Below are 55860 nucleotides of genomic sequence, written 5' to 3'. Positions count from 1 at the left end.
TCGAGACGGCGCGCAATGGCCCGGCCCACGGTGGTTTTCCCTGCCCCCATGAGTCCTACAAAAAATACATTGGCGTGTGCGTCCCGCGCTTGCAACGGTGTCCTCTGGCTAATCCGGTATGGTTCGTGCCGCAGCTTACTGGCAAAGCGGCTGCCTTGTCGAGCCTGCGCGCCGACGCTGGCGCGCGGTGGCAGCACGCCCTAATTTATCTGAACGACGCGCGGCGTAATGAAAACAGCCAGTTCGCTGCGCGCGTCGCGATGCGCCCGATTGCGAAAAAGCGCGCCCAAAACGGGTATTTTGCCCAGGACAGGCACCCGAGTCACATCGTCCCGGTCATCGGTCGCGTAAATTCCGCCGATCGACACCGTACCACCATCCTCGACTTCGACGCGCGTTTGTACGTGTTTGGTGTTGATCGCGGGGCCCGCATCGGTCTGTTCGCCGACGCTGTCTTTAGCGACGTCGAGGTCCAGCACCACCCTGCCGTCCGGCATGATTTGCGGCTCAACCTCCAGTTTGAGCGTGGCCCGCCGAAACTGCACGCCAGACACACCCTGCCCCACCTTGGCCTGATACGGCAGTTCGGTGCCCTGCTCGACCACCGCTTTCATCCGGTCCGCGGTGACGACCCGCGGGCTCGAGACGATTTTCCCGCGCCCCTCGGCCTCGAGCGCGCTCAGCTCGATGTTCAGCAGCCGCGTCGCCCCGGCTGCGAACAACGTCAGCCCGGCGGTGGCGGCGTCGAAACCGGAAATCGGCCGGGCCGACAGATCGTAGACGGTGCCGTCCGCGCCGCCGCTCAGGCCTTTCGCCGTACCGTCCGTGCTACTGGCCGCCAGCGACAGCCGCACGCCGAGATTGCGCGAAAAGCCATGATCACCCTCGACGATACGCGCTTCGATCAGCACCTGGCGGGTCGGCCGGTCGACCGCAGCGAGCAGCGCCGCGATCTGTTCGAGCCGCCCCGCGAGATCGGTCACGAACAGCAGATTGGTGCGCGGATCGGCGGTCACGGCGCCGCGTTTGGACAACACGCGCTGGGTGCCCGAGCCGGTCAGCAGGCGCCGCACGTCCTCGGCATGCGCGTAGTGCAGTTCGAACGTGCGGCTTGCGAGCGGCTCGAGATCGGCGGCCCGCGCGTGCGCTTCGAAACGCTGCCGCTCGCGCGCGGCCAGATCCGCGACCGGCGCGACCCAGATCACATTGCCGTGGCGCTCCATTGCCAGGTTGTTGACGTCGAGCAAGGTGTCGAATGCGGTGCGCCATGGCACCTTGTCGAGCCGCAGCGAAACGGCGCCGCGCACTCTTTCGCTCGCGACGATGTTCAGGCCTGTGAACTCGGCGAACGCTTTGAGCACGGCGCCGAGTTCGGCTCGCTGGAAGTTCAGCGAGATCGGTTTGTCATCGGCGGCCAGTCCGGTGTCGGCGGCGCTTTTCGGCGCGTCGCTCAGGCGTACGCGCGGCGGCAGCGGCACTGGCGGACCTTCGAGCGCGGTGGCGCCCACGGCATCGTCGCGAGCCGGGGCAGCCGCCTGCTTGCCCAGCGGCACGGAACCTTCGGCGGCAGCGGTGAAGTCGTCCGCATTGACGTTGCTCGACGGTGCGGCTGTTCGCGATATGCCGGGGTCTTCCGCTGAATCGTCGCGAAACGGGTTCGGCACTTCGGCGGAAACAGCGCGCGGCAGCGGTGCTGCGTCGTACGCGGTGTCGGCAGCCGCAACCGCGTCGTCGCGCGGCATATAGCTTGGCAGCGGCGGCAGGGATGGCAGCGGTGGCGTCGAAGCCTGCGCGATGCCACCGCTTAGCGCCGCGCTGACATAGAGGCCGACACAGGCTCGAACACCGGGATACATGCGAACACCGGGCGATGCACGAGTGTCGGCGCGCGCGCACGTCGCGATGGATGGCTTCATTAATCTTCCCATCACGAAGCCTCCGCCAACGCGAGCGTGCGCGTCGTGCCGCCTCGCGCGAGCGTGATGGCGAGCGCGTCGAGCCGCGTGACGCGCTCGGCGCCAAGCTGCTGTCCGGCGACGACGGTTGTCGCGCCGTCCGGCGTATCGAGCAAGGCCATTCCCCGTGTGCGATCGCGCAGCACGCCGACCAGACGCAGTTGCGAAGCATCGGGCAGCTCGTCGGCTGCCTGCATCTGCGGCAGCGAAAACGGGTCGAAGAACACGATGTCTTCGTCGTCGTCCGAATCGAGGCTCGCGCCGTCAAACGCGTGCGCGGCGTCATTTGAAGACACCGGCCGCAGCGCACTGAACACGCGCAGCGTCGCGCTCACCGCCAACGACGCGGCCTCCTGTTTAACGGTCACATCGACAGGGACGATCAGCACCGGCAGGTCCGACAGTCCATGCAGAAACGCCATCAGATGAACGAAGTCCGTGTGCGCGGTGAGCTGCACGGGGCGCATGCGCTCGACACCCTCACCAACTACGGCACCCGGCTCCACCGCAAGCAACGCGACGCTATTCTGCGCAGCCAGTTCAGAGACGATGCGCACGTCGTCAGCGGAACTCCACGGCGCGGCCGAAGGCACGACTGCGGTAGTGGCGGCTGCGCGGCGCAACAAGGGCAATTGCGCGAGCGCCCGCCTCGCGTCCGCGAGACGCTGAACGCTGGCCGTCAACGCGGCACGGCTCGCCTCGACTCCGGCGAGATCGGCGACGATCCAGCCATGCGCGCCAAGGCCGAACACCAACCCGGCGATCAGCAACGCGACCAGCCAGCGGCGGCGCAGGCTCCAGGCATCGGGCGGCACACGCAGCCGCTTGATCCAATGGGAAAGAGAAAGTTGAGCGCTTGCCGCGCCGCCTGACTCGACAAAGATCGTACTCATTTCACACCTCTTGATGATTCGGACTTCACAAGACGCGCTGCCGCGGCCCCGGCCAGGTGAGCGGCTTTCGGCGCCGGCTCGTTCCAGCGCAGATGCGCGCCGAACTCGACCGGACCGCTCATGCTTTCATCGGCAGGCGCGCTGCCGCGCGTTGTCGGGCGATGCAGGTCGCTCATCTCCGCACCCTTCACGCCGTGGATCGCACTCAAACGCTTGAGCCATTCGGCCGAAGCGATATGTCCGCGCGACGTCGCCAGCAACTCCGTCTCGTGCTCGCGCTGGCGCAACTGCCGTAACACCACGCCGTCACCCGGCTCGAAGCTCAGTGCTTCGAGCAGATCGAACAGATGCGTGAGCGGCTCGGACAAGCTCGTCGCGCGCGCCGCGTTTTTTCGCAACTCGTCTTGCGCCCGCTGCAATTTCGCGTGCTCCGCGAGCGGCGCGGTCAGTTGTGTGAGGGAATGTTCGAGCGACGCGCGCTGTGCATCGAGGCGCGTCTTCTCGAAGGCCTGCCACGCTGCCAACGCGAGGACCGCGGCACAACCGGCCAACGCCGCAGCAACCCATTCGCGCACACGACGACGCCGCGCGAGCCGCGCATTGCGTTGCCTGTAGGGCAGCAGATTGAAACCGCCAAGCCAAGGCTGAGCGAAGTGCGCACCGCGCGATAGAGATGGATCTGGCGTGGGCGAACCGGCCGAGTGCGAAAGCAAAAGCGAAACACCGCGCGTCATTCGAACACCCCGCGCAACGCAAGCCCGAACGCAACCGCGCCGGCCGGCTCGTGCAGCAACTCATCGCGCAGCGGCCGCACGAGGCCGCCCAGCACTGCGCATTCGAACGGCAGCACCGTGCAGCCCAACACGTCCGCGATATCCGCGAGCGAAAAGCCCACGCCGTCGAGCAGATCGATTTCGCCGCTCACCAACGCGCAATCGAGCACGGGACCGTGGGCAAGGTCGCGCAGCGCGTCGGCGAGATCGGCGTGCTCCGGCGCCGGATAACGCATTTCGCCGGCAATGCAATCGTCGACGATGCGCCACCCGTACACGCCGTCCGTGCCGATCCACAACCCCACATACGGCTCGTGCGGATCGAGCTCGCGGCTCGCCGCGTAACGCATCGCGCGCAGCGCCGCATGCGGCTCGCCGTCGACAGCGGTCAGCGAGATCCCCGCGGTCGCCGCGCATTCCATACGCGCTTCGAGATGCTGGCGTGCAGTGGCGGCGATCTTCACCGAACGGATCGGCGACGGCGTGTCATCGACAAACCAGTCGACGGCCAGCGCGTGCCTCTCGCGGCCCGCGATGCGCTCCGCCTCGCCCATCACCGCCGGCTCCAGTTCGGCCAGCGCATGCCCACCGTCTTCCGCGCAATGGCTCTGCGCGACAAGCCGCGCGAGCGGCACCGTGGTGGTCAACGTGGCCGACGCGGGCAGCGCCATCGCGCATCGCAACGCGTGCGTCGCACACGCGCGCGGCAGACCGGCAAACGCGTCGCGCAACGCACGCGCCACCGCCTGGCGGTCGGCAATCTCGGTGCCGGCCATCGCACCGGCGGCTAGCGGCACGGTATTGACGTATTCGAGATACAGCGCGCCGCGTGCGCGCGAGCGCTGACTCAGCACGACCAGACGCACGTTTTGCGAACCAACATCGATCCCGGCGGCAAACCGCTGCCGGCCTGATCGCACAGCTTGAAGCCACGTATTTTTGAACACCATCACGCCCTCCCTCTGACTCACGCGACGAACCATTCGAACGCGAGTTACGAGGGAGAATTGTGCGTAGCCGCGCCGCCGCGCGACACTCAGCCGAATGGCTAACGTTGAGCAAGCCGCGCCCCGCACGCGATCAAAGCGACTACAGTGAAGTCATTCCCGCGCCGCGTGCGCAGACCTGTCCAGCTCTGTCCGTAAGCAGGCCGAAAGCTTAAAAAGCGAGGCGGCTATAATCGCGGGACTGTTTTTTGGTGCACATATGCAATCCACGTCTCATACGTCCCCGCCGCCCGCGCCGCACAAGCGCAAACGCCCGCTCTGGCTCAAGCTCACCCTCGGCTTTGTCGGTCTGATCGTCGCGGGCATTCTGTGCGTGCTGCTGGTGCTCGGTTACGCGCTGGTCGTCGCCACGCCGAATCTGCCCTCGATCGACGCGTTGACCGACTACCGGCCAAAGGTGCCGTTGCGTATCTACACGGCCGACCATGTGCTGATCGGCGAATTCGGCGAAGAGCGGCGCGACATCGTGCATATCCAGGACGTGCCCGATAGTCTGAAGAAGGCGATCCTCGCGATCGAAGACGCGCGCTTCTACGATCACGGCGGCGTCGACCTCACCGGCATCGCGCGCGCCGGCATCGTTGCGCTGACCAACGGCCACGCCACTCAGGGCGCCAGCACGATCACGATGCAGGTGGCGCGCAACTTCTTCCTGTCGAGCGAGAAGACCTACACGCGCAAGATCTACGAGATGCTGCTCGCGTACAAGATCGAGTCGAAGCTGACGAAAAATCAGATTCTCGAGGTGTACATGAATCAGATCTATCTCGGTCAGCGCGCGTATGGTTTCGCCAGCGCGGCACGGGTGTACTTCGGCAAGGACCTGAAGGATCTGACGCTGGCGGAGTCGGCGATGCTGGCCGGTCTGCCGAAGGCGCCATCCGCGTATAACCCGGTGGTCAATCCGAAGCGGGCGAAGGTGCGTCAGGAGTACATCCTGCAGCGCATGTACGAATTGCACTACATCACCCAGGAACAATACGACGAGGCAAGCAGACAGACGCTCGTCGTCAAGGGCGCAGGCAAGGAGTTCAGCGTGCACGCGGAGTACGTCGCGGAAATGGTGCGGCAAATGATGTACGCGCAGTATCGCGAAGAAGCGTACACGCGCGGCCTGAACGTCGTGACCACGATCGACTCGGCCGATCAGGGCGTCGCTTACCGGGCGCTGCGCAAAGGTCTGATGGACTACGAACGCCGTCACGGCTATCGGGGTCCGGAGGCGTTCATCGATCTGCCGTCCGATGCGCAGGACCGCGAGCAGGCGATCGACGACGCGTTGCTCGAACATCCGGACAACGGCGAGATCATCGCCGCTGTCGTCACTGCGGCGAGCCCGAAGCAGGTGCAGGCCACCTTCATCGACGGCAATGTCGCGACCGTCCAGGGCGACGGCCTGCGCTTCGCGCAGTTCGCGCTCGGTGCGCGCGCGCAGCCGAATCAGCGCATACGGCCCGGCGCGATCATCCGGCTCGCGAAGAACGACGACGGCGACTGGTCGATCACGCAATTGCCGCAAGTGGAAGGCGCGTTCGTCTCGGTGATCCCGCAAGACGGCGCGATTCGCGCGCTGGTCGGCGGCTTCGACTTCAACAAGAACAAGTTCAATCACGTGACCCAGGCGTGGCGTCAGCCGGGTTCGAGCTTCAAGCCGTTCATCTATTCGGCGTCGCTCGAAAAGGGACTCGGGCCGGCCACGGTGATCAACGACGCGCCGCTCTTTTTCAGCGCCGCCGAAACCGGCGGCCAGGCGTGGGAGCCGAAGAACTACGGCGGCGGTTTCGATGGTCCGATGACCATGCGCACCGCGCTGCAGAAGTCGAGGAACCTGGTGTCGATTCGCATCCTGAACCATATCGGCACGAAGTACGCGCAGCAATACATCACGCGTTTCGGCTTCGACGCGGAGCGTCATCCGGCTTATCTGCCGATGGCGCTCGGCGCGGGCCTCGTCACGCCGTTGCAGATGGCGGGCGCGTTCTCGGTGTTCGCCAACGGCGGCTACCGGGTCAATCCGTATCTGATCGCCGAAGTCACCGATCAGCGCGGCATCGTGGTCGCGCATGCGCAGCCGCTGGTGGCCACGCAAAGCGCACCGCACGCAATCGAGCCGCGCAATGCGTACGTGATGAACAGTCTGCTGCAGAGCGTCGCGCAGCGCGGCACGGGCGCAAAGAGCAACATGCTCAAGCGCACCGATCTCGCCGGCAAGACGGGCACGACCAACGACTCGCACGACGCGTGGTTCGCCGGATATCAGCACACGCTCGCGGCGATCGCGTGGATCGGCTACGACAACCCGCGCAGTCTCGGCGACAAGGAAACCGGCGGCGGCCTCGCGTTGCCGGTGTGGATCGAGTACATGGGACGCGCGCTCAAAGGCGTGCCGGAGTACAAGATGCCTCAACCCGACGACGTGAACGAAATCGGCTCAGAGCTTTATTTCGACGACTTCACGCCGGGGCACGGTTTCATCGCGACGGTCGGCGTCAGTCAGGCGACGCTGGACGCTGAAGCGAGCGGTGCGGCCGCGGCCGCGGCTGCGGCTGCGCCTCAGCAGATCGGTGAGCAGGAGAAGCAGGACATCATGAATCTGTTCCGCGGACACTGACGCATCGTCGTGATCTGCCAGAAAACACAAAACCGCCGCATTCGATGCGCGGCGGTTTTGTTTTGGGCGGCTAAACCCGGCTTCACGTGGGCGCCCGCCCGAGCATTCAAGCGCGAACGTGCGAGCGAGCGAACCTGCGGCTCTCGCACCCACCCGAGCCGCGGCTTTTATTACGCCTCGAAGTGAACCGGCTCGCCGGCCTGCTGCGTCGCATATTCCGACAGCGCGGCGAAAAACTCGGTGCCGCTGCGGGTATCGCGCCATTCGCCATCGACAAACCGGAAGTGAAAACCACCCGCTTTCGCCGCGATCCAGATCTCGCTCTTCGGCGGCTGAAGGTTGACGATGATCTTCGTGCGGTTCTCGAATTCGAGGGTCAGGACGTTGCCGCTGCGCTCGAGTTCGATGTCGGCGTCGGTGTAGTCGAGACCGCGTTCGATGGCGGCTAGCGCAGCTTCCGCGCGGGTCAGGTAATCACTATCGGACATGCTAAACTCCATCGATTATTTATTCAGGGACAGTCATGCGAGTCGTAACTCGGATGCGCGCGGCGGCGCCCGGCCGCGCGATTGTAGCGGTTTTAACCATTCTCGCAGGTTGTGCACTTGCCGGCTGCGGGCAACGCGGCTCGCTCTATTTGCCCACCGTGCCGCCGCTGCCGGCCCCGCCGGCCTCTCGCACGCAAACGCCGCCGCAAGACGCGCATCCCGCTTCGGAAACCGCCACCGACATGAGCACCGTGCCGGATACCTCGGGCACGCCGCTCTCGCTGGCGCCGGAAAGCGAACTCGCCACGCCACCCGCTTCCGCTGCATCCGGTGCCGCGGCCCCGCTGCCCGCCTCCGCCGTCCCCCCCGTTCAATAAGACTTTCGCATGACTCGACCCGCATTTGACTACGTCGACGGCGTATTGCACGCCGAAGGCGTGTCCGCCGTCTTCCTCGCCGAACAGTTCGGCACGCCGCTGTACGTGTATTCGCGCGCCGCGCTCACCGAAGCCTGGAACGCGTATGCGGGCGCTTGTACCGGCCGTCGCGCGAGCGTGCACGTGGCCGTCAAGGCCAACAGCAATCTCGCGGTGCTGAACGTGTTCGCGCGCCTCGGCGCCGGCTTCGACATCGTGTCGGGCGGCGAACTGGCGCGCGTGCTGGCCGCCGGCGGCAAAGCGGAGAACACTGTATTTTCGGGCGTCGGCAAAAACGCGGACGAGATGCGCGATGCACTCGCGGCCGGCGTCAAATGCTTCAACGTCGAATCGATTCCTGAGCTCGATCGCCTGAATGCGGTTGCTGGGGAAATGGGCAAGAAGGCGCCGGTGTCGTTGCGCGTGAATCCGGACGTCGACGCAAAGACGCACCCGTATATCTCCACCGGACTGAAGTCGAACAAGTTCGGCGTCGCCTTCGAAGACGCGCGCGCCACGTATCAGGCGGCCGCCGCGATGGCGAATCTCGAAGTGGTCGGCATCGACTGCCATATCGGCTCGCAGATCACCGAAGTCGCGCCTTATCTCGACGCGGTCGACAAGGTGCTGGAACTGGTCGAGCAGATCGAACAGGACGGCGTGAAGATTCGCCACATCGACGTGGGCGGCGGTCTCGGCATCACGTACGACGACGAAACCCCGCCGGAGATCGGCGAGTTCGTGCGTACCGTGCTTGAGCGCATCGAAGCGCGCGGTCACGGCCATCGTGAAGTGTATTTCGAGCCGGGCCGTTCGCTGGTCGGCAATGCGGGCGTGCTGCTCACGCGTGTCGAGTTTCTGAAGCCGGGCGCGGAAAAGAATTTTGTCATCGTCGACGCGGCGATGACCGATCTCGCACGCCCCGCGATGTACGAGGCGTACCATGCGATCGACGCGGTCGTTAAGCGCGACGTGCCGGCCCACGTGTACGACGTGGTCGGCCCGGTTTGCGAAAGCGGTGACTGGCTCGGCCGCGAACGCCTGCTGGCGGTCGAACCGGGCGATCTGCTGGCGATTCGCTCGGCCGGCGCATACGGCTTTGTGATGAGTTCCAACTACAACACGCGTCCGCGCGCGGCCGAGGTGATGGTCGATGGTACACAGGTGCATGTGGTCCGCGCGCGCGAAGAGGTCAAGCAGCTGTTTGCGGGTGAAGCGATCTTGCCGGCGTAAACCTTGGCGCCTACGCAGCAACATGAAAAAAGGCGATGCCAGTGAGGCATCGCCTTTTCTCCATTTACGCGCAGTAATCGACGCACAACGAGATCGTCAACGCGCGTTCAACTTCCGCTCACGCAACCAGACGATCAAACGCCACCCGAGTAACGCCACCATGATCGCGCCGTAGATCTTCGGCAACAGCAGGTCGTGCTTGCCCGCCATCATCCACCAGAAGTGCAGGATCGCGAGCGCGCCGATCGCATAGATCGCGCGATGCAGCGTCTGCCAGCGGCGGCCGAGTTTGCGCACCATCGCGCGCGGCGACGTTACGGCCAACGCGATCAGCAGCACGAACGCGGCGAAGCCCACGGTGATGAACGGCCGCTTGCCGATGTCCTTGAGAATAGCCGCCACGTCGAACCACTTGTCGAACCAGAGGTAAGTGGTGAAATGCAGTGTCGCGTAGAAGAACGTGTAGAGCCCGAGCATGCGCCGAAAACGCACGAACGCAGCGACGCCGGTAAGCCGGCGCAACGGCGCCACGGCCAGCGTGATGCAGAGAAAGACGAGCGTCCACAGGCCCGTCGAGCGCGTGATGAACTCGATCGGATTCGCACCGAGCCGGTCGGTCATGCCGAATAACACGATGCGCGCGAGCGGATACCATGCCGCGATAAACACCGCGATTTTGGCCGGCACGATCCAGCGCGCGCCGACGGTGGGCCGCTTTTTCGCCGATGCCGATGCGGACGCTTGCGCGCGCTGCGTCGTGCGTTTGGTCGGGACAACCGGTTGCGTATCCGAAGCCATCATCGCGCCTCAGAAATTCTTCTTCAGATCCATGCCCTGATAAAGCGACGCGACCTGATCGCCGTAACCATTGAACATCAGCGTCTTGCGCTTGGGCGTGAAGAAACCGTCATCGCCGATGCGCCGTTCGGTTGCCTGACTCCAGCGCGGATGATCGACGTTCGGGTTCACGTTCGAAAAGAAACCGTATTCGGTCGACGCATACGTGTTCCAGCTGGTCGGCGGCTGTTTGTCGAGGAAGCGAATCTTCACCAGCGACTTCGCGCTCTTGAAGCCGTATTTCCACGGCACCACGACGCGCACCGGCGCGCCGTTCTGATTGGGCAGCACCTGGCCGTAGAGACCCATGGTCAGCAGCGTCAGCGGATTCATCGCTTCGTCCATGCGCAGACCTTCGGAATACGGCCAGTCGAGCACGGGCGTCGAGAGCCCAGCCATTTGCGACGGATCGGCCAACGTAATGAACTGCACGTATTTGGCATTGCCGGTCGGCTGCACGCGCTTGATCAACTCCGACAACGGCACGCCGATCCACGGAATCACCATCGACCACCCTTCGACGCAACGCAGCCGGTACACGCGCTCTTCGAGCGGCGCGAGCTTGAGCAGTTCGTCGATGTCGTACACCTTCGGATTCCTGATCTCACCCTCGACGCTCACCTTCCACGGATGCGGCCGCAACGTCCCGGCGTTATGCGCGGGATCGGCTTTGTCGGTGCCGAACTCGTAGAAGTTGTTGTACGTGGTGATGTCCTTGTACGGCGTGATCCTGTCGAGCGCGACGAACTTCGCGTTGGCCGTCGCCGCCAGTTTCTGCGCCTTCGGGTCCGGCGACGCATAAGCCGCCAGCGCCTCGCCACTCCCGCCGATCAGACTGCCGAGCGCCACCGCGCCAGCCGCCTGCAACACGCGCCGCCGGTTCTCGAAGACACGCTGCGGCGTGATTTCGCTGCGTGCGATGTCGTCGCCGATGAGTCGCATTCTGTCGCTTCGCTTGACCCACATCGTGCTGCTCCTTGCCGGCCCATCGGTCTGTGCATCTCACGGGGCCATTTTGATAATCGCTCGTCCAGACGCGTCCGGTCATCCATAGGTACCGCCATGACGAACACGTTCGATGCAGCAAATATTCCGTCAGTCATAAAAAAACCGCCGGTGCGAAAGCACGCGGCGGTTCTTGGTCGGTCCAGAGCGGCGGATCCTACAGCTTGCCGTAGCTATGCAGGCCTGACAGGAACATGTTGACGCCGAGGAACGCGAAGGTCGTCACCAGCAGGCCGGTCAGTGCCCACCATGCCGCGACCGCGCCGCGCAGGCCCTTCATCAGACGCATGTGCAGCCAGGCCGCGTAGTTCAGCCAGACGATCAGCGCCCACGTTTCCTTCGGATCCCAGCTCCAGTAGCCGCCCCAGGCTTCCGCGGCCCACAGCGCGCCGAGAATCGTCGCGATCGTGAAGAACGCAAAGCCGACGGCGATCGACTTGTACATCAGGTCGTCGAGCACGTCGAGCGCGGGCAGGCGGTCCGCCAGCACGCCGCGCTCTTTCCCCAGATACGCGACGGCGACCATCGCCGACAGCGCAAAGCTGCCATAGCCGATGAAGTTCGCCGGCACGTGAATCTTCATCCACCAGCTTTGCAGCGCCGGCACCAGCGGCTGGATCTGCTGCGCGTCGCGCGCGACCGAGTACCACATCAGGAAGCCGACTGCGGCGCTGATCACCAGCAGCACGAATGCGCCGAGCGCGCGGGTGTTGTAGTGCTGCTCGTAGTACAGATAGAACAGCGCGGTGATCAGGCTGAACTGCACGAACACTTCGTACAGGTTCGAGATAGGAATATGGCCGACGTCCGCGCCGATCAGGTACGACTCGTACCAGCGCACCATCAGGCCGACGAAGCCCATCACCACCGCGGCCCACGTCATCTTCGAGCCGATCGCCGCGCCGGTCGGCGAGCGCGACAGCAGGCCGATCCAGTAGAACACGGTGGCGAATACGAACAGTGCGCTCATCCACAGAATCGCGGACTGGCTCGACAGGAAATACTTGAGGAGGAACGCGTTATCCGCGCGGCTGAGATCGCCCTGGTAGATCTGGATCGCCAGCAGCGACAGCGCCGCGATTCCCACCATCAGCGGACGCACCGGCTTCCAGCGCCAGCCGAGCACGACGAAGACCGGCACCGCGCACACCAGCACCAGCTTGTCGTAGTAGTCCATGAACGGGTAATAGCGCGACAGCGCGAACCCGGCGCCCGCGACCATCGCGAGGGCGAACAGCCAGTCGACGATGCCGAGCCGTTTCAGAAACGGCCGCTCGTCATATCGCGAGACGTTGAGCGTCTCGCTCGCGAACGCCTTATCGGGCCGCGAGGCTGAAGAAGAGGATGAGGAAACCTGAGTCAAGTCCATGATCTTACCGGGTCGAATCTTGTGAGCTTGCGGACGGCGCGCCGGCATTGCCAGGCTTGCCGCCGGCCTCAACTGCTTCCGCGAGTTTCACGCCCAGCGCGGCGCCTACGGCATCGCGCGTCTGGACGAACTCCTTTTCGAAATCGAGCGTTTTGCGCGCGCTCGACATCGCCATGACGACATTGGTGCCGTGATCGGTATCCTTGAGCCAGAACCAGAGGCGCCGTTCGCGCACGTAGAACATCGAAAAGATGCCCAACACGAGGAGCAGGCTGCCAAGATACACGACTTTTCTGCCCGGCGCGCGCGTCAACTGAAATACCGAAGCTTGCACCTGCTTGAATGAGTCAAGCTGCAAATAGACCGGCGATCCATACAAAAAGCTGTCGGATATCGCGTTGATCGAGCTCTGGATGAAGCGGCTCGCGTCCGCGTTGGCCTGCGCCTCGGGCTCGCCGAGCTTCTGGCGGGACAGCTGCCACAGGTCCCACGTCGCGCCTTCCAGCATGCGCAGCAACAGGCCCGCGGCCTTTTCCTGCTCGCCCTTGGGCACCGAATGGTCGATAAAGCCGGCAATCGCCTGGAAGCCGCCGACCGCCTGGCCGTTCGGCATCTTGATCGTATTATCCGCACCGGCAAAAAGGGTCAGCACGCGCAGCGCGCTTTCCTCGAGATGTTGCTGCAGTTCGGCATTCAAACCCGGCACCGAGCGCAGCGCGAAACGCTGCGCGGCCTGGGCACGCATCGCCGGATCTTCCAGCGTCGCGCGCAGATTCATCCATTCCTTGACCGTGCCGCCGCTGTCGGCGGGAATGCGCAGGTAGCGGAACGGATCGTCCGGATTCAGCCGCATGCCGGCGAGGAACATCTTCTCGCCCGCGACGTCGACCGGCAGCATGTAGTTGTTGTATTCGCGCGCCTGGCCGTCCTTGCCGCGCACCTTGTACTGCACCGAGGGGCCGACGTTGTGCAGATCGAGCGGCTTCGACGTCTTCGCGCCGGAGCCAAGGCGCTCGTCGAACGCTTCTTTCAGCGAGCGATGCACGGCGACGCCGCGGGCATCGGTCTGGCCGTTGCCGTTTGAGACATTTTCGACGTTGATCGCGCGGAAGTCGGTGAATTCGACTGTCTGGCCGTCGGCGAGCGGCGTGGCCGAGTTCAGCGGCGCATCGCCGCCGATCGTGCCGCCGAACGGCGAGGTCTTCGCGCTCGCGCCGGACATCGGGTAGGCGGTCATCTGCATCTGCGAGCCACCGTCCTGGAAGCTCGACTGATAGATCGACACGCCGTCATACGTGAACGGCTTGTTCACCTCGACGCGCGCCGGCACGCGCGCACCCGTCTTGTGATCGACCACGACGATGTCGCTCGCGAACAGCTTCGGCATACCCGTCGAGTAGTAGTCGACGATGAACTTGTTCAGCTCGATCGAGAACGGCAGGTCCTGGATCAGCGAGCCGTCGGGCTGGTTCAGGATCGCGGTCGACACGTGCTGCCCTTCCGGCACCCACGCGTAGCCGCGGAAAGTCGGGTTCGATTGCGACAGGCGATGTTCCGGCGGGATCTCGTTGATCACCGTGTTGGCGCGGATCGGCGACTTGTCGAACAGCCACATTTGCAGCTTGATCGGCAGATTGCTGTCGAGCAGGCCGCCGACGCAGATCACGACAATCGCAAGGTGAGCGGAGATGTAGCCGAACCTGGTCAACGCGCCGCGCTTCGCGGCGATCAGCGTCGCGCCGTCCGACTCACGCGTGACGAATTTATAGCCGAGCCTCGTCGAGAGTTTGGCGAGCACCGCCGAGGTGTGCGCGCGCGTGCCGTGCACCGCGAACTCGCCCTTGTGATGGAACGCGCGCAGGCTGCCTTCGCGGACCTTGTCCTTCCAGCTCTTCGCGTCGGCGATCATCTTCGGCGCATTGCGGATCACGCACAGCGACACCGACACCATCAGGAAGCCGAGAATCAGCATGAACCACCACGAGCTGTACACCGTGTACAGGCTCAGCGAGCGGAAGATGTCCGCCCAGAACGGGCCGAACTGATTGACGTAGTTGGGATACGGATCGTCCTGCGTGAGGACGGTGCCGATGATGCTGGCGATCGACAGAATCACGAGCAGCGCAATGGCGAAACGCATCGAACTCAATACTTCGACGACGCTGCGCACGATGCGATTGCTCGACTTCGACTGCAAACCCGACGTGGTGACGCTCATTCATACTCCGGCTGAACAGCAAAAAAGGGTGAAGGGCTGTCGTACGCACGACGCCCTCACCCTTTTCTTGTTTTGTACCGACCCGCCGGGCCGGTTGCACCTGCGTGCGGACCCTCTTAACGCAAGCCCGCAATGTAATCGGATACAGCCTTGATCTCGCTGTCCGACAGACGCGATGCAATGGCGTGCATCGCCTCGTTGTTGTTGCGTGCGCCAGGACCTTGAGTGAACGCGCTCAGCTGCGCCACCGAGTATTCCGCCCACTGCCCCGACATACGCGGAAACTGTGACGGAATCCCCTGACCGGTCGGCCCATGACAGCTTGCGCATGCCGGCACGCCCTTGTCGGCGATCCCGCCTCGATAAATCTTCTGACCGAGCGCGACGGTATCTTTGTTATGCGCATAGCCGGGCTTCGGGGTCTGTGTCGCGAAAAAAGCAGCGACGTTGACCATGTCCTGCTCGGACAGCGCCGCAGCCATACCCGCCATGATCGCATTGTTGCGCGCGGGCTGCTTGGCGCCCGACTGGATCTTGAAGTCCTGAAGCTGCTTGACGAGATACTCAGGGTGCTGGCCCGCCAGTTTCGGATATGCACCGCCGGCGCTGTTGCCGTCTGCACCGTGACACGACGCGCATACCTGCACTGCGATTGCCTGTCCCCGATTGACGTCCGGCTTTGCCGGATCTGCTGCTCGTGCCTGAATTGCCAAACCTGAAAGACCTGCCGCTACATGAAGCATCATCAGAGTCTTGCTCAGTCGATTCATTCGCACACCCTGTCTCGTCTTGTGGGATTTTAGAGGTTTTGCAAAATACGACGGTGACCGAGTGACCGCCAGGAGCCGCCAAGGCACGCGGGCCGGCCCCCTCAGGTTTTCAGTAAACCATCGTATTGTACAATAACTCGCTAATCCCTAAGACGCCAGTCGGGCTTGACCCGTCCCCACTCCGGGTTCCCCGGCGTCTCGAATCCTGGCCTGATCATGTCCTTCCTGCTCCACCAATCCCGCTTTTTCACGACCGTCAATCACCTGCGCGACCTGCCGGCCACCGCGCAACCCGAGATCGCCTTCGCGGGACGCTCGAACGCGGGCAAGTCGACGGCCATCAATATCCTGTGCAATCAGAAGCGGCTGGCTTTCGCCAGTAAGACGCCGGGACGCACGCAGCACATCAATTATTTTTCGGTGGGCGACGCGGACGAGCCGACCGCGCATCTGGTCGACCTGCCGGGTTACGGCTACGCGGAAGTGCCGGGCGCGGCCAAGGCTCACTGGGAAGCGCTGCTCTCCACGTATCTGCAATCGCGCTCGCAATTGCGCGGCATGATCCTGATGATGGACTCGCGCCGCCCGCTGACCGATCTGGACCGCCGCATGATCGAGTGGTTCGCGCCGACCGGCAAGCCGATCCACACGCTGCTGACCAAATGTGACAAATTGACGCGCCAGGAAAGCGTGAACGCGTTGCGCGCGACGCAGAAAGGTCTGGCTGAATATCGCACCGCCGGCTACCAGGGCGAGCTGACCGCGCAACTGTTCTCGGCGCTCAAGCGCGTCGGGATCGACGAAGCGCACGCGCTGATCGAAAGCTGGCTGATCCCCGATGCGAAGGGAGAAACGGACGCCGCACAGTAAGCGCGGCGGCGTGGCTTCGATCGGGCAAACGCGCCATTTTCGACCGCCCATAAAAAAACCCGCCGCTTAAACGGCGGGTCAAACAGCCTAATCGAAAAAACGACAGGCACCCGCTCAGGGAGGAGAAGCGGGGAGGTCAGCGCAAGGCGCCTTGCTCGATCGGTATGATATACCATTGTCTCGAAAAGTTTCCGGGAGCGGAGGCAGGCGTTACTTGTCCACTCCACACATCCACGATCTTCGATCCGATATGAGCTTCTACCCGCACTACCGTCCACGCCGCATGCGCCGTGACGACTTCTCGCGTCGCCTGATGCGGGAAAACATCCTCACCACCAACGATCTGATCTACCCCGTGTTCATCGTCGAAGGCACCAACGTGCGGCAGGCCGTACCGTCGATGCCGGGCGTCGAGCGCGTGTCGGTCGATCTGCTGATGGGCGTCGCCGAGCAATGCGTTGAACTGGGCGTGCCGGTGCTGTCGCTGTTTCCCGCGATCGAGCCTTCGCTGAAGACGCCCGATGGCCGCGAAGCGACCAACCCGGCCGGTCTGATCCCGCGCGCGGTTCGCGAATTGAAGAAGAACTTCCCCGATTTGGGCGTGCTCACCGATGTCGCGCTCGATCCGTACACGAGCCACGGTCAGGATGGCGTGCTCGACGAAACCGGTTATGTGATCAACGACGAGACCGTCGAGATTCTCGTCGAACAGGCGCGTGCGCAAGCTGAGGCGGGCGTCGACATCGTCGCGCCTTCGGACATGATGGACGGCCGCATCGGCGCGATCCGCGAAATGCTCGAGAGCGAGGATTTTATCCATACGCGCATCATGGCTTACGCGGCCAAATTCGCCTCCGCGTTCTACGGCCCGTTCCGCGACGCTGTCGGTTCCGCGACGAACCTCGGCAAGAGCAACAAGATGACTTACCAGATGGACCCGGCCAATTCGAATGAAGCGCTGCGCGAAGTGCAAGCGGACATCAACGAAGGCGCGGATATGGTGATGGTCAAGCCGGGCATGCCGTATCTGGATATTGTGCGGCGCGTGAAGGACGAGTTCCAGTTCCCGACTTACGTGTACCAGGTCAGCGGCGAATACGCAATGCTGAAGGCGGCCGCGCAAAACGGCTGGCTCGATCACGACAGGGTCATGATGGAATCGCTGCTGGCATTCAAGCGCGCTGGCGCGGATGGCGTGCTGACGTATTTCGCGCTGGATGCCGCGCGGATTTTGCGCTCGCAGAAATAAGCTGACGAGCCGCCTTTTGGGGCGGCTTGGTTACGCCCCCGACGCACCCGCCCGATCCAGCGTACGCAAGAATTTATCCGCGGACTCATAGCCCACGACGCGCAACACTTCCTTGCCGCCCTGATCGAAGAAAATGATCCCCGGCGGCCCGAACAGGCTGAAACGCTTGAGCAGCGCCTGATCGTCAATGTTGTTCGCAGTGACGTCGGCGCGTAGCAGGTTCATCTGCTTCAATTTCGCCTGAACGCGCGGGTCGCTAAAGGTGAGTTTCTCCATCTCCTTGCAGCTGACGCACCAGTCCGCGTAGAAATCAAGCATGGCGGGCTGTGCAGCCGTTTTGACGGCCTGGTCGAGTTCATTCGATGAGCGAACCGGGGCGAACGTCAAATCGCTCCGCGGCGCCGTATCCGGCCCATTGGAGGCATTCGTGACGCCAGCCTCGCCGCCCCGCGCGGCCAACACGGCAAGCGGTCGCAGAGGATCGGAAGATCCCGCAGCCAGACCGACCAGCAGCACCGCTGCCCAGACTGCCAACGCCGCACCGATCCCTCGGCCCAGCCGGCGCCATACGGACGCGCCGACAACCGCTGCCGAGAACAACCCGAGCGAAGCCGCGGCGACCAGCAACCACACCGCGCTTAGCAACATCGTCGCAGCCGCGCCGAGCACCGGCCAGACGATCCACAGCGCCGCCGCTAGCAGCACGACGCCGAAGAACACCTTGACGTCATCCATCCATGCACCCGCGCGCGGAAGCAAGGTGCCGGCCCCAAGACCGACGATCAAGAGCGGCACGCCGAGCCCCAGCCCCATCGAGAACAACGCTGCGCCGCCGAGCACGGCGTCGCCGGTATGCGCGATGAACGCAAGCACGGCAAAAAGCGGAGCGGTCATACAGGCGCCGACCACCAGCGCGGACAGCGCGCCCATCACCGCAACCGCGGCAAACTTGCCGCCGGAGCGCCCGGTCGACGCACGCGAAACACCGTCCTGCCAGCGCTGAGGCAGCGCGATGTCGAAACCGGCGATCAACGTCAGCGCGAAAATCGTCAGCAGGACACCGAACGCGCCGAGTACCCATGGGTTTTGCAGCCAGGCGCCGAGGCTCTGACCGACGAGCGCCGCCGCGACGCCAAGCGCCGTGTATACGAGCGCCATGCCGATCACATACGCCAGCGACAACGCGAAACCGCGCGCACGCGTCACCCGCGCGCCTTCACCGATGATGATCGCCGACAGGATCGGAATCATCGGATACGAGCACGGCAGCAGACTGAGCACGGCGCCGGCGACGAAATAAAGCCCGATGATCGCGAACAAGCCGCCGCGTTGCAGCAGCGACTGCGCATAGTCGGCGCTCGTGGCGCGCTCATACCAGGACTCGTCGGCCGCGGCGGATTGCTGCATAGCCGTAGTGGCTGCCGCGCTGCCGGCGGCCTGCAAGGCCTCGCCGCTCACGTGGTACACGCGCTCCATCGGCGGATAGCAAATGCCCGCATCGGCGCAGCCCTGCGACGTCACCGCCAGATCGAACGGTCCCGCCGCCTGTTTGACCGGGATGCGGATCGTCAGCTCGTTACGGTAAGTCTCGACGTTCTTGTTGAAGGTCTGGTCGAACTTGACGTGGCCAGCCGGCAATTGCGGCTCGCCGATCGTAGCCGTGCCATTGCGGGTCGCGAAAGCGAAACGCTCACGGTACATGTAGTAGCCGTCGGCGATCTTGTACGTCACTGCGACTTCGCCGGGTTTCTCGGTCGCGCTGAATTTGAACGCGACGGCCGGATCCAGGAAGTCGTCCGCGGCGCGGGCAAGCGTGCCGAACTGCGCGAGGATCAAGCAGCCGAGCAGGAAGAACGCGGTGCGCAGCGCATGGCGCGCGCGTCGGTCGAGACCGTTAAACATGGAGAGGACGTTGGGTTTCAGCAGTGATCCACTGGCCGTACGCGGCGGATGCCGTCGCTTGCCACGAGAGGATTTCCGGCGTGTCGTAGGGATGGTGAGCCTGAATGTACTGCTCAAGCTCCAGCGCGCGGGCGGCGCTCGTCTTGAACAGCAACTGGATTTCCTGCGCGGCTTCGATCGTGCCCTGCCAGTGATAGCTCGACTGCACGCTGCCTAGCTGTGTGACGCAGGCACATAAGCGCGCGGCCAGCGCATCCGCGGCGAGCTTCTGAGCGACGGCCGCATCCGGTACCGTGGTCAGAATCAAGGTCACATTTACACTCACAAAAAAACTCCGGCAATGCACGATTCAGGTGCCGATATGGTATCACCTAGCCCTGTGACGCCGCAGACGGTGGCGCAGCATGCGTACGGCATTGGGAATTGGCCACTGCGAACGGCTGTCGCAGCGAATGACCCGCCACAAACAAAAAAGCCAGGCTATGCGCCTGGCTTTTTTCGATGCCCAAAAGCTTACTCAGCTTCTTGCACTTCAACTTCTTCAACTTCCGGACGGTCGAGCAGTTCGACCAGTGCCATCGGTGCATTGTCGCCAACGCGGAAGCCGAACTTCAGGACGCGCAGGTAGCCGCCCGGACGGGTAGCGTAACGCGGGCCGAGAACTTCGAACAGCTTCGTGACCGAGTCACGATCGCGCAGGCGGTTGAACGCCAGACGACGATTTGCCAGCGACGGCTTCTTGCCGAGCGTGATCAGCGGCTCGACGACTTTACGGAGTTCTTTCGCCTTCGGCAGCGTGGTCTTGATGACTTCGTGCTCGATCAGCGAGTTGGACATATTACGGAGCATTGCCAGACGGTGGCTGCTCGTGCGGTTCAGTTTCCGCAGACCATGACGGTGACGCATGTTAATTCCTTCGATTCAAAGTTTTGGTCCAGCTCTTCTATCGCACTCGATCTACCTGAAAGTAGTGAGCGCACGGGCCGGTAGTGAAAAAAGACAAGACGCGGATTTTAAAGGAAAATCCGCGTCTTTGCCAGTGCAGCGGCGGGTTCTGTCCCGGTATTACTTGTCGAGACCAGCCGGCGGCCAGTTTTCGAGCTTCATGCCGAGCGTCAAACCACGCGACGCCAATACTTCCTTGATTTCGTTCAGCGACTTGCGGCCCAGATTCGGCGTCTTGAGCAGCTCGTTCTCCGTGCGCTGGATCAGGTCGCCGATGTAGTAGATGTTCTCGGCCTTCAGGCAGTTCGCGGAACGAACCGTCAGTTCGAGATCATCGACCGGACGCAGCAGGATCGGATCGATCTGCGGCGCACGCGACGGCGCTTCCGCCGTTGCTTCGGTGCCTTCCAGTGCCGCGAACACCGACAGTTGATCGACCAGAATACGAGCCGATTGACGGATCGCTTCTTCCGGCGAGATCACACCGTTGGTTTCGATGTTCATCACGAGCTTGTCGAGGTCGGTACGCTGTTCGACGCGAGCGCTTTCAACGGCGTAGCTCACGCGGCGAACCGGCGAGAACGACGCATCCAGCACGATACGGCCGATGATCTTGGCCGACTCTTCGCCATAACGACGCACATTGCCCGGCACATAGCCGCGGCCCTTTTCGACCTTGATCTGCACGTCGAGCTTGCCGCCCTTCGACAGATGCGCAATCACGTGATCCGGGTTGATCACTTCGCAATCGTGCGCGAGTTCGATGTCGCCAGCGGTGACAACGCCTTCGCCGTCCTTGCGCAGCGTAACCGTGACTTCATCACGGTTATGCAGCTTGAACACGACGCCTTTCAGGTTCAACAACAGGTTGACCACATCCTCTTGCACACCGTCGAGCGTCGAGTATTCATGTACGACGCCTGCGATCGTCACTTCGGTCGGCGCGTAGCCGACCATCGACGACAGCAGCACGCGCCGGAGCGCGTTACCCAAGGTGTGGCCATAACCGCGTTCAAACGGTTCCATGACCACTTTCGCGTGGCTCTCGCCAAGCGATTCAACTGCGATGATCTTGGGCTTCAACAAACTGGTTTGCATAGGTTTTCCTTTACAATACCCTCGGCTCGTTACACCGATAAGGCTGACCGGTAACAACCTGAAAATAAACAGCCGAGACGCCCCCTTGCGCAACGCAATCGGGGTGCCCCGGCCGTTAATCCGATTACCGTGAATACAATTCGACGATCAGGCTTTCGTTGATATCGCCAGCGATGTCGCTGCGTTCCGGCTTCGACTTGAACGTGCCTTCGAACTTCTTCGAATCGACAGCGACCCAGCTCGGCAGACCGCCTTGCTCAGCCAGCGACAGCGCTTCGAGAATACGCGCTTGCTTCTTCTTCTGTTCGCGCACTGCGACAACGTCGCCTGCCTTCACCTGCATCGACGGGATGTTCGACACGACGCCGTTCACCATGATCGCCTTGTGGCTCACGAGCTGACGTGCTTCAGCGCGCGTCGAGCCGAAGCCCATGCGATACACGACGTTGTCCAGACGCGATTCGAGCAACTGCAGCAGGTTTTCACCCGTGTTGCCCTTCAGGCGGTCGGCTTCAGCGAAGTAACGGCGGAATTGACGCTCGAGCACACCGTAGATGCGCTTCACTTTTTGCTTTTCGCGCAGCTGCGTGCCGTAGTCGGACGTACGTGCACCCGAGGTGCGGCCATGCTGGCCAGGCTTGCTGTCAAGCTTGCACTTGTCAGCGAGCGAACGACGGGCGCTCTTCAGGAAGAGGTCAGTGCCTTCACGGCGGGACAGCTTGGCCTTAGGGCCGATATAACGTGCCACGTTGATTCCTTCTATGATTAATCACGCAAGTGCATGCACTCGCGCTAGTCCGAACCCTTTGGGTCGAACGGTGGGCTTAGTCAATTCAATAGCGCAAGCAGCCTGCCGCCGCGCGGGGCGGCAACAGGCGCTAGCAAAACCGGCGTCTTAGATACGACGACGCTTCGGCGGACGGCAGCCGTTGTGCGGGACCGGGGTCACGTCGGAGATCGCGGTGATCTTGATGCCAAGACCATGCAGCGCGCGCACCGCCGACTCACGGCCAGGACCGGGGCCCTTGATCCGCACTTCGAGGTTCTTGACGCCGTATTCCATCGCCACGCGGCCTGCCGATTCGGCTGCCACCTGAGCTGCAAACGGGGTCGATTTACGCGAACCCTTGAAGCCCTGACCACCCGACGTTGCCCAGGCAAGTGCATTGCCTTGACGATCGGTGATCGTGATGATGGTGTTGTTGAACGACGCGTGAACGTGAACCACGCCCTCGGCGACGTTCTTCTTGACCTTCTTGCGAACGCGTTGCGCCGCGGAGTTGTTCGAAGCCTTAGCCATTACGTTTTCCTGTAACTGTCAGTTCCGCTTACTTCTTCAGCGATTGCGCTGCACGACGCGGACCCTTGCGCGTACGGGCATTCGTACGCGTACGTTGGCCGCGCAGGGGCAAGCCCTTACGATGCCGCACGCCACGGTAGCAGCCGAGATCCATCAGGCGCTTGATGTTCATCGTCGTTTCACGGCGCAGATCGCCTTCAACGATGAACTTGCCGACTTCTTCACGCAGCTTTTCGAGGTCTGCGTCGTTCAGGTCTTTGACCTTCTTCGAAAATGCCACACCAGCAGCGACGCAAATGTCGCGCGAGCGCGTGCGGCCGATACCGTAAATAGCCGTGAGGCCGATTTCAGTATGCTGGTGATTCGGGATGTTAACCCCTGCGATACGAGCCATTGTTTTTCCTCAAACAAAAAGCGCAAGCAAAAGCGCGGCGTTCAGCCTTGACGCTGTTTGTGGCGCGGATCAGAGCTGCAAATCACGCGCACAACGCCTTTGCGCTTGATGATCTTGCAATTGCGGCAAATGCGCTTAACCGATGCCATCACTTTCATGATATTACCCTTTTTTCAAATCACTTCGCCCGGAACACGATCCGCGCACGCGACAGATCGTAAGGCGTCAATTCAACCGTCACCTTGTCGCCCGGCAAGATTCGGATGTAGTGCATCCGCATCTTCCCGGATATGTGTCCCAATACGACATGGCCGTTTTCCAGCTTCACCCTGAAGGTAGCGTTAGGCAGGTTTTCGATGACTTCACCCTGCATCTGGATAACATCGTCTTTGGCCATAAGTCCTTTCAACGCATCGGGACGCCGCCGCCTTTGAAATTAGCTTTCTTCAGCAGCGATTCATACTGTTGCGACATAACGTACGACTGCACCTGCGCCATGAAATCCATTGTGACGACGACAATGATCAGCAGCGACGTTCCACCAAAATAAAACGGCACGTTCCAGCGCAGCACCAGAAATTCGGGCAGCAGACAAACAAACACGATGTAGATCGCACCGGCCAGCGTCAAACGCGTAAGGATACGGTCGATATATCGCGCCGTTTGGTCGCCCGGGCGGATGCCTGGGACGAAAGCGCCACTCTTTTTCAGGTTGTCGGCCGTTTCCCTGCTGTTGAACACCAGTGCGGTGTAGAAGAAGCAGAAGAAAACGATCGCCAACGCGTACAGCAACACGTACACGGGTTGACCGGGCTTGAGAGCTTCGGCCACGTTGTGCAACGTGTCTGCGAACCAGCTGGTACGCGACCCCGAACTAAACCAGTTCAGGATGGTTGCCGGGAAGAGAATGATCGACGATGCAAAGATCGGCGGAATCACACCCGACATGTTCAGCTTCAGCGGCAGATGCGAAGACTGTCCGCCGTAAATCTTGTTACCGACTTGCCGCTTGGCGTAGTTCACCAGAATCTTGCGCTGGCCGCGTTCGATGAACACCACCAGATACGTCACAGCAGCAATCAGCGCGACCACGATAATCGCCGAGATGATGCTCATCGAGCCGGTTCGCACCAGTTCGAAAAGACCACCGATGGCGTTCGGGAAACCCGCCGCAATACCGCCGAAAATGATGATCGAGATACCGTTGCCAAGCCCGCGCTCCGTGATCTGCTCACCCAGCCACATCAGGAACATCGTGCCGGTCACCAGCGTCACGACCGTCGTCAACCGAAACACCATCCCGGGATCGATCACCAGGCCCGGCTGATTTTCCAGTGCGACAGCGATGCCGAACGCCTGGAACGTCGCCAGCAGGACCGTAAAGACACGCGTGTACTGCGTAATCTTCCGTTGACCCGCCTGCCCTTCCTTTTTCAGCGCTTCCAGCTGCGGCGAGACAATCGCCAGCAACTGCATGATGATCGACGCCGAAATGTACGGCATGATCCCCAGCGCAAAAATCGTGAACCGCGAAAGTGCGCCACCCGAAAACATGTTGAACATGCCAAGGATGCCGCCCGACTGGCTTTGGAACAACTTTGCCAGCTGGTCCGGGTCAATACCCGGCACCGGAATGTGCGCGCCGATACGATAGACGATCAGCGCCAGCAGCAGGAACACTGCACGCCGACGCAGATCGCCGAACTTCGCCGCGCTGCGACCGGGTTTTGCGAGACTCGGGCTGTTAGCCAAGTACCTTCTCCGATGCAAATGCTAGTGACGGCAAATAACTTGCGCGTTACTCGGCAAAAGAGCCGCCGGCTGCTTCGATAGCAGCGCGCGCACCCTTCGTCGCACCCAGACCCTTCACAACGACCTTGCGCTTGAGCTCGCCCGTCGCGATGATCTTGGCGCTCTTGATCAGCTCGCCGACCAGGCCGGCTTGCTTCAGAGCCAGCAGATCGATTTCGTCGACCGGCAGCTTTTCCAGATCCGAGAGACGCACTTCACCGACGAATTCCTTCGTCAGCGAGGTGAAGCCACGCTTCGGCAGGCGACGTTGCAGCGGCATTTGACCGCCTTCGAAGCCAACCTTGTGAAAGCCGCCCGAACGCGACTTCTGACCCTTGTGACCACGGCCAGCGGTCTTGCCGAGGCCGGAGCCGATGCCGCGACCAACGCGACGCTTTGCGTGCTTCGCGCCTTCTGCCGGCTTCAGGTTATTCAATTCCATTATCAACTCCTTGAGTCCTGGTCAGCCGCTTAGCTGATGACCTTAACGAGGTACGAAACCTTGTTGATCATCCCGCGCACAGCCGGCGTGTCCTGCAACTCGCTAACCGAGTTGAGTCGGCGCAGGCCCAAGCCACGCACCGTAGCACGGTGCGTTTCGCGGGTGCCGATCAGGCTCTTGACGAGCTGGACCTTGACAGTTTTATCAGACATGGTGTCCACCTTAGCCCAGAATATCTTCGACGGACTTGCCGCGCTTCGCCGCGATGTCACCCGGCGTCGACTGCTTGCGCAGACCGTCGAGCGTTGCACGAACGAGGTTGTACGGGTTCGTCGAACCGTGGCTCTTGGCCACAACGTTCTGCACGCCCATCACGTCGAACACTGCGCGCATCGGGCCGCCAGCGATCACGCCGGTACCGTCCTTGGCCGGAGCCAGGAGGACCATCGATGCGCCGTGCTTACCGTGCACTTCGTGTTGCAGAGTACCGTTCTTCAGCGGCACCTTGAACATGTTGCGGCGAGCCTGTTCCATCGCCTTCTGAACAGCGACCGGCACTTCCTTCGCCTTGCCCTTGCCCATACCGACGCGGCCATCACCGTCGCCAACCACGGTCAGTGCGGCGAAACCGAGAATCCGACCACCCTTCACGACCTTGGTCACGCGGTTGACCGAAATCATTTTTTCACGAAGGCCGTCGTCGCGTTCGTCAGCCTGAACTTTCGCTTGCATCTTTGCCATGACGAATTCTTCCCTTAGAACTTGAGTCCGGCTTCGCGCGCCGCATCAGCCAGCGCTTTCACGCGGCCGTGGTAACGGAAACCCGAACGGTCGAAGGCGACGGATTCGATGCCGGCAGCCTTAGCCTTTTCTGCGATGCGCTTACCGATCAGGGTCGCTGCAGCGACGTTGCCGCCCTTGCCCGTCTGATCAGCCAGTTGCGCACGCACTTCGGCTTCGAGCGTCGACGCGCTGGCGAGCACCTTGGTGCCGCACGGCGAGAACACTTGCGCATAGATGTGCGTGTTCGTGCGGTGCACGGCGAGACGCGCGACCTGCAGCTCAGCGATCTTGATACGCGTCTGACGAGCGCGGCGCAGGCGAGATTGAGTCTTATCCATGATTGCGCACCCTTACTTCTTCTTCGTTTCTTTGAGGATCACAACCTCATTGGCGTAACGCACACCCTTGCCCTTGTAGGGCTCCGGCGGACGATAGCCGCGCACTTCTGCAGCGACCTGGCCAACTTGTTGCTTATCGATCCCCTTGATCACGATTTCGGTTTGCGTCGGGGTTTCAGCCTTGACGCCTTCCGGCATCTGGTGCACCACAGGGTGCGAGAAACCCAGCGACAGGTTCAGCTTGTCGCCTTGCGCTTGTGCGCGGTAACCGACGCCAACCAGCGTCAGCTTGCGCTCGAAACCCTTCGTCACGCCGTTCACCATGTTCGCAACCAGTGCGCGCATCGTGCCCGACATCGCATTCGCTTCGCGGCTTTCGTCAACCGGCTCGAACTTCAGCGTGCCGTTGTCGTTCACCACCTTCACGAGGCTGTTAGCAGCCTGCGAAATCGTACCCAGCGGGCCCTTGACGGTAATGCGTTCGTCGCTCAGGGCCACTTCTGCGCCTTGCAGCGCGATCGGGCTTTTACCTACTCGAGACATGTTTCTCTCCTTTCGGCCTTAAGCGACGTAGCAGATGACTTCGCCGCCAACGCCCGTTGCACGCGCCTTGCGGTCCGTCATCACGCCCTTCGGCGTCGACACGATTGCCACGCCGAGGCCATTCATGACCACAGGGATGTCGTTACGGCCGCGGTACACACGCAGACCAGGCTTCGAAACGCGCTCAATGCGCTCGATCACCGGACGGCCAGCGTAGTACTTCAACACGATGTTCAATTCAGACTTCGCACCTTCGGACTTCACTGCGAAATCATCGATATAGCCTTCGTCCTTCAGGACCTGCGCAATCGCAACCTTGACTTTCGACGAGGGCATAGTCACCGAGACTTTCTCAACCATCTGCGCATTGCGGATGCGAGTCAGCATATCGGCGATAGGATCACTCATGCTCATTTATGTTTCTCCTATTACCAGCTCGCCTTGGTCAGGCCAGGGATCTCGCCGCGGAACGCGATTTCGCGAATCTTGTTACGCGCCAGCCCGAATTTACGGAACGTACCGCGCGGACGACCGGTAATTGCGCAACGATTGCGCTTACGGGTCGGGTTAGAGTTGCGCGGCAGTTGTTGCAGTTCCAGACGTGCGGCGTAATGCTCTTCGTCTGACTTGCTCATATCGCCAATGATCGCCTTCAACTCTGCACGCTTGGGAGCGTACTTAGCAGCGAGGCGAGCACGCTTCTTTTCACGTTCGATCAGTGCCAGTTTAGCCACGGTAACCTCAGTTTCTGAACGGGAACTTGAAGCTGGCGAGCAGAGCCTTTGCTTCGTCGTCGGTCTTCGCAGTCGTCGTGATGCTGATGTTCAGCCCACGCAGTGCGTCGATCTTGTCGTAGTCGATCTCGGGGAAAATGATCTGCTCTTTCACACCGATGTTGTAGTTGCCGCGACCATCGAACGCACGACCCGACACGCCACGGAAGTCACGCACACGGGGGAGCGCAACCGTCACGAAACGGTCCAGAAATTCGTACATTGCCTGACCACGCAACGTGACCATTGCACCGATCGGATAGCCCTGACGGATCTTGAAGCCAGCGATTGCCTTGCGCGCCTTCGTGATCACCGGCTTCTGGCCTGCGATCTTCGTCAGGTCGCCAACGGCGTTTTCGATGATCTTCTTGTCAGCAACCGCTTCGCCAAGGCCCATGTTCAGGGTGATCTTGGTGATGCGCGGCACTTCCATCACGGACTTGTAACCGAACTTCTCGATGAGGCCGGGTACAACCTTTTCTTTGTAAAACTCTTGCAAACGAGCCATTTTTTTACTCCGCAGCGTCAGGCGCTCAGCTCGGCACCAGTCGTCTTAAGGAAACGGACCTTCTTGTCTCCTTCGACCTTGATGCCTACACGCGATGCCTTGCCATTCGCGTCGACCAATGCGACGTTCGAAATTTGCAGCGGCATCGTCTTGGCTTCCACACCGCCCGTCGTACCTTTCATCGGGTTCGGCTTGACGTGTTTCTTGACGAGGTTGATGCCCTCGACAATCACTTTGCCTTCGCCAACGGACAGCACGACGCCGCGCTTGCCTTTATCTTTGCCGGTGATGACGATAACTTCGTCACCTTTGCGAATCTTGTTCATCGCGACTCCTTACAGCACTTCAGGTGCCAACGAAACGATTTTCATGAATCGTTCGCTGCGCAACTCGCGCGTGACAGGCCCGAAAATACGGGTGCCAATAGGTTCGAGCTTGGCATTCAACAACACTGCGGCATTGCCATCGAACTTGATCAGCGAGCCGTCCTGACGGCGCACGCCCTTGGCGGTGCGAACCACCACGGCGTTATAAATTTCGCCTTTCTTCACGCGCCCGCGCGGCGTTGCTTCTTTGACGGTCACCTTGATGATGTCGCCAATGCTGGCATAACGACGCTTCGAGCCGCCGAGCACCTTGATGCACATGACTTCACGCGCACCCGTGTTGTCGGCCACTTCAAGCCGAGTTTCGGTCTGGATCATGGTTTATCTTTCCCAACTTAATCCGGTCACACCACCATGGCGTACCCGGTCAGTCTTGGTCCCGTCAGCCAATCGGCTGCTTGGGTTAGAACAGCAGCGACGGCAAACGAAACCCGCCATCGCAATCCGGTGAATCCTTCGGAACAGGCTGGCGCCTGAACCGCTTCCCCCACCAACTTCGCCCGCGACGGGGCTCCCATAAAAGAGGGAAGACCGAGATTATAACAAATAATCCCGGTCTTGCAAGCGAAACTTACTGCGATTTCAATTACTTCTACAACTTTGCGGCGTCAGATGACGCGAGCAGCCTCGACCAGGCGAGCCACAACCCAAGCTTTCGTCTTCGAAATCGGACGCGTTTCCTGGATTTCAACGAGGTCGCCTTCGTTGTACGTGTTCGCGTCGTCGTGCGCGTGGTACTTCTTCGAACGCACAACGTACTTGCCGTAGATCGGGTGCTTCACGCGGTGCTCGACCAGCACGGTGACCGTCTTGTCCATCTTGTTGCTGACGACCTTGCCGACCAGCGTCCGCTTGAGCGAGGTTTTTACGCTATCGTTCATTTCTGGTTCGCCTTCTCAGTCAGGACGGTCCGCACACGTGCGATGTCGCGGCGGACCTTCTTCAGCTGGCTCGTGTTCGTGAGCTGCTGGGTCGCGAGTTGCATGCGCAGGCCGAATTGCGCCTTCAACAGGTCCGACAGCTCCTTGTTGAGCGCGGCCTGATCTTTCTGGTGAAGTTCGGAAGCCTTCATCATTTGCTCCTTAGGCGCCGAGCTGACGCACGATAAACGTCGTCTTGAGCGGCAGCTTAGCTGCAGCCAGACGGAACGCTTCGCGTGCCAGCTCTTCGGTTACGCCGTCCATTTCGTACAGCATCTTGCCCGGTTGAATCTCTGCGACGTAGTACTCAGGGTTACCTTTACCGTTACCCATACGTACTTCAGCCGGCTTGTGCGAGATTGGCTTGTCCGGGAAGATGCGGATCCAGATGCGGCCACCACGCTTGATGTGACGCGTCATTGCACGACGTGCCGCCTCAATCTGGCGCGCGGTCAAGCGACCACGGCCGATAGCCTTCAGGCCGAAGTCACCGAACGACACCGCGTTGCCGCGGGTAGCGATACCGGTGTTACGACCCTTCTGCTCTTTGCGATACTTTCTGCGTTTCGGTTGCAGCATCGTTATTCTCCAGTCTTCCCGTCGCCGCCGGCACCGCCAGCACGACGAGGAGCGCCACGGCGTGCACCTGCCGGGCCACCACCTTCACCATCGCGACGCGGACGGCGATCGCCACCCGGACGTGCGTTACGGCGCGGACGCTTTTCTTCGGCGACTTCTTCAACCACCGGTGCGTCGTTGCGGCCGAGCGTGTCGCCCTTGTAGACCCACACCTTTACGCCGATGATGCCGTACGTCGTCTTTGCTTCCGACGTTGCGTAGTCGATATCAGCACGCAGCGTATGAAGCGGCACGCGACCTTCGCGATACCATTCCGTACGGGCGATTTCGATACCGTTCAGGCGGCCAGCGCTCATGATCTTGATGCCCTGAGCACCCAGACGCATTGCGTTTTGCATCGCACGCTTCATCGCGCGACGGAACATGATCCGGCGCTCGAGCTGTTGCGTGATCGAATCCGCGATCAGTTGCGCATCGGTTTCCGGCTTGCGGATTTCTTCGATGTTGACGTGAACCGGAACGCCCATGCGCTTTTGCAGCTCGGACTTCAGCAGTTCAATGTCTTCACCCTTCTTACCGATCACGACACCCGGACGCGAGCTGAAAATCGTGATGCGAGCGTTCTTTGCAGGACGCTCGATCACAACGCGGCCGACAGACGCGTTCTTCAGCTTCTTCTTCAGGTATTCACGAACACCGATGTCTTCCTGCAACATCGCCGCGAAATTGTTGTTGTTCGCGTACCAACGCGACGCCCAATTGCGGCTGACGGCCAAACGGAAGCCAGTCGGATGAATTTTCTGTCCCATCGTATGACCCCTTAATTCCCGACCGTCACAGTGATGTGACAGGATTGCTTCTCGATGCGGTTGCCACGGCCTTTTGCGCGCGCGGTGAAACGCTTGAGCGACGCAGCCTTGTCGATGTAGATGCTCGTGATCTTGAGCTCATCGATATCGGCGCCTTCGTTATGCTCCGCATTCGCGATCGCCGACAGCACGACCTTTTTCACGATTCCCGCAGCCTTCTTAGGCGAGAACGTCAGAACGTTCAGCGCCTTGTCGACCGGCAAACCGCGGATCTGGTCAGCCACAAGGCGCGTTTTTTGCGCCGAGATGCGGGCACCGCGATGAATTGCTTTCACTTCCATCATGAGCCCCTTATTTCTTAGCCTTCTTGTCGGCTGCGTGACCCTTGAACGTACGGGTCAATGCAAACTCGCCAAGCTTGTGGCCGACCATGTTTTCCGAGATGTACACCGGAACGTGTTGACGGCCGTTGTGAACGGCGATCGTCAGACCGATGAAATCCGGGAGGATCGTCGAGCGACGCGACCAGGTTTTGATCGGCTTCTTATCCCGCGAAGCTGCTGCCGCCTCAACTTTCTTCAGCAAATGGGCGTCGCAGAACGGACCTTTTTTTACAGAACGTGCCATTGCCTACTCCTTAACGCTTGTGACGGCGCTGGACGATCATGCTCGTCGTGCGCTTGTTGCTGCGGGTGCGATAACCCTTAGCAGGCGTGCCCCACGGGCTCACCGGATCGCGACCTGCAGCCGTCTTGCCTTCACCACCACCGTGCGGGTGATCGACCGGGTTCATTGCAACGCCACGCACCGTCGGGCGGATACCGCGCCAGCGGTTCGCACCAGCCTTACCGATTTGACGGAGGCTGTGCTCTTCGTTGCCAACTTCACCAATCGTCGCGCGGCACTCAACGTGGACGCGGCGGATTTCACCCGAGCGCAGGCGGACCTGTGCGTAGATGCCTTCACGAGCCAGCAACATCGCCGACGTACCAGCCGAACGCGCCATTTGCGCGCCCTTGCCCGGCAGCATTTCGATGCAGTGAATCGTCGTACCGACCGGAATGTTGCGGATCGGCAGCGTGTTGCCTGCGCGGATCGGCGCTTCCGAACCCGACATCAGTTGCTGACCGACGGTGACACCCTTCGGAGCGATGATGTAGCGGCGCTCGCCGTCTGCGTACAGAACCAGCGCGATGTTTGCGCTACGGTTCGGATCGTACTCGAGACGTTCGACCTTGGCCGGAATGCCATCCTTCGTGCGACGGAAATCGACGACACGATAGTGATGCTTGTGACCACCACCCTTATGACGCGTGGTGATGTGACCATTGTTGTTACGGCCGGCGGTCGAGGATTGCGAGTCGAGCAGCGCTGCGAACGGCTTGCCCTTATGCAGATCCTTGTTGACCACCTTGACCATCGCACGGCGACCCGGCGAAGTCGGCTTAACTTTAACGATTGCCATGATTACTTGGCCTCCGCTTCAAAGTTGATTTCCTGGCCGGGCTTCAGACAGACGTACGCCTTCTTCACGTCCTTGCGCTTGCCCATGAAGCGGCCAAAGCGCTTGGCTTTGCCCTTCGAGACCAGCACGTTGACGGAATTGACTTCCACCTTGAACAGCAGCTCGACTGCAGCTTTCACTTCCTGCTTCGTGGCATCGGGCGCGACTTCGAACACAACTTGCTCGTTCTTGTCGGCCACCAGCGTCGCCTTTTCGGAGATCACCGGCGCGAGCAGGACCTGCATCAAACGATGATCGTTCTTGCGAATCTCGCTCATGACAGCAACTCCTCGATCTGGGCGACCGCAGCCTTCGTGATCAGGATCTTCTTGAAGTAGATCAGCGACAGCGGGTCGGCGTAACGCGGCTCGACAACTGCCACATGGGCGAGGTTGCGCGACGCGAGGTACAGGTTTTCGTCAACCGTGTCGGTAATCACCAGCACGGAGTCGAGACCCATCGCCTTGAATTTTTCGGCCAGCAGCTTCGTCTTCGGCGCTTCGAGCGTCAGCTCGTCGACCACCGAGATGCGGCCTTCGCGGGCCAGCTGCGAGAAGATCGAGCAGAGACCTGCGCGATGCATCTTCTTGTTGACCTTGTGCGAAAAGTTTTCTTCCGGCGAATTCGGGAAGATCCGGCCACCGCCGCGCCACAACGGGCTCGACGACATACCGGCACGGGCACGGCCCGTACCCTTCTGGCGCCACGGCTTCTTGGTCGTGTGCTTGACTTGCTCACGGTCCTTCTGCGCGCGGTTGCCGCTACGGGCATTCGCTTGATACGCCACCACTACCTGGTGAATCAGGGCTTCGTTGTAATCGCGGCCGAACACGACGTCCGACGCGCTAACGCCTGCACCTTCCTGACCATTGGCATTCAGGAGCTTAAGTTCCATTATTTCGCTCCTTTCACGGCACGCGTCTTCACGGCCGGCGTAACGAATACCTTGCCACCCTTCGCACCCGGAACGGCGCCCTTGACCAGCAACAGCTTGCGGTCAGCGTCGATACGAGCGATTTCGAGGTTTTGCACCGTTACCGTGTCGTCACCCATGTGACCGGTCATGCGCTTACCCGGGAAAACACGACCCGGATCCTGCGCCATACCGATCGAACCCGGCACGTTGTGCGAGCGCGAGTTACCGTGCGATGCACGGCCGGATGCGAAGTTGTGCCGCTTGATGGTACCGGCGTAGCCCTTACCGATCGACACGCCTTGCACGTCGACCTTCTGGCCTACTTCGAACAGGTCAGGACCGACCACGGTGCCGTTCGACAACTCAGCAGCCTTGGCAGCATCGATCTGGAATTCTTTGAGGATTTCACCGGCTTGAACGCCGGCTTTGGCGAGATGACCGGCCAACGGCTTCGTCACGCGCGATGCACGGCGCGTACCGAATGCAACCTGCACGGCCGTGTAGCCGTCGGTTTCAACAGTCTTGATCTGCGTCACGCGGTTGTCGGACACGTCCAGCACGGTAACGGGAATCGAATCCCCTTCTGCCGTGAAGATACGGGTCATGCCAACCTTGCGACCTACGAGTCCAAGGCTCATCGTTTTCTCCATTCCCGACTGCGATTGGTCGGGGCTAATTTACAAAATGCCGGTGCCGTTTCGGGCATGAATTCATGCTGCAGCACACCGGCTTTTTTGCGCAAATGCGCGAAAAGCCTTGCATTATAGCGAAGCTTTTCGTTTTCCGCAAGCAATCAATGACTTAGCGCTGCCCGGCAGGCCGGACAAGCTCTGGAAGCCTTATTGCAGCTTGATTTCAACGTCCACGCCAGCCGGCAGATCGAGCTTCATCAGTGCGTCAACGGTCTTGTCCGTCGGGTCGACGATGTCCATCAGGCGTTGGTGCGTACGGATTTCGAGCTGATCGCGCGACGTCTTGTTGACGTGCGGCGAACGCAGGATGTCGAAGCGTTGAATGCGGGTCGGCAGGGGCACCGGACCACGAACGATTGCGCCAGTCCGCTTTGCCGTGTCGACGATCTCAGCTGCCGATTGATCGATCAGGCGATAGTCGAAAGCCTTCAGGCGAATACGGATTTTCTGGTTCTGCATGACAATTCCTTGGAAAGAGCGAGGCGGTATTGCGCCGCCAGATAGTAAAAGAACGTAGAGCCGGGCATGGGACAGGAGTAAGCGCTGAGAAGCGCCAACTCCTATCGACAGGCGCCCGGCTCCGGGCACCACTTACTGCAAGTTCAATCCGCGATTTTACTCGAGGATCTTGGCAACCACACCTGCGCCAACCGTACGGCCGCCTTCGCGGATTGCGAAGCGCAGACCTTCTTCCATCGCGATCGGGTTGATCAGCTTCACCGTGATCGACACGTTGTCGCCCGGCATGACCATTTCCTTGTCCTTCGGCAACTCGATCGAGCCCGTCACGTCCGTCGTACGGAAGTAGAACTGCGGACGATAGTTGTTGAAGAACGGCGTGTGACGGCCACCTTCGTCCTTGCTCAGCACGTACACTTCAGCCGTGAAGTGCGTGTGCGGGTTGATCGAACCCGGCTTCGCCAGAACCTGGCCACGCTCCACATCTTCACGCTTCGTGCCGCGCAGCAGGATACCCACGTTGTCGCCTGCCTGACCCTGGTCGAGCAGCTTGCGGAACATTTCCACGCCCGTGCAGGTCGTCTTCACCGTCGGCTTGATACCGACGATTTCGATTTCTTCGCCGACCTTCACGATGCCGCGCTCAACGCGACCCGTCACCACCGTGCCGCGACCCGAGATCGAGAACACGTCTTCCACCGGCATCAGGAACGAGCCGTCCACGGCGCGCTCCGGCGTCGGGATGTACGTGTCCAGCGCGTCGGCCAGATTCATGATCGCCACTTCGCCCAGCTCGCCCTTGTCGCCTTCCAGCGCCAGTTTGGCCGAACCCTTGATGATCGGCGTGTCGTCGCCCGGGAAGTCGTACTTCGACAGAAGTTCGCGAACTTCCATCTCGACCAGTTCCAGCAGCTCAGCATCGTCCACCATGTCGCACTTGTTCAGGAACACGATGATGTACGGAACGCCAACCTGACGCGCCAGCAGGATGTGCTCACGCGTTTGCGGCATCGGGCCGTCTGCGGCCGAGCACACCAGGATCGCGCCGTCCATCTGCGCTGCGCCCGTGATCATGTTCTTCACATAGTCAGCGTGGCCCGGGCAGTCGACGTGCGCGTAGTGGCGGTTAGCCGTTTCGTACTCGACGTGTGCCGTGTTGATCGTGATACCACGCGCCTTTTCTTCCGGCGCCGCGTCGATCTGGTCGTATGCCTTCGCTTCGCCGCCAAACTTCTGCGTCAGAACCGTCGTGATCGCTGCCGTCAGCGTGGTCTTGCCGTGGTCAACGTGACCGATCGTGCCGACGTTCACGTGCGGCTTGGTCCGTTCGAATTTACCTTTAGCCATGTTTCTCTTCTTTCAAAAAGTTAATCGTTGAATGACTTTGCCGCGCGATTACTTCGACTTGGCGTTGATGATCGCTTCCGACACGTTACGCGGAGCTTCAGCGTAGTGCTTGAACTCCATCGTGTACGTCGCACGACCTTGGGTCAGCGAACGCAGCGACGTCGAGTAGCCGAACATTTCCGACAACGGTACTTCTGCGCGGACAATCTTGCCGCCGCCAACCATGTCATCCATGCCCTGAACGATACCGCGACGACCCGACAGGTCGCCCATCACGTTGCCCATGTAGTCTTCCGGCGTTTCGACTTCGACGGCCATCATCGGTTCGAGGATGACCGGCTGAGCCTTGCGCATTGCTTCCTTGAACGCCATCGAACCGGCCATGCGGAACGCATTTTCGTTCGAGTCAACGTCGTGGTACGAACCGAACGTCAGGTGAACCTTCACGTCAACGACCGGGAAGCCTGCCAGCACGCCGGCCTTCAGCGTTTCCTGGATACCCTTGTCGACTGCCGGGATGTATTCACGCGGAATCACACCGCCCTTGATCTCGTCCAGGAACTCGTAGCCCTTGCCTTGCTCGTTCGGCTCCAGCGTGATGACCGCGTGACCGTACTGGCCGCGACCGCCCGACTGCTTGACGAACTTGCCGTCGACATCTTCCGCCTTGCCGCGAATCGTTTCGCGGTAAGCCACTTGCGGCTTGCCAACCGTTGCTTCGACGCCGAACTCGCGCTTCATCCGGTCGACCAGAATTTCCAGGTGGAGCTCGCCCATGCCCGAAATAATGGTTTGACCCGATTCTTCGTCCGTTTGCACGCGGAACGACGGATCTTCCTGAGCCAGACGGTTCAGCGCCAGACCCATCTTTTCCTGGTCCGGCTTCGTCTTCGGCTCAACAGCCTGCGAGATCACCGGTTCCGGGAAAATCATGCGTTCGAGCACGATCGGGCTTTGCGGATCGCACAGCGTGTCGCCGGTCGTTGCGTCCTTCAGGCCGACTGCAGCAGCGATGTCGCCTGCGCGGACTTCCTTGATTTCTTCGCGCTGGTTCGCGTGCATCTGCAGAATACGGCCCAGACGTTCCTTCTTGTCCTTGGTCGCGTTCAGCACGGTGTCGCCGGAATTCACAACGCCCGAGTACACACGGAAGAAGATCAGCTGGCCGACGAACGGGTCGGTCATGATCTTGAATGCCAGTGCCGAGAACTTTTCGTCGTCAGCAGCGCGGCGCTCGCCTTGCTCGCCGTTTTCCAGCTCGCCGGTAACCGGCGGGATGTCGATCGGCGACGGCAGGAAGTCGAGCACGGCGTCCAGCATGCGTTGCACGCCCTTGTTCTTGAACGCGGTGCCGCACAGCATCGGCTGGATTTCGCAAGCGATCGTACGGTCGCGCAAACCCTTGATGATTTCCGCTTCGGAGAGCTCGCCCTCTTCCAGGTACTTGTTCATCAGGTCTTCGCTCGACTCAGCAGCGGCCTCGACCATCTTTTCGCGCCACTCGTTGCACGAGTCGAGCAGTTCCGCCGGGATTTCTTCGTACGAGAACTTGGTGCCTTGGGACGCGTCGTCCCAAATGATCGCCTTCATCTTCAGCAGATCGACGACGCCCGTGAAGTTTTCTTCCGCGCCGATAGGCACCACGACCGGAACCGGGTTTGCCTTCAGACGCAGCTTGAGCTGGTCGTAAACCTTGAAGAAGTTCGCGCCGGTGCGGTCCATCTTGTTGATGAACGCGAGACGGGGAACCTTGTACTTGTTAGCCTGACGCCACACGGTTTCCGACTGGGGCTGAACGCCGCCCACAGCGCAGTACACCATGCACGCGCCGTCGAGCACGCGCATCGAGCGCTCGACTTCAATCGTGAAGTCGACGTGACCCGGGGTGTCGATGATGTTGATGCGGTGCTCGGCGCGGTCGCCGGCCATGCCTTTCCAGAACGCCGTGGTGGCAGCGGACGTGATCGTGATGCCGCGTTCCTGCTCCTGCTCCATCCAGTCCATGGTGGCAGCGCCGTCGTGAACTTCACCAATCTTGTGGTTCACGCCGGTGTAGAACAGGATGCGCTCGGTCGTCGTCGTTTTGCCGGCGTCGATGTGAGCGCTAATACCGATGTTACGGTAGCGCTCGATAGGTGTCTTGCGAGCCACTTTGATCCTCTATTGGGATGACGCGATGCGAGAAAATACCCATCGCGCTGTAACACAAACGGGCGAGGCGCTTTGTAAGCGCACCCGCCCGGAATTTCTTTCCGCTTTTTCCGCTAAACCCGGGTTCGGGAAGCTTAGAAACGGAAGTGCGAGAACGCCTTGTTGGCTTCTGCCATCCGGTGAACTTCGTCGCGCTTCTTCATTGCGCCGCCACGGCCTTCGGCCGCTTCGGAGAGTTCACCTGCCAGACGCAGGGCCATCGACTTCTCGCTGCGCTTCTTCGCGGCTTCACGCAGCCAACGCATCGCCAATGCCATACGACGCGACGGGCGCACTTCGACCGGAACCTGATAGTTCGCACCACCAACGCGGCGGCTCTTCACTTCGACCACCGGCTTGACGTTGTTGAGCGCTACCGTGAACACTTCCAGCGGGTCCTTGCCACCCTTGGTCTGGATCTGTTCGAAAGCGCCGTACACGATACGCTCGGCAACCGACTTCTTGCCGGAGAGCATCAGCACGTTCATGAACTTAGCTACATCAACGTTACCGAACTTCGGATCCGGCAACACTTCCCGCTTGGGGACTTCGCGACGACGCGGCATGTTTCTTCCTTTAACTTTTCAGTTGGAGCTACTTGAGCCCCGCGGCCACCAACTAACCCGATTCATCTTTAAGACTTACCAGCCTGGTCGGGTGACCACTTACTCGACAGCACCGGCGATTCCGGCACCACCGCTATTACCGCCTTTGCAGGCGACCTGAAACTACTTGACCGGCTAATTACTTGCCAGCCTTGGCACGCTTCGCACCGTACTTCGAGCGAGCCTGCTTACGATCCTTGACGCCCTGGGTATCCAGCGAGCCGCGAACCATGTGGTAACGCACACCCGGCAAGTCCTTGACACGGCCGCCGCGAATCAGCACGACCGAGTGTTCCTGCAGATTGTGGCCTTCACCACCGATGTACGAAATGACTTCGAAGCCGTTCGTCAGACGAACCTTGGCAACCTTACGCAGTGCCGAGTTAGGCTTCTTCGGCGTCGTGGTGTACACACGGGTGCACACGCCGCGACGCTGGGGGCAGTCCTGCAAAGCCGGGCTCTTGCTCTTCGTCGTTTCCGACGCGCGGCCTTTGCGAACCAGTTGATTGATGGTTGGCATTGTTTATTCCTGAAATTGAACAAAATCGACGCATCTGTTTCCGGGCAAAGCAGAAACGACTGCGCATCGAACTTCCGGATGGACTGCAAGTACGTGAATTGACTTCGCGCGCAGGCATTCCAAGAACCGGAACCTAACATAGTATTCCGGAAACACTAAGGGAGTCAACAGGTTGCGATGTTTCGTACCCCGGTTGACCTGCCCGGACGCCCGTAGGACGCTCAGTCGGCGGCGACGACTTCCAGCAGTTCGCCGCCGAAACGGTCGAGCTTACGCGCGCCCATGCCCGGGATGCCACGCAAATCCTCGATGGAATCGGGGCCGTTTCGGGCGATTTCCGCCAGCGTCGCATCGTGGAAAATCACGTAGGCCGGCACGCCGTCGCTCTTCGCCGTTTCGGTGCGCCACGCGCGCAGACGCTCCCAGCGAGCGCGTTCGCGCGGCCCCATGCCGATCGTCGGATCGGCGCGCTCGCTGGTGCGGCCGGACGACTGGCGGGTGCGGGTCGGTTTCACGTAGCGGCGCATCGTCACGTTCTGCTCGCCCTTGAGCACCGGCTTGCTTGCTTCGGTCAGGACCAGCGAGCCAAATCCCTCATGGTCGACCGTCAGATAGCCGAATGCCACGAGTTGACGAAACACCGCGCGCCACTCCGGTTCGCCGAGCGTTGCGCCGATACCGAAGGTGGTGAGTTTCTCGTGGCCGCGCTGCATGATCTTCTCGCTGCGATTGCCGCGCAGAATGTCGATCAGATGTCCGGCGCCGAAGTGGAAACCGCTCGCCCGTTGCGCGCGGAATACGCAAGACAGCGCCATCTGCGCCTCGCGCGTCGCATCCCATGTGTCAGGCGGTTCAAGGCAGTTGTCGCAGTTGCCGCACGGCTTGCTGTTTTCGCCGAAATACGCGAGCAGCCGTACCCGCCGGCACGTCGCCGCTTCGCACAGGCCGAGCAACGCGTCCAGCTTGCCGGTCTGCACGCGCTTATGGGCGTCGTCGGCATCGGACTCGTCGATCATCTTGCGCTGCTGCACGACGTCGCCGAGACCGTAGGCCATCCACGCGTTCGCGGGCATGCCGTCGCGGCCGGCGCGGCCGGTTTCCTGGTAATAGCCTTCGACGCTCTTCGGCAAGTCGAGGTGAGCAACGAAACGCACATCGGGCTTGTCGATGCCCATGCCGAACGCGATCGTCGCGCACATCACGATGCCTTCCTCGCGCTGAAACATCTCCTGATGCTTCTGGCGGATCTCGAACTCCATACCGGCGTGGTATGGCAGCGCGCGCATCCCTTTTTCTTTCAGCCAATCCGCGGTTTCTTCAACCTTCCGGCGCGACAGGCAATAGACCACACCGGCGTCGGTAGTGCCGTCCGGTTTTGAATGTTCGGCGCGAATGAAGTCCAGCAATTGCGTACGCGCATTGTCCTTTTCGACGATGCGATAGCGGATGTTCGGCCGGTCGAAGCTCGACACGAAAATGCGTGCGTCATCGAGCGCCAGGCGATGGATGATTTCGTCGCGCGTGATCGCGTCCGCGGTGGCCGTGAGCGCGATCCGCGGCACGTTCGGGAAACGCTCGTGCAGCACAGACAACTGAATATATTCGGGCCGGAAATCGTGGCCCCATTGCGATACGCAATGGGCTTCGTCGATCGCGAACAGGCCGATGCGGGTGCGTTCCAGCAACTCCTGGAAACGCGGCGTCATCAGGCGTTCCGGCGCGACGTAAAGCAGATCGATGTCGCCGTCGCGCAACGCCCGCTCGGTGGCCATCGCCTCCGCGCTCGACAACGTCGAGTTCAGGTACGCCGCGCGCACGCCGACTTCGGTGAGCGCGGCCACCTGATCCTGCATCAGCGCGATCAGCGGCGACACGACGATGCCTGTGCCGAAGCCGCCTTCGCGCCGCACCAGCGACGGAATCTGATAGCACAGCGATTTGCCGCCGCCCGTCGGCATCAACACGAGGCAGTCGCCGCCGCCGGCGACGTGCTCGACAATTTCGCCCTGCTGCCCTCTGAACGCGGGATAACCGAAGACTTCGTTGAGGATTTCGAGCGGACGGGACATGAATTTGAGAGAAGCAGCCAAAAGCCGGTGACACGAATTTTACCAACGCATTCGCGCTGCGCCCGCGCTTTGCGACAACGTTAGCCATCCGGCCTACGAATCCACAAAAACGCACAAAAAAGAAGCGCATAAAAAAAGCCGCTCAGTCGAAACTGAGCGGCTTCGCTGGCTGGTGAGCCCAGGCGGCTTGCGCCGCCGGGACTTACTCGCCTGAGTGTTGCTGTTCGGCGGCCGGGGTTTCCGGCGTACCGAATTCGAACGACTCTTCCGCTGCGATCTGATCGAAACGCTCGCGGTCGGACAGTTCCTTGCTCTTGCGTGCCTTGTGGAACGCGAGACCCGTACCGGCCGGAATCAGACGGCCGACGATCACGTTTTCCTTCAGACCACGCAGGTCGTCGCGCTTGCCCATGATCGCCGCTTCGGTCAACACGCGGGTCGTTTCCTGGAACGACGCCGCGGAGATGAACGAATCGGTCGACAGCGACGCCTTCGTAATACCAAGCAACACGTTTTCGTACGTTGCCGGACGCTTGTCTTCCGCGATCATACGGTCGTTCTCGTCGAGCATATCCGACCGCTCGACCTGTTCGCCCGGGATGAAACGCGTATCGCCGTTGTCCGTAATCTGCACGCGGCGCAGCATCTGACGAACAATCACTTCGATGTGCTTGTCGTTGATCTTCACGCCTTGCAGACGGTACACGTCCTGCACTTCGTCCACGATGTAGCGCGACAGCGCTTCGACGCCCTGCAAACGCAGGATGTCGTGCGGATCCGCCGGTCCGTCGACGATCATTTCGCCCTTGTTGACGACTTGACCATCGTGCACCAGAACCTGCTTTTCCTTCGCGATCAGGAACTCGTGCTGGTTGCCCTCGAGGTCCGTGATAACGAGACGCTGCTTGCCCTTCGTGTCCTTACCGAACGACGTCGTACCCGTGACTTCCGCCAGGATACCTGCGTCCTTCGGCGAACGTGCTTCGAACAGTTCGGCCACACGCGGCAGACCGCCGGTAATGTCACGCGTCTTCTGCGATTCGGTCGGGATACGTGCGAGCACTTCACCGACCTGCACTTGCTGACCGTCCTTCACGGTGATCAGAGCGCCGACCTGGAAGCCGATCTGCACCGAGTGCTCGGTGTTCGGGATCTTGACTTCTTCGCCGTTCGCATCGAGCAGCTTGACCTGCGGACGCACCGTCTTCGACGCTTGCGAACCACGACGCTTCACGTCGATCACGACCAGCGTCGACAGACCCGTCACATCATCGATCTGCTTCGCAACGGTCACGCCTTCTTCGACGTTTTCGAACTTCACCGTACCACCGTACTCGGTGATGATCGGACGCGTCATCGGATCCCACGTCGCCAGTTGCGTGCCGGCCTTGATCTGCGCGCCGTCCAGCTGCAACAGCGTCGCGCCGTACGGCACCTTGTGACGTTCGCGCTCGCGACCGTGGTCGTCGGTGATCATCGCTTCGCCCGAACGCGAGATGACGATCTGCTCGCCCTTCGCGTTGGTGACGTAACGCATCGTCGCCGTGAAACGCACCGTACCGTTCGACTTCGCTTCAACCGACGAGGCCACTGCCGCACGCGACGCCGCACCACCGATGTGGAACGTACGCATCGTGAGCTGCGTGCCCGGTTCACCGATCGACTGCGCAGCGATCACGCCGACTGCTTCACCGACGTTGACCGACGAGCCGCGGCCCAGGTCGCGGCCGTAGCAGGCTGCGCACAGACCGTAACGCGTTTCGCAAGTCAGCGGCGTACGCACGCGCACTTCGTCGATGCCGAGGCGTTCGATTTCTTCAACCGCGTCTTCGTCGAGCAGCGTGCCCGTTTCGTACAGCGTTTCCTGCGATTCCGGATTGACGACGTCAGCCACCGTCACGCGACCGAGGATACGGTCACGCAGTGCTTCGACGACTTCACCGCCTTCGACCAACGCCTTCATCGCGACGCCGTTGGACGTACCGCAATCGTCCTCGACCACCACCAGGTCCTGCGTCACGTCCACGAGACGACGCGTCAGGTAACCCGAGTTTGCCGTCTTCAGTGCCGTATCAGCCAGACCCTTACGTGCGCCGTGGGTCGAGATGAAGTACTGCAACACGTTCAGGCCTTCACGGAAGTTCGCCGTAATCGGCGTCTCGATGATCGAGCCGTCCGGCTTCGCCATCAGGCCACGCATACCGGCCAGCTGACGAATCTGAACCGCGGAACCACGCGCGCCCGAGTCCGCCATCATGTAGATGGAGTTGAACGATTCCTGACGCGTTTCGGTGCCGTCGCGGTCCGTGACTGGTTCCGTCGACAGTTGCTCCATCATCGCCTTGCCGACCGCTTCCGACGTTGCCGACCAGATGTCGACCACGTTGTTGTAGCGCTCTTGCGACGTGACGAGACCCGACATGTACTGACGGTCGTATTCTTTCACCTTCTTCGCGGCGTCGCCGACGATGGTTTCCTTCTGCGGCGGCACGAGCATGTCGTCGACGCAGATCGAGATACCAGCGCGCGTTGCCAGACGGAAGCCCGACTGCATCAACTGGTCGGCGAAAATCACCGTTTCTCGCAGACCGCACTTGCGGAATGCGGTGTTGATCAGACGCGAGATTTCCTTCTTCTTCAGCGGCTTGTTCAGCACCGAGAACGGCAGGCCCGGCGGCAGAATTTCCGACAGGATCGCACGGCCAACGGTCGTCGCGTACAGCGAGATCTTCGGCACGAACGCCGGCGCACCTTCCGACTTGTCTTCGTTGTGGACCATTTCGGTGATCCGCACGTTGACGCGCGAGGCGAGCTCGACTTCCTTGTTCTCGTAGGCACGCAGCGCTTCCGAGACGCCCGTGAACGTCAGGCCTTCGCCCTTGCCGTTCACGGCTTCGCGGGTCGCGTAGTACAAGCCGAGCACGATATCCTGCGACGGCACGATCGACGGATCGCCGTTGGCCGGGAACAGGACGTTGTTCGACGCCAGCATCAGCGTGCGCGCTTCCATCTGCGCTTCCAGCGACAGCGGCACGTGAACAGCCATCTGGTCACCGTCGAAGTCGGCGTTGAACGCCGCGCAAACGAGCGGGTGCAGCTGGATAGCCTTACCTTCGATCAGCACCGGCTCGAAAGCCTGAATGCCAAGACGGTGCAGCGTCGGCGCACGGTTCAGCATGACCGGATGTTCGCGGATCACCTCTTCCAGGATATCCCACACCACCGGCGTCTGGTTCTCGACTTCCTTCTTCGCAGCCTTGATGGTGGTAGCGACACCCATCACTTCGAGCTTGTTGAAGATGAACGGCTTGAACAGTTCGAGCGCCATCAGCTTCGGCAGACCGCACTGATGCAGCTTGAGCGTCGGGCCGACCACGATCACCGAACGGCCCGAGTAGTCAACGCGCTTACCGAGCAGGTTCTGACGGAAACGACCGCCCTTACCCTTGATCATGTCAGCGAGCGACTTCAGCGGACGCTTGTTCGCACCGGTCATCGCCTTACCGCGACGGCCGTTGTCGAGCAGCGAATCGACGGCTTCCTGCAGCATCCGCTTTTCGTTGCGAACGATGATTTCAGGCGCCTTCAGTTCGAGCAGACGCTTCAACCGGTTGTTACGGTTGATCACGCGGCGATACAGGTCGTTCAGATCCGACGTCGCGAAACGGCCGCCGTCCAGCGGCACCAGCGGACGCAGTTCCGGCGGCAGCACCGGCAGCACTTCGAGCACCATCCAGTCAGGCTTGATGCCCGAACGCTGGAAAGCCTCGAGCACCTTCAGGCGCTTCGCGTACTTCTTGATCTTCGCTTCCGAACCCGTGTTCTTGAGTTCGGTGCGGAGCATCTCGACCTGTTCGTCGATGTTGATCGCGCGCAGCAGCTCGCGAACGCCTTCCGCGCCCATCTCGGCACGGAATTCGTCACCGTATTCTTCGACCTTGTTGTAGTAATCCTCTTCGGTCATGATCTGCCGCGCTTTCAGCGGCGTCATGCCCGGATCGATCACCACATATGCTTCGAAGTACAGCACGCGTTCGATGTCACGCAGCGTCATGTCGAGCACCATGCCCAGACGCGACGGCAGCGACTTCAGGAACCAGATGTGAGCGACCGGCGAGGCCAGCTCAATGTGGCCCATCCGTTCGCGACGCACCTTCGCCAGCGTCACTTCGACGCCGCACTTCTCGCAGATCACGCCACGGTGCTTCAGGCGCTTGTACTTGCCGCAAAGGCATTCGTAGTCTTTGATCGGCCCGAAAATCTTCGCGCAGAACAGACCATCGCGTTCCGGCTTGAACGTCCGGTAGTTGATGGTTTCCGGCTTCTTGACTTCACCGAACGACCACGAACGGATCTTGTCCGGCGAGGCCAGACCGATCTTGATCGCGTCAAATACTTCAGGTTGTTGGACTTGCTTGAATAGATCGAGCAAAGCTTTCATCGCTTCTCTCCAGTAGTCCGATTAGTTGCGGTCGAGGTCGATGTCGATACCGAGCGAGCGGATTTCCTTCACCAACACGTTGAAGGATTCCGGCATGCCCGCATCGATCACGTGATCGCCCTTGACCAGGTTCTCGTACACCTTGGTCCGGCCGGTCACGTCGTCCGACTTCACCGTCAGCATTTCCTGCAGCACGTACGATGCGCCGTACGCTTCGAGCGCCCACACTTCCATTTCACCGAAACGCTGGCCACCGAACTGCGCCTTACCGCCCAACGGCTGCTGCGTCACGAGCGAGTACGGGCCCGTGGAACGCGCGTGCATCTTGTCGTCGACCAGGTGGTGCAGTTTCAGGTAGTGCATGTAGCCGACCGTCACCGTACGTTCGAACATCTCGCCCGTGCGGCCGTCGTACAGACGAACCTGATTCTTCGACGGCGTCATGCCGAGGTTCTTCGCGATGTCGTCCGGGAACGCCAGATCCAGCGCGCGCGACATTTCTTCTTCCGTCGCACCGTCGAACACCGGCGTTGCAAACGGCACGCCTTCGCGCAGGTTCTTCGCCAGTTCGACGATTTCGTCGTCGGTGAAGCTGTCCAGCTCTTCAGCGCGGCCCGACTCGTTGTAGATCTTGGTCAGGAATTCGCGCAGTTCAGCAATCTTCGCCTGACGCTGCAGCATTTCGCCGATACGCCAGCCGAGACCCTTCGCGGCCCAACCCAGATGCACTTCGAGAACCTGACCCACGTTCATCCGCGACGGCACGCCGAGCGGGTTCAGAACGACGTCAGCCGGACGGCCGTCGGCCATGTACGGCATGTCTTCGATCGGCACGATCTTCGACACGACACCCTTGTTACCGTGACGGCCGGCCATCTTGTCGCCAGGCTGCAGACGGCGCTTGACTGCCAGATACACCTTGACCATCTTCAACACGCCCGGCGGCAGTTCGTCGCCTTGCGTGAGCTTCTTGCGCTTTTCTTCGAACGCCAGATCGAACTGGTGACGCTTCTGTTCGATCGAGTCCTTGATCGCTTCGAGCTGTGCCGCTGCTTCTTCGTCCGCGAGGCGGATGTCGAACCAGTGGTAGTGGTCGAGATCTTCCAGGTAAGCCTGTTCGATCTTCGTACCCTTCGCGAGCTTCTTCGGACCACCGTTCGCGACCTTGCCGGTCAGCATACGTGCGAGACGCTGGAACGCGTCGCCTTCCACGATGCGCAACTGGTCGTTCAGGTCGAGGCGATAACGCTTCAGTTCATCGTCGATGATCTGTTGCGCACGCTTGTCGCGCTGAATGCCTTCGCGCGTGAACACTTGAACGTCGATCACCGTGCCGCTCATGCCCGACGGCACGCGCAGCGACGTGTCCTTCACGTCCGAAGCCTTTTCACCGAAGATCGCGCGCAGCAGCTTTTCTTCCGGGGTCAGCTGGGTTTCGCCCTTCGGCGTGACCTTGCCGACCAGCACGTCGCCTGCTTCGACTTCCGCACCGATGTACACGATGCCCGACTCGTCGAGACGGCCAAGTTGCACTTCAGCCAGGTTCGAGATGTCGCGCGTGATTTCTTCCGGTCCGAGCTTCGTATCGCGAGCTACGACGTTCAGTTCTTCGATGTGGATCGACGTGTAACGGTCGTCGGCAACCACCTTCTCCGAGATCAGGATCGAGTCTTCGAAGTTGTAGCCGTTCCACGGCATGAACGCGACCAGCATGTTCTGGCCAAGAGCCAGTTCGCCGAGGTCGGTCGATGCGCCATCAGCCAGCACGTCGCCGCGCGACACGATGTCGCCGACCTTCACGATCGGGCGCTGGTTGATGTTCGTGTTCTGGTTCGAACGCGTGTACTTGATCAGGTTGTAGATGTCCACACCGACGTCGCCAGCAACGGCTTCGTCGTCGTTCACGCGGATCACCATACGGCCTGCGTCGACGTAATCGACCACACCGCCGCGGAATGCCTGAACCGTCGTACCCGAGTCGACTGCCACCGTGCGCTCGATACCCGTACCGACCACGGCCTTTTCAGGACGCAGACACGGCACAGCCTGACGCTGCATGTTCGAACCCATCAATGCGCGGTTCGCGTCATCGTGCTCGAGGAACGGAATCAGCGAGGCTGCGACCGACACGATCTGCGACGGCGCCACGTCCATGTACTGGATGCGGTCCGGCGTGACCATCAGCGTTTCGCCTGCTTCACGCGACGACACCAGTTCGTCGGTCAGCGAGCCGTCGGCAGCAACCGCCGCGTTCGCCTGAGCGATCACGTAACGGCCTTCTTCGATCGCCGACAGGTAGTCGATCTGATCCGTCACCTTGCTGTCCACGACCTTGCGATACGGCGTTTCGAGGAAGCCGTATTCGTTCAGGTGCGCGTACAGAGCGAGCGAGTTGATCAGGCCGATGTTCGGACCTTCCGGCGTTTCAATCGGGCACACGCGACCGTAATGAGTCGGGTGCACGTCGCGGACTTCAAAGCCAGCGCGCTCACGCGTCAATCCGCCCGGACCAAGTGCCGAAACACGGCGCTTGTGGGTGATTTCCGACAGCGGGTTGGTTTGGTCCATGAACTGCGACAGCTGCGACGAACCGAAGAACTCGCGAATCGCCGACGAAATCGGTTTCGAGTTGATCAGGTCGTGCGGCATCAGGTTTTCGCTTTCTGCCTGGCCGAGGCGTTCCTTCACAGCACGTTCGACACGCACGAGACCTGCGCGGAACTGGTTTTCCGCCAGTTCGCCGACGCAACGCACACGACGATTGCCCAAGTGGTCGATGTCGTCCACTTCGCCCTTGCCGTTACGCAGTTCGACCAGGATCTTGATCGTTGCGAGGATGTCGTCGTCTTGCAGCGTCATCGGCCCGACGATCTCGTCGCGGCCCACGCGACGATTAAACTTCATACGGCCCACCTTGGACAGGTCGTACGCGTCTTCGCTGTAGAACAGACGGTTGAACAGCGCCTCGACGGCTTCTTCAGTCGGCGGTTCACCCGGACGCATCATGCGGTAGATCGCGATGCGAGCGGCCATCTTGTCCGCGGTTTCGTCGATACGCAGCGTCGACGAGATGTACGGACCTTGATCCAGATCGTTCGTGTAGAGCGTCTGGATGTCTTTGATCTTCGATTCGCGGAGCTTCTCGAGGACGGTTTCGGTGATTTCGTCGTTCGCGTTGGCGATGACTTCACCGGTGTCGCCGTCGACGACGTTCTTCGCCAGCACGCGGCCGAGCAGATAGTCTTCCGGGACCGAAATGAACTTGGTCTTCGCGTTGTCGAGGTCGCGAATGTGCTTCGCGTTGATCCGCTTGTCCTTCTGGACAATCACGTTGCCATCACGGTCGGAGATGTCGAAACGCGCGACTTCACCACGCAGACGCTCCGGCACGAATTCCATCTGCGCGCCTTCCGGCATCAGCGTGAAATTGTCGAACACGAAGAAGTTTGCGAGGATCTGTTCCGGCGTGAGGCCGATTGCCTTCAGCAGGATCGTGACCGGCATCTTGCGGCGACGGTCGACGCGGAAGTACAGCACGTCCTTCGGGTCGAACTCGAAGTCGAGCCACGAACCGCGGTAAGGAATGATACGTGCGGAGAACAGGAGCTTGCCCGAGCTGTGCGTCTTGCCCTTGTCGTGTTCGAAGAACACGCCCGGCGAACGGTGCAGCTGCGAAACGATCACACGTTCCGTGCCGTTGATGACGAACGAACCGGTCGGCGTCATGAGCGGAATTTCGCCCATGTACACTTCCTGTTCCTTCACTTCCTTGACGACCGGCTTGCTCGGCGATTCCTTGTCGAGCAGCACCAGACGCACTTTCGCACGCAGGGCCGAGCAGTACGTCAAACCGCGCTGCTGACATTCCTTGATGTTGAATGCCGGCGGCGACAGCATGTAGCTGACGAACTCTAGACGTGCGAACCCGTTATGCGAAACAATCGGGAAAACGGAAGTAAACGCAGCTTGCAGGCCTTCCGGCTTGCGTTGCGTAGACGACGTGTCTGCTTGCAGAAACGTGCTGAATGATTCAAGCTGGGTAGCCAGCAGGAAAGGTACTTGGTGAACGATGGGGCGCTTCGCAAAACTCTTGCGAATACGCTTCTTCTCGGTGAAGGAATATTGCATACGATCTCCGAATCACGGCGGGCATTGTTGTCGAGGCAGGATACCTTGATGAGACAACCCGAGTGTTCACCGACTGAGACCCGATGGCCGTCCGATGGCTTGAACGAGCCTAGAAGCTTGGTGGTTGGCCGCTACCAACCGCTGGCTGACGGCAGCGGATGCCTGTGTTGCCCGCTACCCGACCAAACTTGCCTTCTGCAGTCGCTTCAGAAGACAAAGAAAAACGCCGGTCATTGTTGCCGAAAGGCGGTTTTCTTTGGCTTCTGGGAGTCTCGTTCCTGCCGCAACAGCCTTGCAAAAACGCGGCTCCCACAAAGCACAAAAAGGCCGGCGGTGGAAAACCGCCAGCCTTCGCACAGCGCGCTGAAACTTACTTGATTTCAGCCTTCGCGCCGGCTTCTTCCAGCTTCTTCTTGGCTTCTTCAGCAGCAGCCTTCGGTACCGCTTCCTTAACTGGCTTCGGTGCGCCGTCGACCAGGTCCTTCGCTTCCTTCAGGCCGAGACCCGTCAGTTCACGAACAGCCTTAATGACCGAAACCTTGTTCGCGCCGACTTCCGTCAGGTTGACCGTGAATTCGGTTTGCTCTTCAGCAGCAGCAGCAGCGCCGCCGCCCGCCGGGCCAGCCACTGCAACAGCAGCTGCCGACACGCCAAACTTTTCTTCGAACGCCTTGACCAGTTCGTTCAGTTCCAGAACCGACATCGAGCTTACTGCCTCGAGAATGTCATCTTTTGCGATTGCCATTTGAAATACTCCTAAATTGAATTCGGATACAGCCAGCGATCAATCACGCTCGACCGAAGTGCGTTAAGCAGCGGTTTCTTCGCCTTGTTTCTTTTCTGCCAGCGCGGCCAGAGCGCGCGCAAAGCCGGAAACAGGTGCTTGCATAACGTACAACAGCTTGGAGAGCAGTTCTTCGCGGCTCGGGATGTTTGCCAGCGCTTGCACGCCAGCCTTGTCCATCACCTTGCCTTCGTAGGAACCAGCCTTGATGACCAACTTGTCATTGCCCTTGCTGAAGTCATTGACGACCTTAGCAGCAGCAATTGCATCTTCCGAGATGCCGTAGATCAGGGGGCCAGTCATCTGCTCTGCCAGCGAAGCAAACGGGGTACCTTCGACAGCGCGACGCGCCAGCGTGTTTTTCAACACGCGAAGGTAAACCTGTTGCTCACGCGCTTTCGCGCGCAGCTTGGTCAGATCGCCAACCGCGATTCCACGATACTCAGCCAGAACCACGGTCTGGGCTTTCGCGACTTGCGCGGCAACCTCAGCGACGACGGCCTGCTTGCTTTCTTTGTTGAGTGGCACGGTTAACCTCCAGATTCGATACACGCAGCGTGCGCCATGTGTACCGCGTTCAATAACGGCGTCCGACCAGTCAGGAGTATTTCGACCGCCCGAGGCCCGCATTGGTACGGACATCCAACGGCTTCATCACTACAAAACCTTTTCGGGTTCGCCATCTGCGTTGGCTTTACATTAAGGACTCGCCTAACTGCTGCGTGCCCGCCAACGGTCTTTGACAACCGGTTGCGCGATGCTGACTACCACCTCGCAACCGCCCAAAGCCCATAAAACCGCCCCGATTTTCATCGAGGCGATGAAATTTATTACTGTGCTGCGATCGATGCCTGGTCGACGCGAACGCCAACACCCATCGTGCTCGACACCGCAACCTTGCGCAGGTAGACACCTTTGCTCGTTGCCGGCTTCGCCTTTTGCAGCGCGTCGACGAGAGCGTTCAGGTTGCTACGCAGAGCCGTCGGCTCGAACGAAGCACGGCCGATCGTGGCGTGGATGATACCGGCCTTGTCGACACGGAATTGCACCTGACCAGCCTTGGCGTTCTTGACCGCAGTCGCGACGTCTGGCGTCACCGTACCGACCTTCGGGTTCGGCATCAGGCCGCGCGGGCCGAGGATCTGACCGAGCGTACCGACAACGCGCATCGTGTCCGGCGAAGCGATCACGATGTCGAAGTCCAGCTTGCCAGCCTTGACCTGTTCAGCCAGGTCTTCCATACCGACGACTTCTGCGCCTGCTGCACGAGCTTGCTCAGCCTTTTCGCCTTGTGCGAACACTGCGACGCGGACCGACTTGCCGGTACCAGCCGGCAGCACGACCGAGCCACGGACCACTTGGTCCGACTTCTTCGCGTCGATGCCGAGTTGCACTGCGACGTCGATCGACTCGTCGAACTTCGCGCTAGCGCATTCCTTCACGAGTGACAGAGCTTCGTCGATCGCGTACAGCTTCTGACGATCAACCTTGGCTGCAAATGCTTGTAGACGCTTTGAAAGCTTAGCCATTTACACGCCCTCCACGGTGATGCCCATCGAGCGGGCGCTACCAGCGATCGTACGAACCGCTGCGTCCAGATCAGCTGCCGTCAGATCGGGCATCTTGGTCTTGGCGATGTCTTCAGCTTGAGCGCGGGTGATCTTGCCGACCTTGTCGGTATGCGGCTTGCTCGAACCCTTGTCGATCTTCGCTGCCTTCTTGATCAGAACCGTTGCCGGCGGCGTCTTCAGAACAAACGTGAAGCTCTTGTCCGCGAACGCGGTGATCACGACCGGAATCGGCAGACCCGGCTCCATTGCTTGAGTCTGCGCGTTAAACGCCTTGCAGAACTCCATAATGTTCAGGCCGCGCTGGCCCAGTGCCGGACCGACCGGCGGCGACGGGTTGGCCTTACCTGCAGGAATCTGCAGCTTGATAAAGCCGATGATTTTCTTTGCCATGTTGAAAACCTCTTTGGAACGCCGCATGGGTACATGCGAACGTTCAGTGAGTAGTAGCGCGCGTTCGCCAAAAACTGACTACTTACGCTCCTCAACGGCCATTACGCGGACCGTAAGCGCGAAATACGGAACACACCACTTGGTGCGCCCCGTAGAATTCTGGATTACAACTTTTCGACCTGGCCGAATTCCAGCTCGACCGGCGTTGCGCGGCCGAAGATCGTAACGGAAACACGGACGCGCGACTTTTCGTAGTTCACTTCTTCGACGCTGCCGTTGAAATCCGTGAATGGACCGTCCTTCACCCGAACCATCTCGCCAACTTCGAACAGGGTCTTCGGACGCGGCTTTTCCACGCCTTCCTGCATTTGCGACATGATTTTCTCGACTTCCCTCGGGGAAATTGGGCTCGGGCGATTACGCGCGCCACCGACGAAACCGGTCACCTTGGCTGTGTTCTTCACGAGGTGCCACGTTTCGTCAGTCATTTCCATTTCCACGAGCACGTAGCCAGGGAAGAAACGACGTTCGGTGACCGATTTGTGACCGCCTTTCACCTCGACCACTTCTTCAGTCGGAACGAGGATTTGACCAAACTGGTCTTGCATGCCAGCACGTTCGATGCGCTCCTGAAGCGCACGTTGCACGCTCTTCTCCATGCCGGAGTAGGCGTGCACGACGTACCAACGTTTGCCGCTCGGGGATGCCGGAGTATCGCTCATATCATTTCCAACCCAGAATCACCGAGAAAATCGCCCATTCGATGGATTTATCACTAACCCAAAGAAAGATTGCCATGACGAACACGAAGCCGAATACTACGAGCGTTGTCTGGGTAGCCTCTTTGCGAGTAGGCCAAACAACCTTACGGACTTCTTTGTACGAGTCTTTGGCGAAAGCGATGAAACCCTTGCCAGGCGCGGAGAGAAGACCGACTGCAACACCCGCGATCGCACCAACAGCCAAGGCAGCTCCGCGGACGTACCATTCCTGACCATTGAGCCAGAAGAACCCCACGAACCCGGCCAAGACCAACAATACGCCTGCGACGAGCATCAGCTTGTCGCCGGATGTATTTACAGTTTCGACGGAAGGATTCGCCATAACACCTTAACGAAGCGTCATATACGACGCAAGAGTTGGCAGGGGCAGAGGGAATCGAACCCCCAACCTTCGGTTTTGGAGACCGACGCTCTGCCAGTTGAGCTATGCCCCTAAACCATTTGGGGTTGACGACACCGCCAACCCCGAAACTACCGATCAACGAGAACTATCTGGCGTTACTCGAGGATCTTGGCAACCACACCTGCGCCAACCGTACGGCCGCCTTCGCGGATTGCGAAGCGCAGACCTTCTTCCATCGCGATCGGGTTGATCAGCTTCACCGTGATCGACACGTTGTCGCCCGGCATGACCATTTCCTTGTCCTTCGGCAACTCGATCGAGCCCGTCACGTCCGTCGTACGGAAGTAGAACTGCGGACGATAGTTGTTGAAGAACGGCGTGTGACGGCCACCTTCGTCCTTGCTCAGCACGTACACTTCAGCCGTGAAGTGCGTGTGCGGGTTGATCGAACCCGGCTTCGCCAGAACCTGGCCACGCTCCACATCTTCACGCTTCGTGCCGCGCAGCAGGATACCCACGTTGTCGCCTGCCTGACCCTGGTCGAGCAGCTTGCGGAACATTTCCACGCCCGTGCAGGTCGTCTTCACCGTCGGCTTGATACCGACGATTTCGATTTCTTCGCCGACCTTCACGATGCCGCGCTCAACGCGACCCGTCACCACCGTGCCGCGACCCGAGATCGAGAACACGTCTTCCACCGGCATCAGGAACGAGCCGTCCACGGCGCGCTCCGGCGTCGGGATGTACGTGTCCAGCGCGTCGGCCAGATTCATGATCGCCACTTCGCCCAGCTCGCCCTTGTCGCCTTCCAGCGCCAGTTTGGCCGAACCCTTGATGATCGGCGTGTCGTCGCCCGGGAAGTCGTACTTCGACAGAAGTTCGCGAACTTCCATCTCGACCAGTTCCAGCAGCTCAGCATCGTCCACCATGTCGCACTTGTTCAGGAACACGATGATGTACGGAACGCCAACCTGACGCGCCAGCAGGATGTGCTCACGCGTTTGCGGCATCGGGCCGTCTGCGGCCGAGCACACCAGGATCGCGCCGTCCATCTGCGCTGCGCCCGTGATCATGTTCTTCACATAGTCAGCGTGGCCCGGGCAGTCGACGTGCGCGTAGTGGCGGTTAGCCGTTTCGTACTCGACGTGTGCCGTGTTGATCGTGATACCACGCGCCTTTTCTTCCGGCGCCGCGTCGATCTGGTCGTATGCCTTCGCTTCGCCGCCAAACTTCTGCGTCAGAACCGTCGTGATCGCTGCCGTCAGCGTGGTCTTGCCGTGGTCAACGTGACCGATCGTGCCGACGTTCACGTGCGGCTTGGTCCGCTCAAACTTACCCTTGGCCATTTTCGACTCCTAAGAGGATTTTTCCGTACGTTGCGCCGGGCGCAAACAATCACCGAGTACTTCTGGTGCCCATGGGCAGGATCGAACTGCCGACCTCTCCCTTACCAAGGGAGTGCTCTACCACTGAGCCACATGGGCGCTACTTCTGTGTTGCTGGAGCGGGTGAAGGGAATCGAACCCTCGTCGTAAGCTTGGAAGGCTTCTGCTCTACCATTGAGCTACACCCGCAAGGATTCATGGATTCCCAACAATTGCTACAACTTGCATTCTGGTGGAGGAGGTTGGATTCGAACCAACGTAGGCGTAAGCCAACAGATTTACAGTCTGCCCCCTTTAGCCACTCGGGCACCCCTCCGCGGAGAACTGATGATTATGGGGGAACAACCGCTTGTTGTCAAGACTTGCTTGACCGTTCCAAACCCAAGGCTCTCACTTATATAGTGATTCCAACAACTTCCGTAAACGCAAAAACCCCACCGGGTCAGGTGGGGTTTGTGCTTGCTGCTGGGGAGCCTGACGATTACCTACTTTCACACGGGCAATCCGCACTATCATCGGCGTGGAGTCG

At 60.6% G+C, this 55860-nt stretch carries 61 protein-coding genes and 4 tRNA genes (1 of these 65 only partly in view); 5 read left to right on the top strand and 60 right to left on the bottom strand.

The window, feature by feature from the left end; all coding sequences use genetic code 11:
• From HV744_RS19870 to pilM, 5 genes are all read right to left on the bottom strand, one after another.
• Nucleotides 1-95: the 5' end (the start) of a shikimate kinase gene (locus tag HV744_RS19870; protein ID WP_175151230.1), read on the bottom strand. Its footprint begins 457 nt before the window's first position; the window shows 95 of its 552 coding nt (coding positions 1-95); the start codon lies at nucleotides 93-95; its stop codon lies beyond the left edge, outside the window.
• Nucleotides 96-200: 105 nt separating this feature from the next.
• The gene (locus HV744_RS19865) at nucleotides 201-1856 is read right to left on the bottom strand and encodes a type IV pilus secretin PilQ (protein WP_246279118.1); all 1656 of its coding nucleotides are present in this window, start codon (nucleotides 1854-1856) and stop codon (nucleotides 201-203) included.
• 71 nt (nucleotides 1857-1927) lie between these two features.
• Nucleotides 1928-2848 carry a hypothetical protein gene (locus HV744_RS19860; RefSeq protein WP_175151131.1) on the bottom strand — a complete coding sequence of 307 codons (921 nt, stop codon included), beginning with the start codon at nucleotides 2846-2848 and terminating at the stop codon, nucleotides 1928-1930.
• Nucleotides 2845-3582 carry a fimbrial assembly protein gene (locus HV744_RS19855; RefSeq protein ID WP_175151130.1) on the bottom strand — a complete coding sequence of 246 codons (738 nt, stop codon included), beginning with the start codon at nucleotides 3580-3582 and terminating at the stop codon, nucleotides 2845-2847. Before HV744_RS19855 ends, HV744_RS19860 begins: the two co-directional genes overlap by 4 nt.
• Complete coding sequence (gene pilM / locus HV744_RS19850) at nucleotides 3579-4571, bottom strand: type IV pilus biogenesis protein PilM (RefSeq protein ID WP_175151129.1); 993 nt, start codon at nucleotides 4569-4571, stop codon at nucleotides 3579-3581. The genes HV744_RS19855 and pilM overlap by 4 nt, the downstream gene beginning before the upstream one ends.
• 256 nt (nucleotides 4572-4827) lie before the next feature.
• On the opposite strand from pilM, the gene HV744_RS19845 reads away from it, so the two are divergent.
• Nucleotides 4828-7239 carry a penicillin-binding protein 1A gene (locus tag HV744_RS19845; RefSeq protein ID WP_175151128.1) on the top strand — a complete coding sequence of 804 codons (2412 nt, stop codon included), beginning with the start codon at nucleotides 4828-4830 and terminating at the stop codon, nucleotides 7237-7239.
• Nucleotides 7240-7409: 170 nt separating this feature from the next.
• On the opposite strand, the gene cyaY is transcribed toward HV744_RS19845, so the two are convergent.
• The gene (gene cyaY / locus HV744_RS19840) at nucleotides 7410-7727 is read right to left on the bottom strand and encodes an iron donor protein CyaY (protein ID WP_175151127.1); all 318 of its coding nucleotides are present in this window, start codon (nucleotides 7725-7727) and stop codon (nucleotides 7410-7412) included.
• A 35-nt stretch (nucleotides 7728-7762) separates the two neighbouring features.
• Here cyaY and lptM point away from each other — a divergent pair, with 35 nt between their 5' ends.
• Complete coding sequence (gene lptM, locus HV744_RS19835) at nucleotides 7763-8104, top strand: LPS translocon maturation chaperone LptM (RefSeq protein ID WP_175151126.1); 342 nt, start codon at nucleotides 7763-7765, stop codon at nucleotides 8102-8104.
• 9 nt (nucleotides 8105-8113) lie between these two features.
• A complete protein-coding gene (lysA, locus tag HV744_RS19830) occupies nucleotides 8114-9376 on the top strand; it encodes a diaminopimelate decarboxylase (RefSeq protein ID WP_175151125.1) in 1263 nt (420 codons plus the stop codon).
• Between the two features lie 96 nt (nucleotides 9377-9472).
• Here the strand turns inward: lysA and msrQ are convergent, their stop codons facing one another.
• From msrQ to HV744_RS19805, 5 genes are all read right to left on the bottom strand, one after another.
• Nucleotides 9473-10174, bottom strand: coding sequence for a protein-methionine-sulfoxide reductase heme-binding subunit MsrQ (msrQ, locus tag HV744_RS19825; protein WP_175151229.1), 702 nt, complete (start codon nucleotides 10172-10174; stop codon nucleotides 9473-9475).
• Between the two features lie 9 nt (nucleotides 10175-10183).
• Nucleotides 10184-11179: a protein-methionine-sulfoxide reductase catalytic subunit MsrP gene (msrP, locus tag HV744_RS19820; RefSeq protein WP_175151124.1), complete on the bottom strand. Its 996-nt coding sequence runs from the start codon at nucleotides 11177-11179 to the stop codon at nucleotides 10184-10186.
• A gap of 196 nt (nucleotides 11180-11375) precedes the next feature.
• On the bottom strand, nucleotides 11376-12587 hold the full coding sequence (gene ccsB, locus HV744_RS19815; RefSeq protein ID WP_175151123.1) for a c-type cytochrome biogenesis protein CcsB: 1212 nt from the start codon (nucleotides 12585-12587) through the stop codon (nucleotides 11376-11378).
• Nucleotides 12588-12591: 4 nt separating this feature from the next.
• Nucleotides 12592-14805 carry a cytochrome c biogenesis protein ResB gene (locus HV744_RS19810; protein WP_175151122.1) on the bottom strand — a complete coding sequence of 738 codons (2214 nt, stop codon included), beginning with the start codon at nucleotides 14803-14805 and terminating at the stop codon, nucleotides 12592-12594.
• Nucleotides 14806-14921: 116 nt separating this feature from the next.
• The gene (locus HV744_RS19805; RefSeq protein ID WP_175151228.1) at nucleotides 14922-15575 is read right to left on the bottom strand and encodes a c-type cytochrome; all 654 of its coding nucleotides are present in this window, start codon (nucleotides 15573-15575) and stop codon (nucleotides 14922-14924) included.
• 216 nt (nucleotides 15576-15791) lie between these two features.
• Here HV744_RS19805 and yihA point away from each other — a divergent pair, with 216 nt between their 5' ends.
• Nucleotides 15792-16445 carry a ribosome biogenesis GTP-binding protein YihA/YsxC gene (gene yihA, locus HV744_RS19800; RefSeq protein ID WP_175151121.1) on the top strand — a complete coding sequence of 218 codons (654 nt, stop codon included), beginning with the start codon at nucleotides 15792-15794 and terminating at the stop codon, nucleotides 16443-16445.
• Between the two features lie 250 nt (nucleotides 16446-16695).
• Nucleotides 16696-17694, top strand: coding sequence for a porphobilinogen synthase (gene hemB / locus HV744_RS19795; RefSeq protein ID WP_175151120.1), 999 nt, complete (start codon nucleotides 16696-16698; stop codon nucleotides 17692-17694).
• 30 nt (nucleotides 17695-17724) lie between these two features.
• On the opposite strand, the gene dsbD is transcribed toward hemB, so the two are convergent.
• The 49 genes from dsbD to HV744_RS19550 all read right to left on the bottom strand — a co-directional run bounded on the left by dsbD (nucleotide 17725) and on the right by HV744_RS19550 (nucleotide 55647).
• Nucleotides 17725-19596: a protein-disulfide reductase DsbD gene (gene dsbD / locus HV744_RS19790; RefSeq protein ID WP_175151119.1), complete on the bottom strand. Its 1872-nt coding sequence runs from the start codon at nucleotides 19594-19596 to the stop codon at nucleotides 17725-17727.
• Nucleotides 19589-19921 (bottom strand): divalent-cation tolerance protein CutA, encoded by a 333-nt coding sequence (cutA, locus tag HV744_RS19785; protein ID WP_175151118.1) that lies wholly within the window; start codon nucleotides 19919-19921, stop codon nucleotides 19589-19591. Before cutA ends, dsbD begins: the two co-directional genes overlap by 8 nt.
• A 188-nt stretch (nucleotides 19922-20109) precedes the next feature.
• A complete protein-coding gene (rplQ, locus tag HV744_RS19780; protein WP_006052227.1) occupies nucleotides 20110-20502 on the bottom strand; it encodes a 50S ribosomal protein L17 in 393 nt (130 codons plus the stop codon).
• Between the two features lie 159 nt (nucleotides 20503-20661).
• A complete protein-coding gene (locus tag HV744_RS19775) occupies nucleotides 20662-21639 on the bottom strand; it encodes a DNA-directed RNA polymerase subunit alpha (RefSeq protein ID WP_042329254.1) in 978 nt (325 codons plus the stop codon).
• Nucleotides 21640-21763: 124 nt separating this feature from the next.
• The gene (rpsD, locus tag HV744_RS19770) at nucleotides 21764-22387 is read right to left on the bottom strand and encodes a 30S ribosomal protein S4 (RefSeq protein ID WP_121315894.1); all 624 of its coding nucleotides are present in this window, start codon (nucleotides 22385-22387) and stop codon (nucleotides 21764-21766) included.
• A gap of 147 nt (nucleotides 22388-22534) precedes the next feature.
• Nucleotides 22535-22939, bottom strand: a complete 405-nt coding sequence (gene rpsK / locus HV744_RS19765; RefSeq protein WP_006052224.1) for a 30S ribosomal protein S11 — start codon at nucleotides 22937-22939, stop codon at nucleotides 22535-22537.
• 28 nt (nucleotides 22940-22967) lie between these two features.
• Nucleotides 22968-23333, bottom strand: a complete 366-nt coding sequence (gene rpsM / locus HV744_RS19760) for a 30S ribosomal protein S13 (protein WP_006052223.1) — start codon at nucleotides 23331-23333, stop codon at nucleotides 22968-22970.
• 41 nt (nucleotides 23334-23374) lie between these two features.
• Nucleotides 23375-23491 (bottom strand): 50S ribosomal protein L36, encoded by a 117-nt coding sequence (gene rpmJ, locus HV744_RS19755; RefSeq protein ID WP_004199844.1) that lies wholly within the window; start codon nucleotides 23489-23491, stop codon nucleotides 23375-23377.
• A gap of 20 nt (nucleotides 23492-23511) precedes the next feature.
• On the bottom strand, nucleotides 23512-23730 hold the full coding sequence (gene infA, locus HV744_RS19750; RefSeq protein WP_004521905.1) for a translation initiation factor IF-1: 219 nt from the start codon (nucleotides 23728-23730) through the stop codon (nucleotides 23512-23514).
• Between the two features lie 8 nt (nucleotides 23731-23738).
• Nucleotides 23739-25085: a preprotein translocase subunit SecY gene (gene secY / locus HV744_RS19745; RefSeq protein WP_028199573.1), complete on the bottom strand. Its 1347-nt coding sequence runs from the start codon at nucleotides 25083-25085 to the stop codon at nucleotides 23739-23741.
• Nucleotides 25086-25131: 46 nt separating this feature from the next.
• Nucleotides 25132-25566: a 50S ribosomal protein L15 gene (rplO, locus tag HV744_RS19740; protein ID WP_011490050.1), complete on the bottom strand. Its 435-nt coding sequence runs from the start codon at nucleotides 25564-25566 to the stop codon at nucleotides 25132-25134.
• Nucleotides 25567-25595: 29 nt separating this feature from the next.
• Complete coding sequence (rpmD, locus tag HV744_RS19735; protein WP_007180126.1) at nucleotides 25596-25778, bottom strand: 50S ribosomal protein L30; 183 nt, start codon at nucleotides 25776-25778, stop codon at nucleotides 25596-25598.
• A 10-nt stretch (nucleotides 25779-25788) separates the two neighbouring features.
• Entirely contained in the window at nucleotides 25789-26307 is a 519-nt protein-coding gene (gene rpsE / locus HV744_RS19730; protein WP_006052219.1) for a 30S ribosomal protein S5, read from the bottom strand.
• 14 nt (nucleotides 26308-26321) lie between these two features.
• The gene (rplR, locus tag HV744_RS19725) at nucleotides 26322-26687 is read right to left on the bottom strand and encodes a 50S ribosomal protein L18 (protein ID WP_006052218.1); all 366 of its coding nucleotides are present in this window, start codon (nucleotides 26685-26687) and stop codon (nucleotides 26322-26324) included.
• A 12-nt stretch (nucleotides 26688-26699) separates the two neighbouring features.
• Nucleotides 26700-27230 carry a 50S ribosomal protein L6 gene (gene rplF, locus HV744_RS19720; protein ID WP_175151117.1) on the bottom strand — a complete coding sequence of 177 codons (531 nt, stop codon included), beginning with the start codon at nucleotides 27228-27230 and terminating at the stop codon, nucleotides 26700-26702.
• An 18-nt stretch (nucleotides 27231-27248) separates the two neighbouring features.
• Complete coding sequence (rpsH, locus tag HV744_RS19715) at nucleotides 27249-27644, bottom strand: 30S ribosomal protein S8 (RefSeq protein ID WP_006052216.1); 396 nt, start codon at nucleotides 27642-27644, stop codon at nucleotides 27249-27251.
• A 14-nt stretch (nucleotides 27645-27658) separates the two neighbouring features.
• A complete protein-coding gene (gene rpsN / locus HV744_RS19710) occupies nucleotides 27659-27964 on the bottom strand; it encodes a 30S ribosomal protein S14 (protein WP_006052215.1) in 306 nt (101 codons plus the stop codon).
• Between the two features lie 7 nt (nucleotides 27965-27971).
• Nucleotides 27972-28511: a 50S ribosomal protein L5 gene (rplE, locus tag HV744_RS19705; RefSeq protein ID WP_006052214.1), complete on the bottom strand. Its 540-nt coding sequence runs from the start codon at nucleotides 28509-28511 to the stop codon at nucleotides 27972-27974.
• Nucleotides 28512-28528: 17 nt separating this feature from the next.
• Nucleotides 28529-28837: a 50S ribosomal protein L24 gene (gene rplX / locus HV744_RS19700; RefSeq protein WP_006052213.1), complete on the bottom strand. Its 309-nt coding sequence runs from the start codon at nucleotides 28835-28837 to the stop codon at nucleotides 28529-28531.
• A 9-nt stretch (nucleotides 28838-28846) separates the two neighbouring features.
• Entirely contained in the window at nucleotides 28847-29215 is a 369-nt protein-coding gene (gene rplN / locus HV744_RS19695; protein WP_006052212.1) for a 50S ribosomal protein L14, read from the bottom strand.
• A 290-nt stretch (nucleotides 29216-29505) separates the two neighbouring features.
• On the bottom strand, nucleotides 29506-29778 hold the full coding sequence (gene rpsQ, locus HV744_RS19690; RefSeq protein ID WP_007180129.1) for a 30S ribosomal protein S17: 273 nt from the start codon (nucleotides 29776-29778) through the stop codon (nucleotides 29506-29508).
• Nucleotides 29775-29969, bottom strand: a complete 195-nt coding sequence (gene rpmC / locus HV744_RS19685) for a 50S ribosomal protein L29 (RefSeq protein ID WP_007180130.1) — start codon at nucleotides 29967-29969, stop codon at nucleotides 29775-29777. Before rpmC ends, rpsQ begins: the two co-directional genes overlap by 4 nt.
• A gap of 10 nt (nucleotides 29970-29979) precedes the next feature.
• Nucleotides 29980-30396 (bottom strand): 50S ribosomal protein L16, encoded by a 417-nt coding sequence (rplP, locus tag HV744_RS19680; RefSeq protein WP_175151116.1) that lies wholly within the window; start codon nucleotides 30394-30396, stop codon nucleotides 29980-29982.
• Between the two features lie 2 nt (nucleotides 30397-30398).
• Nucleotides 30399-31205 (bottom strand): 30S ribosomal protein S3, encoded by an 807-nt coding sequence (rpsC, locus tag HV744_RS19675; protein WP_012434570.1) that lies wholly within the window; start codon nucleotides 31203-31205, stop codon nucleotides 30399-30401.
• Between the two features lie 11 nt (nucleotides 31206-31216).
• Complete coding sequence (gene rplV / locus HV744_RS19670) at nucleotides 31217-31549, bottom strand: 50S ribosomal protein L22 (RefSeq protein ID WP_007180133.1); 333 nt, start codon at nucleotides 31547-31549, stop codon at nucleotides 31217-31219.
• Between the two features lie 7 nt (nucleotides 31550-31556).
• Complete coding sequence (gene rpsS, locus HV744_RS19665; protein WP_004199273.1) at nucleotides 31557-31832, bottom strand: 30S ribosomal protein S19; 276 nt, start codon at nucleotides 31830-31832, stop codon at nucleotides 31557-31559.
• A gap of 10 nt (nucleotides 31833-31842) precedes the next feature.
• Nucleotides 31843-32670 carry a 50S ribosomal protein L2 gene (rplB, locus tag HV744_RS19660; RefSeq protein WP_175151115.1) on the bottom strand — a complete coding sequence of 276 codons (828 nt, stop codon included), beginning with the start codon at nucleotides 32668-32670 and terminating at the stop codon, nucleotides 31843-31845.
• Between the two features lie 2 nt (nucleotides 32671-32672).
• A complete protein-coding gene (gene rplW, locus HV744_RS19655) occupies nucleotides 32673-32987 on the bottom strand; it encodes a 50S ribosomal protein L23 (protein WP_007180135.1) in 315 nt (104 codons plus the stop codon).
• Nucleotides 32984-33604, bottom strand: coding sequence for a 50S ribosomal protein L4 (rplD, locus tag HV744_RS19650; protein ID WP_007180136.1), 621 nt, complete (start codon nucleotides 33602-33604; stop codon nucleotides 32984-32986). Before rplD ends, rplW begins: the two co-directional genes overlap by 4 nt.
• The gene (gene rplC / locus HV744_RS19645; RefSeq protein ID WP_175151114.1) at nucleotides 33604-34263 is read right to left on the bottom strand and encodes a 50S ribosomal protein L3; all 660 of its coding nucleotides are present in this window, start codon (nucleotides 34261-34263) and stop codon (nucleotides 33604-33606) included. Before rplC ends, rplD begins: the two co-directional genes overlap by 1 nt.
• A 201-nt stretch (nucleotides 34264-34464) precedes the next feature.
• On the bottom strand, nucleotides 34465-34776 hold the full coding sequence (rpsJ, locus tag HV744_RS19640; RefSeq protein WP_006998489.1) for a 30S ribosomal protein S10: 312 nt from the start codon (nucleotides 34774-34776) through the stop codon (nucleotides 34465-34467).
• A 156-nt stretch (nucleotides 34777-34932) separates the two neighbouring features.
• Entirely contained in the window at nucleotides 34933-36123 is a 1191-nt protein-coding gene (tuf, locus tag HV744_RS19635; protein ID WP_175151108.1) for an elongation factor Tu, read from the bottom strand.
• Nucleotides 36124-36171: 48 nt separating this feature from the next.
• Nucleotides 36172-38274, bottom strand: coding sequence for an elongation factor G (gene fusA / locus HV744_RS19630; RefSeq protein WP_175151113.1), 2103 nt, complete (start codon nucleotides 38272-38274; stop codon nucleotides 36172-36174).
• Between the two features lie 134 nt (nucleotides 38275-38408).
• Nucleotides 38409-38879, bottom strand: a complete 471-nt coding sequence (gene rpsG, locus HV744_RS19625) for a 30S ribosomal protein S7 (RefSeq protein ID WP_006053291.1) — start codon at nucleotides 38877-38879, stop codon at nucleotides 38409-38411.
• Between the two features lie 178 nt (nucleotides 38880-39057).
• On the bottom strand, nucleotides 39058-39438 hold the full coding sequence (gene rpsL, locus HV744_RS19620; protein WP_006998493.1) for a 30S ribosomal protein S12: 381 nt from the start codon (nucleotides 39436-39438) through the stop codon (nucleotides 39058-39060).
• A 221-nt stretch (nucleotides 39439-39659) separates the two neighbouring features.
• Nucleotides 39660-41507, bottom strand: a complete 1848-nt coding sequence (gene recQ / locus HV744_RS19615) for a DNA helicase RecQ (protein WP_175151112.1) — start codon at nucleotides 41505-41507, stop codon at nucleotides 39660-39662.
• Nucleotides 41508-41709: 202 nt separating this feature from the next.
• Entirely contained in the window at nucleotides 41710-45948 is a 4239-nt protein-coding gene (gene rpoC, locus HV744_RS19610) for a DNA-directed RNA polymerase subunit beta' (protein ID WP_175151111.1), read from the bottom strand.
• A gap of 21 nt (nucleotides 45949-45969) precedes the next feature.
• The gene (gene rpoB, locus HV744_RS19605; protein WP_175151110.1) at nucleotides 45970-50076 is read right to left on the bottom strand and encodes a DNA-directed RNA polymerase subunit beta; all 4107 of its coding nucleotides are present in this window, start codon (nucleotides 50074-50076) and stop codon (nucleotides 45970-45972) included.
• Between the two features lie 370 nt (nucleotides 50077-50446).
• On the bottom strand, nucleotides 50447-50821 hold the full coding sequence (gene rplL, locus HV744_RS19600; RefSeq protein WP_027803638.1) for a 50S ribosomal protein L7/L12: 375 nt from the start codon (nucleotides 50819-50821) through the stop codon (nucleotides 50447-50449).
• A 63-nt stretch (nucleotides 50822-50884) separates the two neighbouring features.
• A complete protein-coding gene (gene rplJ / locus HV744_RS19595; RefSeq protein WP_175151109.1) occupies nucleotides 50885-51388 on the bottom strand; it encodes a 50S ribosomal protein L10 in 504 nt (167 codons plus the stop codon).
• Between the two features lie 302 nt (nucleotides 51389-51690).
• On the bottom strand, nucleotides 51691-52389 hold the full coding sequence (gene rplA, locus HV744_RS19590) for a 50S ribosomal protein L1 (protein ID WP_074762373.1): 699 nt from the start codon (nucleotides 52387-52389) through the stop codon (nucleotides 51691-51693).
• Entirely contained in the window at nucleotides 52390-52821 is a 432-nt protein-coding gene (gene rplK, locus HV744_RS19585) for a 50S ribosomal protein L11 (protein ID WP_042329781.1), read from the bottom strand. It abuts the gene before it with no gap.
• Between the two features lie 164 nt (nucleotides 52822-52985).
• Nucleotides 52986-53543: a transcription termination/antitermination protein NusG gene (gene nusG, locus HV744_RS19580; RefSeq protein ID WP_007180147.1), complete on the bottom strand. Its 558-nt coding sequence runs from the start codon at nucleotides 53541-53543 to the stop codon at nucleotides 52986-52988.
• Between the two features lies 1 nt (nucleotide 53544).
• Nucleotides 53545-53925 (bottom strand): preprotein translocase subunit SecE, encoded by a 381-nt coding sequence (gene secE, locus HV744_RS19575; protein ID WP_015003929.1) that lies wholly within the window; start codon nucleotides 53923-53925, stop codon nucleotides 53545-53547.
• 36 nt (nucleotides 53926-53961) lie between these two features.
• A tRNA-Trp gene (locus tag HV744_RS19570) sits at nucleotides 53962-54037 on the bottom strand.
• A 64-nt stretch (nucleotides 54038-54101) separates the two neighbouring features.
• Nucleotides 54102-55292: an elongation factor Tu gene (gene tuf / locus HV744_RS19565; RefSeq protein WP_175151108.1), complete on the bottom strand. Its 1191-nt coding sequence runs from the start codon at nucleotides 55290-55292 to the stop codon at nucleotides 54102-54104.
• Nucleotides 55293-55355: 63 nt separating this feature from the next.
• Nucleotides 55356-55430 (bottom strand) — tRNA-Thr (locus HV744_RS19560).
• 16 nt (nucleotides 55431-55446) lie between these two features.
• A tRNA-Gly gene (locus tag HV744_RS19555) sits at nucleotides 55447-55520 on the bottom strand.
• A 41-nt stretch (nucleotides 55521-55561) separates the two neighbouring features.
• Nucleotides 55562-55647 (bottom strand) — tRNA-Tyr (locus HV744_RS19550).
• Nucleotides 55648-55860 lie beyond the last annotated feature (213 nt).

Source organism: Paraburkholderia ultramafica (assembly GCF_902859915.1).
Classification (GTDB): Bacteria; Pseudomonadota; Gammaproteobacteria; order Burkholderiales; family Burkholderiaceae; genus Paraburkholderia; species Paraburkholderia ultramafica.
This window is presented reverse-complemented; position numbering and strand designations above follow the sequence as displayed.

Bases quoted from the DNA above. Each gene is read 5' to 3' on its own strand.
- HV744_RS19865 (WP_246279118.1), bottom strand. From the start codon at position 1,856: ATGTATCCCGGTGTTCGAGCCTGTGTCGGCCTCTATGTCAGCGCGGCG.
- HV744_RS19860 (WP_175151131.1), bottom strand. From the start codon at position 2,848: ATGAGTACGATCTTTGTCGAGTCAGGCGGCGCGGCAAGCGCTCAACTT.
- HV744_RS19855 (WP_175151130.1), bottom strand. From the start codon at position 3,582: ATGACGCGCGGTGTTTCGCTTTTGCTTTCGCACTCGGCCGGTTCGCCC.
- pilM (WP_175151129.1), bottom strand. From the start codon at position 4,571: ATGGTGTTCAAAAATACGTGGCTTCAAGCTGTGCGATCAGGCCGGCAG.
- HV744_RS19845 (WP_175151128.1), top strand. From the start codon at position 4,828: ATGCAATCCACGTCTCATACGTCCCCGCCGCCCGCGCCGCACAAGCGC.
- cyaY (WP_175151127.1), bottom strand. From the start codon at position 7,727: ATGTCCGATAGTGATTACCTGACCCGCGCGGAAGCTGCGCTAGCCGCC.
- lptM (WP_175151126.1), top strand. From the start codon at position 7,763: ATGCGAGTCGTAACTCGGATGCGCGCGGCGGCGCCCGGCCGCGCGATT.
- lysA (WP_175151125.1), top strand. From the start codon at position 8,114: ATGACTCGACCCGCATTTGACTACGTCGACGGCGTATTGCACGCCGAA.
- msrQ (WP_175151229.1), bottom strand. From the start codon at position 10,174: ATGGCTTCGGATACGCAACCGGTTGTCCCGACCAAACGCACGACGCAG.
- msrP (WP_175151124.1), bottom strand. From the start codon at position 11,179: ATGTGGGTCAAGCGAAGCGACAGAATGCGACTCATCGGCGACGACATC.
- ccsB (WP_175151123.1), bottom strand. From the start codon at position 12,587: ATGGACTTGACTCAGGTTTCCTCATCCTCTTCTTCAGCCTCGCGGCCC.
- HV744_RS19810 (WP_175151122.1), bottom strand. From the start codon at position 14,805: ATGAGCGTCACCACGTCGGGTTTGCAGTCGAAGTCGAGCAATCGCATC.
- HV744_RS19805 (WP_175151228.1), bottom strand. From the start codon at position 15,575: ATGAATCGACTGAGCAAGACTCTGATGATGCTTCATGTAGCGGCAGGT.
- yihA (WP_175151121.1), top strand. From the start codon at position 15,792: ATGTCCTTCCTGCTCCACCAATCCCGCTTTTTCACGACCGTCAATCAC.
- hemB (WP_175151120.1), top strand. From the start codon at position 16,696: ATGAGCTTCTACCCGCACTACCGTCCACGCCGCATGCGCCGTGACGAC.
- dsbD (WP_175151119.1), bottom strand. From the start codon at position 19,596: ATGTTTAACGGTCTCGACCGACGCGCGCGCCATGCGCTGCGCACCGCG.
- rplQ (WP_006052227.1), bottom strand. From the start codon at position 20,502: ATGCGTCACCGTCATGGTCTGCGGAAACTGAACCGCACGAGCAGCCAC.
- HV744_RS19775 (WP_042329254.1), bottom strand. From the start codon at position 21,639: ATGCAAACCAGTTTGTTGAAGCCCAAGATCATCGCAGTTGAATCGCTT.
- rpsK (WP_006052224.1), bottom strand. From the start codon at position 22,939: ATGGCTAAGGCTTCGAACAACTCCGCGGCGCAACGCGTTCGCAAGAAG.
- rpsM (WP_006052223.1), bottom strand. From the start codon at position 23,333: ATGGCTCGTATCGCAGGGGTTAACATCCCGAATCACCAGCATACTGAA.
- rpmJ (WP_004199844.1), bottom strand. From the start codon at position 23,491: ATGAAAGTGATGGCATCGGTTAAGCGCATTTGCCGCAATTGCAAGATC.
- infA (WP_004521905.1), bottom strand. From the start codon at position 23,730: ATGGCCAAAGACGATGTTATCCAGATGCAGGGTGAAGTCATCGAAAAC.
- rplO (WP_011490050.1), bottom strand. From the start codon at position 25,566: ATGGAATTGAATAACCTGAAGCCGGCAGAAGGCGCGAAGCACGCAAAG.
- rpmD (WP_007180126.1), bottom strand. From the start codon at position 25,778: ATGTCTGATAAAACTGTCAAGGTCCAGCTCGTCAAGAGCCTGATCGGC.
- rpsE (WP_006052219.1), bottom strand. From the start codon at position 26,307: ATGGCAAAGATGCAAGCGAAAGTTCAGGCTGACGAACGCGACGACGGC.
- rplR (WP_006052218.1), bottom strand. From the start codon at position 26,687: ATGGATAAGACTCAATCTCGCCTGCGCCGCGCTCGTCAGACGCGTATC.
- rplF (WP_175151117.1), bottom strand. From the start codon at position 27,230: ATGTCTCGAGTAGGTAAAAGCCCGATCGCGCTGCAAGGCGCAGAAGTG.
- rpsH (WP_006052216.1), bottom strand. From the start codon at position 27,644: ATGAGCATGAGTGATCCTATCGCCGATATGCTGACTCGCATCCGCAAT.
- rplE (WP_006052214.1), bottom strand. From the start codon at position 28,511: ATGGCTCGTTTGCAAGAGTTTTACAAAGAAAAGGTTGTACCCGGCCTC.
- rplX (WP_006052213.1), bottom strand. From the start codon at position 28,837: ATGAACAAGATTCGCAAAGGTGACGAAGTTATCGTCATCACCGGCAAA.
- rplN (WP_006052212.1), bottom strand. From the start codon at position 29,215: ATGATCCAGACCGAAACTCGGCTTGAAGTGGCCGACAACACGGGTGCG.
- rpsQ (WP_007180129.1), bottom strand. From the start codon at position 29,778: ATGAACGATAGCGTAAAAACCTCGCTCAAGCGGACGCTGGTCGGCAAG.
- rpmC (WP_007180130.1), bottom strand. From the start codon at position 29,969: ATGAAGGCTTCCGAACTTCACCAGAAAGATCAGGCCGCGCTCAACAAG.
- rplP (WP_175151116.1), bottom strand. From the start codon at position 30,396: ATGCTGCAACCGAAACGCAGAAAGTATCGCAAAGAGCAGAAGGGTCGT.
- rpsC (WP_012434570.1), bottom strand. From the start codon at position 31,205: ATGGGACAGAAAATTCATCCGACTGGCTTCCGTTTGGCCGTCAGCCGC.
- rplV (WP_007180133.1), bottom strand. From the start codon at position 31,549: ATGATGGAAGTGAAAGCAATTCATCGCGGTGCCCGCATCTCGGCGCAA.
- rpsS (WP_004199273.1), bottom strand. From the start codon at position 31,832: ATGGCACGTTCTGTAAAAAAAGGTCCGTTCTGCGACGCCCATTTGCTG.
- rplB (WP_175151115.1), bottom strand. From the start codon at position 32,670: ATGGCAATCGTTAAAGTTAAGCCGACTTCGCCGGGTCGCCGTGCGATG.
- rplW (WP_007180135.1), bottom strand. From the start codon at position 32,987: ATGAGCGAGATTCGCAAGAACGATCATCGTTTGATGCAGGTCCTGCTC.
- rplD (WP_007180136.1), bottom strand. From the start codon at position 33,604: ATGGAACTTAAGCTCCTGAATGCCAATGGTCAGGAAGGTGCAGGCGTT.
- rplC (WP_175151114.1), bottom strand. From the start codon at position 34,263: ATGAGCCTTGGACTCGTAGGTCGCAAGGTTGGCATGACCCGTATCTTC.
- rpsJ (WP_006998489.1), bottom strand. From the start codon at position 34,776: ATGCAGAACCAGAAAATCCGTATTCGCCTGAAGGCTTTCGACTATCGC.
- tuf (WP_175151108.1), bottom strand. From the start codon at position 36,123: ATGGCTAAAGGTAAATTCGAACGGACCAAGCCGCACGTGAACGTCGGC.
- rpsG (WP_006053291.1), bottom strand. From the start codon at position 38,879: ATGCCGCGTCGTCGCGAAGTCCCCAAGCGGGAAGTGTTGCCGGATCCG.
- rpsL (WP_006998493.1), bottom strand. From the start codon at position 39,438: ATGCCAACCATCAATCAACTGGTTCGCAAAGGCCGCGCGTCGGAAACG.
- recQ (WP_175151112.1), bottom strand. From the start codon at position 41,507: ATGTCCCGTCCGCTCGAAATCCTCAACGAAGTCTTCGGTTATCCCGCG.
- rpoC (WP_175151111.1), bottom strand. From the start codon at position 45,948: ATGAAAGCTTTGCTCGATCTATTCAAGCAAGTCCAACAACCTGAAGTA.
- rpoB (WP_175151110.1), bottom strand. From the start codon at position 50,076: ATGCAATATTCCTTCACCGAGAAGAAGCGTATTCGCAAGAGTTTTGCG.
- rplL (WP_027803638.1), bottom strand. From the start codon at position 50,821: ATGGCAATCGCAAAAGATGACATTCTCGAGGCAGTAAGCTCGATGTCG.
- rplA (WP_074762373.1), bottom strand. From the start codon at position 52,389: ATGGCTAAGCTTTCAAAGCGTCTACAAGCATTTGCAGCCAAGGTTGAT.
- rplK (WP_042329781.1), bottom strand. From the start codon at position 52,821: ATGGCAAAGAAAATCATCGGCTTTATCAAGCTGCAGATTCCTGCAGGT.
- nusG (WP_007180147.1), bottom strand. From the start codon at position 53,543: ATGAGCGATACTCCGGCATCCCCGAGCGGCAAACGTTGGTACGTCGTG.
- secE (WP_015003929.1), bottom strand. From the start codon at position 53,925: ATGGCGAATCCTTCCGTCGAAACTGTAAATACATCCGGCGACAAGCTG.
- tuf (WP_175151108.1), bottom strand. From the start codon at position 55,292: ATGGCCAAGGGTAAGTTTGAGCGGACCAAGCCGCACGTGAACGTCGGC.